The sequence below is a fragment of the Wolbachia endosymbiont (group A) of Dendrolimus pini genome, assembly GCF_964026835.1.
In the GTDB taxonomy this organism is placed as follows: Bacteria; Pseudomonadota; Alphaproteobacteria; order Rickettsiales; family Anaplasmataceae; genus Wolbachia; species Wolbachia pipientis.
In genome coordinates, this window is sequence record NZ_OZ034702.1 from 288,358 (window position 1) to 346,028 (window position 57,671).

46 protein-coding genes, 1 tRNA gene and 2 pseudogenes (1 of these 49 running past the window's edge) are annotated in these 57,671 nt (G+C 36.2%); 14 read left to right on the forward strand and 35 right to left on the reverse strand.

Going from position 1 to position 57,671, the window contains the following annotated elements; all coding sequences use genetic code 11:
• Positions 1 to 114: 114 nt before the first annotated feature.
• The gene (gene gltX, locus AAGD66_RS01335; RefSeq protein WP_264724180.1) at positions 115 to 1,536 is read right to left on the reverse strand and encodes a glutamate--tRNA ligase; all 1,422 of its coding nucleotides are present in this window, start codon (positions 1,534 to 1,536) and stop codon (positions 115 to 117) included.
• A 149-nt stretch (positions 1,537 to 1,685) separates the two neighbouring features.
• Between gltX and AAGD66_RS01340 the strand changes: the two genes are divergently transcribed.
• On the forward strand, positions 1,686 to 2,348 hold the full coding sequence (locus AAGD66_RS01340) for an ankyrin repeat domain-containing protein (RefSeq protein WP_264724182.1): 663 nt from the start codon (positions 1,686 to 1,688) through the stop codon (positions 2,346 to 2,348).
• Positions 2,349 to 2,409: 61 nt separating this feature from the next.
• The gene (locus tag AAGD66_RS01345; RefSeq protein WP_264724183.1) at positions 2,410 to 4,485 is read left to right on the forward strand and encodes an acetyl-CoA carboxylase biotin carboxylase subunit; all 2,076 of its coding nucleotides are present in this window, start codon (positions 2,410 to 2,412) and stop codon (positions 4,483 to 4,485) included.
• On the opposite strand, the gene AAGD66_RS01350 is transcribed toward AAGD66_RS01345, so the two are convergent.
• From AAGD66_RS01350 to AAGD66_RS01375, 6 genes are read right to left on the reverse strand one after another with little or no spacing between them, the layout of a single operon-like run.
• The gene (locus AAGD66_RS01350) at positions 4,434 to 5,708 is read right to left on the reverse strand and encodes a COX15/CtaA family protein (RefSeq protein ID WP_264724184.1); all 1,275 of its coding nucleotides are present in this window, start codon (positions 5,706 to 5,708) and stop codon (positions 4,434 to 4,436) included. The genes AAGD66_RS01345 and AAGD66_RS01350 overlap by 52 nt on opposite strands.
• On the reverse strand, positions 5,666 to 7,264 hold the full coding sequence (locus AAGD66_RS01355) for a glycosyltransferase family 2 protein (protein WP_319803554.1): 1,599 nt from the start codon (positions 7,262 to 7,264) through the stop codon (positions 5,666 to 5,668). Before AAGD66_RS01355 ends, AAGD66_RS01350 begins: the two co-directional genes overlap by 43 nt.
• 14 nt (positions 7,265 to 7,278) lie before the next feature.
• Complete coding sequence (locus tag AAGD66_RS01360; RefSeq protein WP_065094793.1) at positions 7,279 to 7,755, reverse strand: hypothetical protein; 477 nt, start codon at positions 7,753 to 7,755, stop codon at positions 7,279 to 7,281.
• Between the two features lie 8 nt (positions 7,756 to 7,763).
• Positions 7,764 to 8,243, reverse strand: a complete 480-nt coding sequence (locus AAGD66_RS01365) for a hypothetical protein (RefSeq protein WP_065094794.1) — start codon at positions 8,241 to 8,243, stop codon at positions 7,764 to 7,766.
• 3 nt (positions 8,244 to 8,246) lie between these two features.
• Complete coding sequence (locus tag AAGD66_RS01370; RefSeq protein WP_006014985.1) at positions 8,247 to 8,474, reverse strand: F0F1 ATP synthase subunit C; 228 nt, start codon at positions 8,472 to 8,474, stop codon at positions 8,247 to 8,249.
• Between the two features lie 59 nt (positions 8,475 to 8,533).
• Positions 8,534 to 9,259 (reverse strand): F0F1 ATP synthase subunit A, encoded by a 726-nt coding sequence (locus AAGD66_RS01375; protein WP_155968396.1) that lies wholly within the window; start codon positions 9,257 to 9,259, stop codon positions 8,534 to 8,536.
• Between the two features lie 229 nt (positions 9,260 to 9,488).
• Here AAGD66_RS01375 and AAGD66_RS01380 point away from each other — a divergent pair, with 229 nt between their 5' ends.
• Both AAGD66_RS01380 and pheT read left to right on the forward strand, forming a co-directional pair.
• Entirely contained in the window at positions 9,489 to 9,752 is a 264-nt protein-coding gene (locus AAGD66_RS01380; protein WP_010962582.1) for a hypothetical protein, read from the forward strand.
• Between the two features lie 112 nt (positions 9,753 to 9,864).
• Positions 9,865 to 12,204, forward strand: a complete 2,340-nt coding sequence (pheT, locus tag AAGD66_RS01385) for a phenylalanine--tRNA ligase subunit beta (RefSeq protein WP_155968392.1) — start codon at positions 9,865 to 9,867, stop codon at positions 12,202 to 12,204.
• Here the strand turns inward: pheT and AAGD66_RS01390 are convergent.
• Together AAGD66_RS01390 and AAGD66_RS01395 are read right to left on the reverse strand one after the other, a co-directional pair.
• Entirely contained in the window at positions 12,195 to 14,915 is a 2,721-nt protein-coding gene (locus tag AAGD66_RS01390; RefSeq protein WP_264724188.1) for a hypothetical protein, read from the reverse strand. The genes pheT and AAGD66_RS01390 overlap by 10 nt on opposite strands.
• Positions 14,916 to 14,983: 68 nt before the next feature.
• Complete coding sequence (locus AAGD66_RS01395) at positions 14,984 to 18,238, reverse strand: isoleucine--tRNA ligase (protein ID WP_264339380.1); 3,255 nt, start codon at positions 18,236 to 18,238, stop codon at positions 14,984 to 14,986.
• Positions 18,239 to 18,471: 233 nt separating this feature from the next.
• Here AAGD66_RS01395 and AAGD66_RS01400 point away from each other — a divergent pair, with 233 nt between their 5' ends.
• Complete coding sequence (locus AAGD66_RS01400) at positions 18,472 to 19,881, forward strand: oligopeptide:H+ symporter (protein ID WP_341814554.1); 1,410 nt, start codon at positions 18,472 to 18,474, stop codon at positions 19,879 to 19,881.
• A 139-nt stretch (positions 19,882 to 20,020) separates the two neighbouring features.
• Here the strand turns inward: AAGD66_RS01400 and miaB are convergent, their stop codons facing one another.
• From miaB to hemJ, 3 genes are all read right to left on the reverse strand, one after another.
• A complete protein-coding gene (gene miaB, locus AAGD66_RS01405; RefSeq protein WP_010962578.1) occupies positions 20,021 to 21,340 on the reverse strand; it encodes a tRNA (N6-isopentenyl adenosine(37)-C2)-methylthiotransferase MiaB in 1,320 nt (439 codons plus the stop codon).
• A 613-nt stretch (positions 21,341 to 21,953) separates the two neighbouring features.
• Positions 21,954 to 22,232: a hypothetical protein gene (locus tag AAGD66_RS01410; protein ID WP_155968384.1), complete on the reverse strand. Its 279-nt coding sequence runs from the start codon at positions 22,230 to 22,232 to the stop codon at positions 21,954 to 21,956.
• A 53-nt stretch (positions 22,233 to 22,285) separates the two neighbouring features.
• Complete coding sequence (hemJ, locus tag AAGD66_RS01415) at positions 22,286 to 22,714, reverse strand: protoporphyrinogen oxidase HemJ (RefSeq protein ID WP_010082641.1); 429 nt, start codon at positions 22,712 to 22,714, stop codon at positions 22,286 to 22,288.
• Between the two features lie 55 nt (positions 22,715 to 22,769).
• Between hemJ and pdhA the strand changes: the two genes are divergently transcribed.
• Positions 22,770 to 23,750 (forward strand): pyruvate dehydrogenase (acetyl-transferring) E1 component subunit alpha, encoded by a 981-nt coding sequence (gene pdhA / locus AAGD66_RS01420; RefSeq protein ID WP_265024664.1) that lies wholly within the window; start codon positions 22,770 to 22,772, stop codon positions 23,748 to 23,750.
• A gap of 400 nt (positions 23,751 to 24,150) precedes the next feature.
• On the opposite strand, the pseudogene AAGD66_RS01425 reads toward pdhA, so the two are convergent.
• Positions 24,151 to 24,913: pseudogene (locus tag AAGD66_RS01425) on the reverse strand (IS5 family transposase).
• 83 nt (positions 24,914 to 24,996) lie between these two features.
• Here AAGD66_RS01425 and AAGD66_RS01430 point away from each other — a divergent pair.
• Complete coding sequence (locus tag AAGD66_RS01430; protein WP_155968382.1) at positions 24,997 to 25,920, forward strand: RluA family pseudouridine synthase; 924 nt, start codon at positions 24,997 to 24,999, stop codon at positions 25,918 to 25,920.
• A gap of 7 nt (positions 25,921 to 25,927) precedes the next feature.
• Here the strand turns inward: AAGD66_RS01430 and AAGD66_RS01435 are convergent, their stop codons facing one another.
• Positions 25,928 to 27,190: an MFS transporter gene (locus AAGD66_RS01435; protein ID WP_006280528.1), complete on the reverse strand. Its 1,263-nt coding sequence runs from the start codon at positions 27,188 to 27,190 to the stop codon at positions 25,928 to 25,930.
• Between the two features lie 61 nt (positions 27,191 to 27,251).
• Entirely contained in the window at positions 27,252 to 29,054 is a 1,803-nt protein-coding gene (gene aspS / locus AAGD66_RS01440) for an aspartate--tRNA ligase (protein WP_007548818.1), read from the reverse strand.
• A 196-nt stretch (positions 29,055 to 29,250) separates the two neighbouring features.
• Between aspS and AAGD66_RS01445 the strand changes: the two genes are divergently transcribed.
• The 4 genes from AAGD66_RS01445 to AAGD66_RS01460 all read left to right on the forward strand — a co-directional run bounded on the left by AAGD66_RS01445 (position 29,251) and on the right by AAGD66_RS01460 (position 33,160).
• Positions 29,251 to 29,682, forward strand: a complete 432-nt coding sequence (locus AAGD66_RS01445) for a hypothetical protein (protein WP_174515653.1) — start codon at positions 29,251 to 29,253, stop codon at positions 29,680 to 29,682.
• 3 nt (positions 29,683 to 29,685) lie between these two features.
• Positions 29,686 to 30,309: a heme ABC exporter ATP-binding protein CcmA gene (ccmA, locus tag AAGD66_RS01450; protein ID WP_341814495.1), complete on the forward strand. Its 624-nt coding sequence runs from the start codon at positions 29,686 to 29,688 to the stop codon at positions 30,307 to 30,309.
• Between the two features lie 771 nt (positions 30,310 to 31,080).
• Positions 31,081 to 31,206 carry a hypothetical protein gene (locus tag AAGD66_RS01455; protein ID WP_264705915.1) on the forward strand — a complete coding sequence of 42 codons (126 nt, stop codon included), beginning with the start codon at positions 31,081 to 31,083 and terminating at the stop codon, positions 31,204 to 31,206.
• Positions 31,207 to 31,864: 658 nt separating this feature from the next.
• Positions 31,865 to 33,160, forward strand: a complete 1,296-nt coding sequence (locus AAGD66_RS01460) for a Na+/H+ antiporter NhaC family protein (protein WP_174515651.1) — start codon at positions 31,865 to 31,867, stop codon at positions 33,158 to 33,160.
• Positions 33,161 to 34,160: 1,000 nt separating this feature from the next.
• Here the strand turns inward: AAGD66_RS01460 and AAGD66_RS01465 are convergent.
• From AAGD66_RS01465 to AAGD66_RS01485, 5 genes are all read right to left on the reverse strand, one after another.
• Positions 34,161 to 34,460 (reverse strand): type II toxin-antitoxin system RelE family toxin, encoded by a 300-nt coding sequence (locus AAGD66_RS01465; RefSeq protein WP_264724191.1) that lies wholly within the window; start codon positions 34,458 to 34,460, stop codon positions 34,161 to 34,163.
• On the reverse strand, positions 34,441 to 34,665 hold the full coding sequence (locus AAGD66_RS01470) for a hypothetical protein (protein WP_010962565.1): 225 nt from the start codon (positions 34,663 to 34,665) through the stop codon (positions 34,441 to 34,443). Before AAGD66_RS01470 ends, AAGD66_RS01465 begins: the two co-directional genes overlap by 20 nt.
• A 94-nt stretch (positions 34,666 to 34,759) precedes the next feature.
• Positions 34,760 to 36,466 carry an arginine--tRNA ligase gene (gene argS / locus AAGD66_RS01475; RefSeq protein WP_264724192.1) on the reverse strand — a complete coding sequence of 569 codons (1,707 nt, stop codon included), beginning with the start codon at positions 36,464 to 36,466 and terminating at the stop codon, positions 34,760 to 34,762.
• Between the two features lie 93 nt (positions 36,467 to 36,559).
• Complete coding sequence (locus AAGD66_RS01480; protein ID WP_010962563.1) at positions 36,560 to 36,778, reverse strand: hypothetical protein; 219 nt, start codon at positions 36,776 to 36,778, stop codon at positions 36,560 to 36,562.
• Between the two features lie 195 nt (positions 36,779 to 36,973).
• On the reverse strand, positions 36,974 to 38,689 hold the full coding sequence (locus AAGD66_RS01485; RefSeq protein ID WP_264724193.1) for an ABC transporter ATP-binding protein: 1,716 nt from the start codon (positions 38,687 to 38,689) through the stop codon (positions 36,974 to 36,976).
• A gap of 811 nt (positions 38,690 to 39,500) precedes the next feature.
• Here AAGD66_RS01485 and AAGD66_RS01490 point away from each other — a divergent pair.
• On the forward strand, positions 39,501 to 40,364 hold the full coding sequence (locus AAGD66_RS01490) for an Rpn family recombination-promoting nuclease/putative transposase (RefSeq protein WP_182320143.1): 864 nt from the start codon (positions 39,501 to 39,503) through the stop codon (positions 40,362 to 40,364).
• Between the two features lie 370 nt (positions 40,365 to 40,734).
• Here the strand turns inward: AAGD66_RS01490 and AAGD66_RS01495 are convergent, their stop codons facing one another.
• The 8 genes from AAGD66_RS01495 to rpsD form a co-directional block, all read right to left on the reverse strand.
• Positions 40,735 to 41,850 (reverse strand): FtsW/RodA/SpoVE family cell cycle protein, encoded by a 1,116-nt coding sequence (locus AAGD66_RS01495; protein WP_264339356.1) that lies wholly within the window; start codon positions 41,848 to 41,850, stop codon positions 40,735 to 40,737.
• Positions 41,847 to 42,563, reverse strand: a complete 717-nt coding sequence (gene ubiE, locus AAGD66_RS01500; protein ID WP_264724116.1) for a bifunctional demethylmenaquinone methyltransferase/2-methoxy-6-polyprenyl-1,4-benzoquinol methylase UbiE — start codon at positions 42,561 to 42,563, stop codon at positions 41,847 to 41,849. The genes AAGD66_RS01495 and ubiE overlap by 4 nt, the downstream gene beginning before the upstream one ends.
• 53 nt (positions 42,564 to 42,616) lie before the next feature.
• Entirely contained in the window at positions 42,617 to 43,480 is an 864-nt protein-coding gene (gene lipA, locus AAGD66_RS01505) for a lipoyl synthase (protein WP_264724115.1), read from the reverse strand.
• Positions 43,473 to 43,787 carry a 50S ribosomal protein L28 gene (rpmB, locus tag AAGD66_RS01510; protein WP_006279619.1) on the reverse strand — a complete coding sequence of 105 codons (315 nt, stop codon included), beginning with the start codon at positions 43,785 to 43,787 and terminating at the stop codon, positions 43,473 to 43,475. The genes lipA and rpmB overlap by 8 nt, the downstream gene beginning before the upstream one ends.
• A gap of 37 nt (positions 43,788 to 43,824) precedes the next feature.
• Positions 43,825 to 44,166 (reverse strand): DUF721 domain-containing protein, encoded by a 342-nt coding sequence (locus tag AAGD66_RS01515; protein WP_010082513.1) that lies wholly within the window; start codon positions 44,164 to 44,166, stop codon positions 43,825 to 43,827.
• Between the two features lie 430 nt (positions 44,167 to 44,596).
• Positions 44,597 to 44,797 carry a Fe-S cluster assembly protein IscX gene (iscX, locus tag AAGD66_RS01520; protein WP_007552114.1) on the reverse strand — a complete coding sequence of 67 codons (201 nt, stop codon included), beginning with the start codon at positions 44,795 to 44,797 and terminating at the stop codon, positions 44,597 to 44,599.
• Between the two features lie 30 nt (positions 44,798 to 44,827).
• Positions 44,828 to 44,914: transfer RNA gene (locus AAGD66_RS01525), tRNA-Leu, on the reverse strand.
• A 9-nt stretch (positions 44,915 to 44,923) separates the two neighbouring features.
• The gene (gene rpsD / locus AAGD66_RS01530) at positions 44,924 to 45,538 is read right to left on the reverse strand and encodes a 30S ribosomal protein S4 (RefSeq protein WP_010962555.1); all 615 of its coding nucleotides are present in this window, start codon (positions 45,536 to 45,538) and stop codon (positions 44,924 to 44,926) included.
• 113 nt (positions 45,539 to 45,651) lie between these two features.
• Here rpsD and tkt point away from each other — a divergent pair, with 113 nt between their 5' ends.
• Positions 45,652 to 47,703, forward strand: a complete 2,052-nt coding sequence (gene tkt / locus AAGD66_RS01535) for a transketolase (protein ID WP_265024660.1) — start codon at positions 45,652 to 45,654, stop codon at positions 47,701 to 47,703.
• A 215-nt stretch (positions 47,704 to 47,918) separates the two neighbouring features.
• Positions 47,919 to 48,041, forward strand: a complete 123-nt coding sequence (locus AAGD66_RS01540) for a hypothetical protein (RefSeq protein WP_264724113.1) — start codon at positions 47,919 to 47,921, stop codon at positions 48,039 to 48,041.
• Between the two features lie 25 nt (positions 48,042 to 48,066).
• Here the strand turns inward: AAGD66_RS01540 and AAGD66_RS01545 are convergent, their stop codons facing one another.
• The 7 genes and pseudogenes from AAGD66_RS01545 to dcd form a co-directional block, all read right to left on the reverse strand.
• On the reverse strand, positions 48,067 to 49,803 hold the full coding sequence (locus tag AAGD66_RS01545; RefSeq protein ID WP_265024659.1) for an ankyrin repeat domain-containing protein: 1,737 nt from the start codon (positions 49,801 to 49,803) through the stop codon (positions 48,067 to 48,069).
• A protein-coding gene (locus tag AAGD66_RS01550) for an IS630 family transposase (protein ID WP_341814422.1) occupies positions 49,800 to 50,659 on the reverse strand; the annotation gives its coding sequence in 2 pieces (ribosomal slippage) (positions 49,800 to 50,335 and positions 50,335 to 50,659; 861 coding nt in all). Before AAGD66_RS01550 ends, AAGD66_RS01545 begins: the two co-directional genes overlap by 4 nt.
• Before the next feature lie 33 nt (positions 50,660 to 50,692).
• Positions 50,693 to 51,481 (reverse strand): ankyrin repeat domain-containing protein, encoded by a 789-nt coding sequence (locus tag AAGD66_RS01555; RefSeq protein ID WP_341814496.1) that lies wholly within the window; start codon positions 51,479 to 51,481, stop codon positions 50,693 to 50,695.
• 132 nt (positions 51,482 to 51,613) lie between these two features.
• Positions 51,614 to 52,777, reverse strand: a pseudogene (locus tag AAGD66_RS01560) (multidrug effflux MFS transporter).
• A 183-nt stretch (positions 52,778 to 52,960) separates the two neighbouring features.
• Positions 52,961 to 53,827 carry a hypothetical protein gene (locus AAGD66_RS01565; RefSeq protein WP_264724107.1) on the reverse strand — a complete coding sequence of 289 codons (867 nt, stop codon included), beginning with the start codon at positions 53,825 to 53,827 and terminating at the stop codon, positions 52,961 to 52,963.
• 57 nt (positions 53,828 to 53,884) lie between these two features.
• The gene (locus AAGD66_RS01570; RefSeq protein ID WP_341814497.1) at positions 53,885 to 57,109 is read right to left on the reverse strand and encodes a glycoside hydrolase TIM-barrel-like domain-containing protein; all 3,225 of its coding nucleotides are present in this window, start codon (positions 57,107 to 57,109) and stop codon (positions 53,885 to 53,887) included.
• Positions 57,110 to 57,462: 353 nt separating this feature from the next.
• Positions 57,463 to 57,671 carry the 3' end of a dCTP deaminase gene (dcd, locus tag AAGD66_RS01575; protein ID WP_006280485.1) on the reverse strand. 349 nt of this gene lie beyond the right edge of the window, so only the last 209 of its 558 coding nucleotides appear in the window; its start codon lies beyond the right edge, outside the window; the stop codon is at positions 57,463 to 57,465.

Consider the following 57,671-nt stretch of genomic DNA (forward strand, 5'->3'; position numbering starts at 1 on the left):
ATACATTAAGTAATCCTTACCTTTTAATCTGCAGATTGGCGAAAGCAAATACAATAGCTTCACTGTCATGATAAAGGGGCTGGCAAAGCTTGTCAAGAAATTTTCTTATTTCATTTAAATTGCTTGTAACCTTCTTATACACTCATCTTTACCAAGAATCACCATGATATCAATGATTCCAGGTGCATCCATTACTCCAGTTATAGGGGCGCGTAATGAGTGGTATACATCGCTTATTTTCATATCGTGCAATTTTGCACATTCCTTGATCTGAGAAGATAAAAAACCCTTATTCCAATTTTCATCACCGATCTTTGACAGAAATGATGCGAGTAACTTAATTATATTGAGGTTAGATTTGACAATTTGCTCAGCCTCTTCACTTAAATCAAGTGGCGGATCTCTTATATAAAACTGTGCTAAATCCAGCAGTTCAGCCAGGTAATTTGCTCTTTTTTTTAGTTCCGTTAGCCCCTGTAATAAATAGTTCTTTTTTTTGTCAGTTAGAGTATTTTCTCCAAGTATTAGAGCCAGAATATCTTCATTGCTCATATTACTAATATAGTGGTTATTCAAATGCTCCAGCTTTTTGAAATCGAGCCGTGCAGGTGAACGACCAATACTTTCTAAATTAAACCACTCTATTGCTTGCTCATCGCTAATAATTTCATCGTTGCCGTGACTCCAGCCAAGTCTCAGCAAGTAATTACGCATCGCTTTTGGCAATATTCCCATCTTTTCATAATCGCAAACGCTTGTGGCACCATGCCTTTTGGATAGCTTATTCCCATCTTCCCCATGGATAAGCGGCACATGTGCAAAGCGTGGAATGTCAAAATCAAGAGCCTGGTATATTAGCAGATGTTTAAAGGTATTAGTGAGATGGTCAGAACCGCGTATTATATCAGTTATTCCAGCATCATGATCGTCAATTACGACAGCAAAAATATATGTTGGAGTGTTGTCAGAGCGTAAGATCACTATATCATCAAGCTGGTTGCTATTTACTTTAATTTGGCCGTATATTTTATCATCAATAACGATCTCTTGCGAATCTGGCACTTTAAAGCGGACAACTGACCTCACACCCGATGTCATTCCAGCGCGTGACCACATATTTTTCCAGTATCGGCTACTTGGATGACAAGAAGGAGGTTTTGTAGTACATTTATGCTTGTATATCTTGCCCTCTTCTCTTGCTTTTATTTTCTTTTCTGCAACTTCATCCTCAGGGCAATAACAGTGATACGCCCTACCCTTCTCAACTAAAAGGTTTGCTACTTCTTTATGCCGCTCTATTCTTTTTGACTGATATACTATTTCCCCATCATAGCTCATACCGAGCCATCTTAGCCCTTCTATAATTGCATCAATTGCTTCTTGTGTTGAACGTTTTCTGTCGGTGTCTTCAATTCTCAGCAAAAACTTGCCACCATGATGCTTTGCATAGAGCCAATTAAATAACGCAGTGCGAGCCCCACCAATGTGCAAAAACCCTGTTGGTGATGGAGCGAATCTAGTGACTACGTCTGGCATATTTGTCTATTACAGTAATGTAAATGATGATAGCTAAAATTTATGCTTGTAACAATGTGGAATTTATTTATTCTGAGAGATAAAATCTACTTGTTTTTCGTAAGTTATGTTGTATAATTTAGTGTTGGTTAAATATAGCGAGGTATGTTATGGCTGACTTATTTGAAGTTGCAAAAGCAAGAAATAAAGATGAATTTGTCAGAATTTGCACAGAGAATGTTGCTTATGCAGCTAAGCATAGGCTTGATGAAAATGGGAACCCATTTCATATAGCAGCAAGTCAAGAAATTCTGCTACCTGCACTCAAAGAGATTATGAGAAATTTGGAAGAAGGTACTAAGAGTAAGGTTAAAAAAGCAGAAGAAGCTAAAAATTGGAAAGAATCAGAAAGATTAAAAGAGAAACTTAAGGATAATAAGAGATATATTAAAGAAGCACTCTGTGATAAAAGCTGCATTCTTCATGGGAGAGTAGCGGTAGCTCCTCTTTATTTTTTAAATGCTGCAGAACGGGAAGAAGCTAAGCAAATTGCAGGTATAAAGGGCGGTTTTATATGTAATAGCAAATTTCATTTGTGCTTATACATAATAGGAGCTATAGCGTGTATTGCTGCCTTATGTTTATCCTTGTACTTTTTATTTTTGGTTTCTCAATCTCTTGCACTAGCTTCAGTAGCTACAATAGCTTCTGGAGGATCTACATGTTTGTTGTTTAAGGCATGTAACGGGATATACGGCTTGTATGATGAAAGTACTATAGTGACAGATCCTGATGTTATGCAACTTTTAAATAGTGATTTAGCTGTAGCATGAAGCTAAAAATTACTTGCAGGCAATAATTTACTTTCTCAACTTAAGAAAGTATACTCATACGATGACGGAAAAGAAGTACAGTAAGATTTTAATAGCAAACAGAGGAGAGATTGCCTGCAGGATTATCAGAACTGCTCGTAGGATGGGTATATCTTGTGTATGCATATATTCGGATGCAGATGTAAATTCTGTGCATGTAAGACAAGCAGATGAGTCAAGATATATCGGCCCTTCGCCATCTTGCCTCAGTTATTTAAACATTGAAAAAATATGTGAAGTAGCAGTTGAAACAGGTGCTGAGGCAGTTCATCCTGGCTATGGTTTTTTAGCAGAAAATCCAGATTTTCCACGTGCTTTGCAAAAACACAATATAGATTTCATAGGTCCCAGTGCAGAAACAATAGAAGTTACAGCCAACAAAATAACAGCAAAAGAAGCGGCAAAAAAAGCTGGAGTGAATGTAGTGCCAGGATATATGGGTAAGATCAGCGATGCTGCCCATGCAGCTCAAGTTGCTGAAGAGATCGGTTTTCCCGTTATGCTTAAAGCTGCATCAGGCGGTGGTGGCAAAGGAATGCGAATTGTAAACTCCAAAAAAGAAATTGAACTAGCATTTACATCAGCCACAAATGAAGCAGAGAAAAGTTTTAAGGATGGCAGTATCTTTATAGAGAAATATATAGAGTTGCCAAGACATATTGAAATACAAATCATAGCAGATAAATATGGCAATATAGTTTGTCTTGGAGAAAGAGAATGCTCGATACAAAGGAATAATCAGAAAATAATAGAAGAAACGCCAAGTCCATTCATTAGTGAAGAAGTAAGACAAAAAATGTATGTTCAATGTGTTTCTCTGGCAAAGCAAGTTGGCTATTTTTCAGCAGGCACTGTTGAGTTTGTTGTAGATAAAGACCAAAACTTCTATTTTCTTGAGGTAAATACGAGATTGCAAGTTGAGCATCCAGTAACAGAATTTATAACTGGAATAGACATAGTAGAAGAAATGATTAGAACTTCCTGTGGAGAGAAATTGAGATTCAATCAGGATGATATTAAACTTACTGGTTCTGCAATAGAAAGTAGAATTTGCGCTGAAGACCCATCGAAGAAATTTTTCCCTTCCAGCGGAAGAATAAAATATTACGATAAACCGGGTGAAAATGATTATGTAAGAATAGATGATGGAGTTGCTGCAGGTTCAGAAATTAGCATGTTCTATGATTCGATGATTGCCAAAGTGATAACATATGGAAAAGATAGAGTAGAAGCGATCAGCAGAATGCAAAAAGCATTGTCTGAATGCTATATAGAAGGAGTAACAAATAATATAGAATTTCTAGAATCCATCTTCCATCACCCAAATTTTATCGCAGCAAAGCTCCATACGAGATTCATTCCAGATCATTACCCTAGTGGGTTTCACGGCGATTTTGTTACAGAGGAGTATATTAAAATATTTATTTTCACTGCGTTATATGTTCATTTGGAAAATGAAGAAAGGTACCATCATAAAGCAGTGAATGAAACATCTCAGGTGTCATTCCAGTGCGTGACACTGGAATCTAGTAAAAAAGAAGGGGCACCAGTATCAGCTACTCGGATGGCAGGTGACCGTGCAAGAGATTTATTCATAGTGAATATAAATGACAATGAGTACTCCGTAAATGCAAAATACCAAGATAATATATTAATAACGGTATATAATCACAATAAATACTCCGTTATAGGCAAGTGGAAATCAAGTTATAGATTGCTATATATCACAATTAATGACGATACCAATATAGCACTTAAAATAGAAAGACAAGGCAGCAAGTACTTCATAAGACATGCAGGTATGAAAGCTGAGTGTTGTATATTAAAACCTCATGTAGCTGAATTAAGTAAGTTAATGCTAAATAATGAAACAGAAGAGATTTCAGTAGATGTTGTAAAATCCCCAATATCTGGCTTATTAGTTAAATTACACGTAAATGTAGGAGATCAGGTGGAAATAGGACAACCTTTATTTGTGGTGGAGGCAATGAAAATGGAAAATATCATATGTGCTGAAGCAGCAATGGTGATAAAAAATATTCCCGTTCAAGAAGGAAAAAATGTGCAGATCGGTGATGTAGTCTGCTTTCTTAAATAACACAAGAAGTACAAACTTGACCCAAATAAGATAAATGAAAACACTTGATGAGCTATGGCAATGGCTATTGGTATGTGTAACAAAAGAGTAACCACTCCTAAAATTATCTGAATGATGATGGAGAGCAGCATAATATATACCGGTTTTACGCTAGCATTTTTTACTGTGAGTATTACTACCAAAGTTAGTATTAGCAATGCCAGTGCTCGATGTATAAATTGCACTGTCGCTCTGTTCTCAAAGATATTCAGCCATATAGGCTGTAAGAAAAATAAATCTTCTGGAACGACTTGTCCGTCCATTAGTGGAAAGGTATTGTAAATCAAACCAGCATTTAATCCCGCAACAAATGCGCCGAAAATTATTTGTATTACAATTAGAATCAGAATAAGTATTGTGTAATATATACTACTGTTAGTAGATTGAAATCCTGTCATCCGAGTAGCTGACACACAACTGTACGAACGCTTACTTTTGAAAATAAATTGCACAGCAAATGGTGTCATGAAAGTAGCTGACACTGGAATCCAGCTTTTACTATGCAGCCACTTATTTAAAGTTAAGTTTTCTGGATCCCAGTGTCTAGGCACTGGGATGACATCTTTCTTGGTGAAAATTACTCTTATACTGCAATGTTCGTATAGTTGTGTACGTAACACTGGGATCCATATTTGGTAATCAAAAAATTGATATGACAATAATGCAAAGATAATTAATGCTAATAATAAGTGAAGTGCAAGCCTATAGTGGCTAACATGAGGTTCAGTTACTAAACCACTTTTAACCATATACCAACCAGCAAAAGCTTGTAAAGCTCCAAATAATAATGCCACAAATAGCTTTATTACTACCTTTTTAGATATTTTTCTTCTTAATATGAAATATATAAATGGCAGGACAAAAACTAAACCTGTTAGTCTTGCAACCAATCTGTGTATATATTCTATTAAGTATATAGCGCGAAACTCCTCCATACTAATACCATAGTTAAGTGCTTTATATTCAGGTGTAGCTTCGTATTTTAATTTTTCTTGTAGCCAGTCTTGTTCACTCAGTGGTGGTAATGTTCCAGTAATTGGTTTCCACTCCGTGATTGACAATCCTGCTTTTGAAAGTCTGGTAAATCCACCAATCCCTACCATGAGAATTACCATGACCGAGCAGAGAAAAAGCCAAATAGCTACAGGTTTTGCTTCCATAAACCATGCTGAGTTTTGTTCCATCGCTCAGGGTAAAGAATAAATTCCCACAAGGCAAGAAAAGCTGCAACACTATGTAGCAGACTATAGACCGGAAAAAATATCGATACTATATAAAAATAAAAAGGCATCTTTTGCTGTTTGACAGCTATTACCAAAAGAATCAGGTTAGTAACGTATACCACTACAAAGTAGTACAAAAATAATTCATTTAAAACTTTAGTTAATATCAATGAAAGCAGTAAAAATGGAGTAGTAAAAAATATAAAAGCTGCAGAGCCAACAAAAAGATTCAATAGCAAAATTCCCTTAAATCCAGTGTGTTTATAAAGAGACTTTATATTTTTTAAATGAACAATATAAGTTTGCATATAGCCTTTGATCCAGCGCGCTCTTTGCTTAATCCAAGCAAATACAGCAATTGGTGACTCTTCCAATGTTTCTGAGTCAATCATCCTGGTTTTATATCCCATTTGCGCAAGTCTCAAACCGAGGTCAGCATCTTCGGTAACACTATAAGCATCCCAGAAAAACATTTTTCTTAGAATTTTTACTGAAAAATGATTACTGCTACCACCCAAAGGCATTGGCATGTTCATTTTTTGGAATCCAGGCAATAAGTATTGAAACCAGTTCATATACTCCAGAGAAAAGGATTTTGTGAGAAAATTACAATCACAATTATAGTAATTTAATTTCGCCTGTACACAGGCTAACTTATCGTCGCCCTTATTAAATTCAATCAGTGCTTTTTTTAACTGCAATGGGTCTGGTTTATCGTCCGCATCATATATTACTGCATACTTTCCTCTAGCAAAGCTCATAGCATAATTGCATGACTTGGCTTTTGTTCTAGGCAAAGAATGAGGCACTTTTATTACTTCAAAATACTGCGGTAAAGTGTACTTTTCTATAGCTGCTAGCGTTTCTTGGTCATCACTTTCTACCTGAAGCTTCACATCTAATTTTGATTTTGGATAATCCAAACTTTCAATGCTTTCGATCAATTGCTCTATCACTGCACTTTCTTTAAAAGCAGGCAATAAAATAGTATATATAGGAAAATCTTCTTCATTCAGCTTACTATAATCCACTTTTTGATTAGAGGTTTCACATAAGTTAAAAATTGTAGCTATAAACTTGAATAAATAACTAGAACATCCGATTATAAATATCAACATCAAAGCAAAATATGTATATTTCTCTGTTAGTGTTAAAATTGAAGTTACAATAAAGAAAGAAGCAAAAAATATTGAGCTTAGTTTAATGCTTTTAGCTGAAAAATTAGGATTCTTGTAATATAAGTAGTTGCTTGCAAATTCTGAAATACCAAAGTGCGAGTTAAGAAGATTTAAAATCTGTTCGCTATCCACTTTTATTAATACATAGTCAATACCGTAATGAGCTTCGACCCAACGGTTGATATCTCGGCTTGTGTCTTCAACCATAAAAAAAGTAGTATTATTTAATTTTTGCCAAGGAATTATATTAAATTTATAGTAAAAAAGTTTCTCTGGCTCTTTGCACAAACTAGAATCAAACTTAATTTTTTCTACATTATCAGCTTGAAGTATAGGCAATTGTTGCATTGAACCTAATGCAATTTTTTATTTAAGTCACGTGAAAATGAAGATATGACCTCGCTACTACGCTTATCATCTTTACGTTCATGCATTATTTTTTTTACAGCATCAGCAGCTATATTCGCTGTGTTAGCCTGTAAATCTCCAAGAGCTTTTTCAACTTGGTCAGTGACTTTCTTCAAGTTAGAATGGGCATTGTCATCTAATGTCTGATCTAGCTGCTGTCTATTGTGCTTAATGATACTATTAGCTTTATCAAGTGCTTCATTCATCATTTTATTAACTTCTGCATCTAATTCTTTGTATTTTTTAGAAGATTTTTTGTAATACTCCAACATATCTTTCCTGAATTTTTCAGTTTCTTCACTTGAAAATTTGCTTTTGTTACGCTTATTGTTAAGCGCATTTTTTATCACTTTCTTTAGCAATTTATACGAAAGGACAAAACTTACCAAGAAGGCAAGACCGATAATCAGTGATGTAGACATAAAAACCCCTAAAATTCTTTGGACACCAAGTCAGCAATAAATTCCTCTTCAATTTCAGAATTAGTCAATTTAGTATAATAAATTAAAGCAATACTAGTAGCCATTTGTTTTAACTGATCAGTATATTCAGATTTAAATTCTGCCACTTTTTTTTCAATAAGCTTGCTCTTTTTTTTATCTTCCTCTTCTAATATATTCTTAACATTAGCTCTCATTTCTTCTACCTGAGCAAGTGCATCATCTATGATTTTTTTTGCCTGTATTCTAGCTTGGTTTAAAGCGGCATTATACTTGGCAACCTGATCTTCCGTGAGTCTTAAAAGATGAACAGAACTATTAAAAGAATCCAATACTTCTTTACTTCTAGTGCTTATTATTTCATCTAACTTTGGCAAAAATAAACAACTTACTACGAAAAAAAGTGAAGAGAAAAAAATTAAAAACCAAAAAACTTGAGAAAAGAAGGTTGAAACATCAAGCTGTGGCATCTGTTAAGCAGCAAATATTAATAACATTGCAAGTACAAACGCAAGCAATCCCATGATTTCAACCATGGCAGCACCAATATAAACATAACTTTTCATTTTACCTTCTGATTCAGGGTTTCTCGCAATCCCATTTAACATAGCAGAGAAGATATTAGCTATACCTAAACCAGCACCGAGCATTCCAAACACAGCTAAACCAATTGCTATAAATTTTAAAGCTACTAAATCCATATATTACCTTTAATTATTTCTTTATAATATAATTGTAAAATATTCTACAAGGAAGTCAATTACTTTACTGCATCTGACAAATATACACATGTTAATATAGTAAATATATAAGCTTGTAAAATTGCAACAAATACTTCAAATCCTATCAATGCAATTATGAACAAAAACGGCGCAGGAGTGAAAAATATGTTCATATTTACAATAAACCCTGCTATCACTTTGATGATTGTATGACCAGCAATCATATTTGCTGCAAGCCTTATTGATAGGCTAACCGGCCTTACTAAATAAGCAAACAACTTAATAATAATTATTATAGGTGCAAGCCACGAAGGAGTTCCTTTTGGTAGCAATATGCGTAAAAATTCTACTCCCCTTTCTTTAAATCCAACAATCGTTATATAAATAAAAACCACCATCGATAAAGCGAAGGTGACTATCACATGACTTGTGACCGTGAAACTATAAGGAAGAACACCAACTAAATTACACGATAAAATGAAAATAAACACTGTAAATATCAATGGAATGTGCTGCAAGCCTTTGCTTCCAGTGTTATTTTCTATTATTGAAATAACAAAATCATATACATACTCAACTGCAGCTTGCAAATATCCTGGTATTACTGCCCCCTTCTTTATTCCAAAAAGCAAAAAGAGTATCACCAATATCACCGAAATCATCGTGAAAAGAGATGAATTGGTAAAGCTTACGTCATACCCAAATAACCTAGGTAACTCTATTACCGTATATACTTTAAACTGTTCCAGCGGATTTAATGCCATTTTAATCTGAATTATAAACAGTAAATAAAGTATGAATTTTATAGGACAAAGTCAAGAATTAAGATAAGGCTCTGTATTATTATAACATTAACATATTAACAAAATATGTAATTAGAATGTTAATTACAGTCAGCTCTGTATTTTAAAATTTACTAATCTTGTTAAATTATTCAATATCTTGACTTAATATCTTATTTTGATTATAATTTAATTTTTAGTGAGGTATATAATGAACGAAATAGATTTTATTAACACTAATCATCCTTTAAATTTGGAGCAGGAATTTGGTAACGGATACATCGAATCAGTAGATTGTTTCCTTGACGAAGATACTCGCGATTATTACATAGGACTCAACAATGCAATAATACACTTCTTTTTTGATGGTAACATTGATGAGGATGCCTGGGATTATGAAAGTCTTAAATTCTTTCTGGAGATAGATTTAAAAGGTGATATAGAAAAAATTCTTTCTCTTCGCAAGAAGATATAAAGTTACAAAAGCTTCTACATCATAAACAATGATGTAGAAGTATTCCACTACAACAAGCTTTAAAAGCACTACATTTTATATTACAATAACTTTTTCACTTCTTTTTAGGTCCATGAAATTCACATTATCTTGGTTATTAGAACACTTAGAAACCAATGCTAGTTTAGAAGAAATTACCGATAAATTAACTCACATAGGGTTAGAAGTAGAAGATGTGATCGATAATTCCAGATTGACTGGGTTTATTGTTGCAGAGGTATTAGAAGTCGTACCTCATCCAAATGCTGATAAATTAAAATTATGTAAAGTAAATGATGGAAGTAAAATTCTACAAATAGTCTGTGGAGCAAACAATGTTAGAGAAGGTATGAAAACTGTACTTGCATCTCTTGGTAGCACGTTGCCAGAAAGTGATCTCACAATTAAGTCCACAAAAATACGAGGAATGCTAAGTGAAGGGATGCTCTGCTCTGCTTCTGAACTTGCGCTGGTTCAAGAGGAAAGTGAAGGAATAATCGAGCTTTCCGATGATTATAAAGTAGGGGATAAATTTTTCAATTGTGACCCTGTAATTGATATAAATGTTACTCCAAACCGTGGAGATTGCTTAGGCATTTATGGAATAGCTCGCGACCTTGCTGCAACTGGAATTGGGACATTAAAGACTTTAAGCATTCCACAACTTACCAGCTCCATAAATTCACCAATCGATGTTGAAGTTACTGACGGGGAAAGTTTTATTAGTGGAATATACATCGCCAATGTAAAAAATCAAGAAAGCCCAAAATGGTTAAAAGATAGGCTGGAATCGATAGGAATGCGCTCCATTTCTGCAATAGTTGATATCACGAACTATATTATGATATCTTTCAGCCGCCCAATGCACGCGTATGATGCAAAAAAAATAGAAGGAGAGCTCACAGTACGCAAAGCAAACGACGGAGAAAAATTTGCTGGTTTGAACGGTAAAGAATACTTATTAAACAAAGACATAAGCGTTATTGCAGGTGATAAAAATATTCATGGAATTGCTGGAATTATAGGTGGTAAGTGCAGTGAATGTACTCTTGAAACTACTGATATCTTTTTAGAGTCTGCTTGGTTCGATCCCATCTCTATTACTAAATCTTCAAGGCAGCTCGGCATCTCCACAGACGCTAGTTACAGATTTGCACGTTCAGTTGATCCTGAATTTACTTTTGATGGACTCAACCTTGCAGCTAAAATGATTCTGGACTTATGTGGTGGAGAAACCTCAAGCGTAGTGTCTGCTGGCAGTTTAGATAGTGCTGACACCAAGGTGAGCTTTGATTATCAGGATGTGAACAAGTTTGGAAGTGTGTCTGTATCGCCTGATGAGGTGCTTGATATCTTAACGAAACTAGGGTTTAGTATTGATAAAAAAACCGAAGGCAATTGGAATGTACAAGTACCAAGCTGGAGACCGGACGTGACAATACCGGCTGACCTAATCGAAGAAGTAACAAGGATATACGGCTATGACAAAATAAAAGAAGAACCACTACCAAATAATGTTGAAGAAGTAGATAGTACATACGACAATTTGCGTATTTTGATGACAAACAGAGGGTTTCATGAAGTGCTAACCTGGTCGTTTATGAGTGAATCAACAGCTGAAAAATTTGGTTACTCGAATAAGTTATTTATCATCGATAATCCGTTTAACAATAGCTTTAATATAATGAGACCAAGTATTATGCCAAATTTATTGCAAGTTACTGCTGATAATATTGCCCATGGAATATCTGATCTTGCAATCTTCGAAATCGGGCCGATTTACGATGGTGAAGCTCAGTCTAAGTATGTTTTAAGTGGAATTAGGTCAGGAAATAATTTACCGCGAAACCATTATAATACTGATAGGAAAGTAGATGTTTTTGACGCAAAGGCTGATTGCATAGCAGCTTTGGAGTTTTTTAACGTTAATTGTGATAATTTAACGATAGAGAAAGCAGAAAAAGAACATTACCACCCAGGAAAGTCAGGCACTCTCTCTTTTAAGAATAAAGTAGCAGGTTATTTTGGAGAGTTGCATCCTAATATATTAGATCTTTTTGATATCAAGCAAAAAGTTGTAGGTTTTGAGGTAATACTAGAAAATATTGAAAATTTACCTGTAAGTAGAAAGAAATTTATCGATTATAAATACCAAAGTGTAAAACGTGATTTTGCATTTATAGTAAATAAGGATGTGGAAGTAGGTAACATAATCAATGTGATAAAAAAAAGCTCAGAGCTCATCACAGAAGTTTTGATATTCGATGTATACCATGGAAATAATATAGAACCGAATAAGATGTCTATAGCGTTGTCAGTTACTTTTTGCTCTCCAATCCACACTTTAACTGAAAAAGAGATCCAAAAAGAATCAAGTGCTATAGTTAATTTAGTATGTGAAAATACCGGAGGAACTTTGAGAACTTATCGTTGAGTCACAATCATAGTTTCCTGCCGTTGCTGTGTCACACTTACTTCATCCAATTTATTTCCAATATTGAATTCAATATCCTTGAAAAATCTATCCCACATTCCATGCAAATGCTCTTCTATTTTAGGCCACACATCATTTTTAAATGTTACCCCATCATCAGAAAATAAATTACCTAAAAAGGCTCCAATACCTTCATAATTTGACTGAAAACATTGAAGAAATGTCTCTCCTTCTTTATAAGTATTATGTGCCACATTTAACGCTTTTCTCTCTGTAGTCTCTTTATAAGCATTTGATGCTCCAATCTTTATTGCACCAAACATAACTTTACTCCAGTTCTTAACTTTCTGTATACAACCTTCACTATTTCCTGGTATATTATTTATTATATTTTTTGTCAAATTGTCTATCAAAGGAGACAATAAATTTTGACTAAAATGTTTGATATTATCTTTTGTTTTAATTACAGGATATTTGATGCGTTTTTCTGCTAAACAGTACTCCAGTTCTGCTCTTTCTAATAACTTCTTGATTTCTTTTTCATCAAAAGTTTCAAGCTTGAATACCTTCAGTAAATCATCTTCTATTACTGCAAATTTTATTTTTTCACGAGACGTTAGTTCTTCTTTATAATCATTTTTTGTTTCTTCATTTATCAATAATTCTTTTTTGCCTAATTCTAACTGTTTTAATGCTTTCAGAATTTCTTCATTCCTTTTTAAGAGCACTTCTATTGATCTTGTACCCGGATGCCCTTTTTCCCTGTTATTTTGTTCAGCTTGTAAACGCTTATTTTGATCTTTGAGTGTTTGTTCTAATGTAGATTTTTCTAAATGTCCTTCATCTTGCACGCGAAAAGCTTCAATTATTTCTGCTAGACCTGATTCACCATATTTTCTTAATTTCTTGCATAAACGTAAAACACCCTTTTTTTGTTCTCGAAGTAACCTTTGCACTTTATATTTTTTTATTTCTAAATACATCTTTTCTATAAAGTCATTTATTTTAGCTGAAGCTTCCTTATCCGATGGAACCTTTACTTTTTTTTCTAAATCTTCAAGCTGCTTCCTTAGGCTTTGCTTCTCCTTATCCGGTATATCTGATTGACTTAACTTACCTTGAACTTTTTTCATTACTGATTTTATCAGCCTGCGCTCAATCTCTTGATCATCATATTCGAATTTAAAAAGGTCTTCTAACCCCCTTTTTAAGGTGTCATTTGTTAAGCTACTGTTTTCATGTATTTCTTTTAATTTCTTATATATATTGTTACACCTTGTTTGACCTATTCCTCTTAAACGTTCAATTTCTTCTTTCGCATTACCTAAGGCTTTCTCTGTTGCTTGGAGATGCTTATTTTTATAAATATCAATTACTGTCCTTTTAACTATTTCGCCTTCCTTTATAAGCTTTTTCCATTCCGCCTCATGTACAGAAAATTCATCATCTTTTGAGTCTTCTACTTCCATTCCTGCGTTTTTCAAATCTTCTATTATAATCTCTTTTCTACTTGGTAATTCCTTACCTTGGCTCTCTAATTCCTGTCTCACTAAAGAATTTTTTATCTCATCTTCCAGCGAAAAATCTTCTCCCCGTCTATCTCGCTGAAACTTAATTGCTTGTATAAAGGCAACTTGATAAGCACTTTGTATTAAGTGACTTGTCAAATTAGGACCTATACTATCTACCACTTTCGACTTGAATTCGTTCAATAATTCCTTCAATTTATCATATGTAATCTCTTTCTTTTCTAGCTTTATCAGTTCTTCCATAGTCTTCGCAAATTCCTGAATAGAAGTTGCAAGCACATCCTTGATTTCATTGCGTAAGGGCTTAAGACCATTTTTTAAATTGATGTTAGTTGACAATTTCAGTACGATGCTATGCTCTGAATCCCGCGTCACATCAAACCACTTGTTATTTTCATTTTCATACAAATCTCTAAGCAATCGTTTAAATTGCGGTGGAAATTCTATTTCCATATCCCACGCAATATTTGGTCCAGTAACTTCCTTTTCATGAAAAGACACCTCAATATTTTGATGCTTATTAGAATACCGCCCCATACTTATTTTAAGAGCAGTAACTAAAGAGTGAGATAAATCTCTATTTAAAAGATAAAAAGTAGCCAAAGCAATTGTTGCAGGAACAACTAAGGCTACAAGTACAGCCATATTAACAAAAATTGCTATTGCAGCAAGAACACCATATGCCAATCTTTTTGGCACGCCAGTTTCACTCTTTTTTGTCTTATCTTCCCCTACACTGTCTTGTGTCTTGCTGTTTGCTTGAAATCTACTGCATACGACTAATCCCAGTGCAGTAAAAGCAATATAAGGAAGCATTAAAACTGACAGAGCTAAATTTAATATTTTCTTTTCTGGGCAAGTTCTATTTATTTCCTTAAATATTTCGCTTGATATATTATACCAGGAAGTAAAAAAATCAGAGTTATAATCTTTATAATGAAATATACTGAGTGGAACGTTAAAATTAGCTAACGGCTCTTGTTCTTCCACAGCATCAAAAAATTCTTCTTCCTCTTCTGAAGTAGCAAGACCTAAATTATTCCCTTCTTCTACATTAGAAACAGCTTCCATAGCATCAAAAAACTCTTCTTCCTCCTCCAAAGTAACAACAGATTCTGCTTTACCTAAACCACCACTATTGTTAACAACTTCTTCATAATCATCTGCAACAGCTTTATTCATATTATAACCTTATCCAATTACCTTAAGTATAGCATAAATACTGACAATCTTGCAACTTTATTAAAAATTTAACGCTCAATACTAACACTTAAATCCTGATATTCCTTAGAATAGAAGTTAGTTCCAATTTCTGTATTAATGTCCAAAGATAAGGCAAGGGTCTGCTCTTTTATATATTCAAACCACGTATTTATTGCTTCCTTAATTTTCTCATCTTCTGTTTTGATTATTACTCTGATTCTATCTGATATATGAAAATCAGCTTGTTTCCTAGTTTCCTGAATGAGCCTCACGACATCTCTCGCTAGCCCTTCTAGAATCAATTCATCATTTAAAGTAGTGTTTAGGATAACAACCCCTTTGTTGTTATCAAATACAGAGGAGAATTCACTGTTTGCTTTTAATAATAGTTCATATTCGCCTTTTTTTATAGTATAGTTCTCTGTTTCGTCTCCCAGAAATATCTGTTCATTTCCAACTTGCCTCCATTTTCCCTCTTTGACGTATTGAACTAATTTCTTGATCTTGCCTGGAACTCTCTTTCCAAGCACAGGGAAGTTGAGTTTTAACTCTAGTGATGCAACTTCTTTCAACTTATCCACTATTTCTAATTCTTTTACATTTACCTCATCTTTTATCATCTCTTGATATTCACCTTCAAGAAAACCACAGGAAGACTGATGATAAATCCTCATACTGCCAAGTGGCTGTCTGATACGTATGTTAAAAGTGTTTCTAATAGAGAGTGCAGAGTTACATATCTCTCTCACTAGATCCATTTTGGCAATGAGCTGACTATCAAACTTCTCTAATTGTGGAAAATTAGCCAAATGAACAGATGTTTCTTCATACTTAAGCCCTTGCCATATATTCTCTGTTATAAGTGGCAACAAAGGAGCTGCAGCTCTTAGTATGTAATAAAAAACCGTATATAGAACATTATAAGCATCAGTTTTATCCTGATCCAAATCACCTTTCCAAAAACGCTCGCGACTGCGACGAATATACCAATTATTTAGCACTTCAAAAAAGTTCATTAAAATTTTGCAAGCCTCTTGGGAGTTATAGTTGTTCATAGAAGCTTGGATACCTTCTACAGCTTCAAAACACTTGGAAATCATGTAACGATCAATAGTGCTTCTATAGTCCTTACACACTTCAGCTTTAATTCCATCTGCATTTGCATACATAGTAAAAAAGTGATAACTATTCCAAATAGGTTTTATTACATTTTTTAGAACATCTCGTATTGAGTTTCCTTCTTTATCGAGTAGCAAATTACCACCACAAACAATAGATCCAGAAAGCATAAGAAAACGCAGTGCATCAGAACCGTATCTATCAAAAACCTCCATTGGATCTGCATAGTTATTCAAACGTTTGGACAATTTTTGCCCTTTTACATCCAAAACAACACCGTGGCATATGCAGTTCTTAAATGGTTCCCTATCAAACAAAGCAGTGGACAATACAAAGAGCGTATAAAACCACCCCCTGGTTTGCGCTATGTATTCAGTGATAAAATCCGCAGATTCAAACCACTCCTTATTTTCAAACGGATAGTGGATTTGCGCAAATGGCATCGAGCCAGATTCAAACCAGCAGTCAAACACGTCAGGTACACGGCGCATAACTGATTTTCCTGTTGGATCATCAGGATTTGGTCTTGTTAAAGTATCGATAAATGGTCTGTGCAAGTCGTCTATTTTAACATTAAAATCTCTCTCCAGTTCTTCTATTGAACCATATACATCTACTCTTGGATATCTCGCATCGTCTGATTTCCATACAGGGATTGGTGTACCCCAGAATCGATTGCGTGAAATTGACCAGTCGTGTGCCCCTTCAAGCCATTTTCCAAATTGACCATCTCTAATGTGGTTTGGTATCCAATTAACTCTCTTATTTAGCTCTACCATTCTGCTTTTGAATTTTGTAACAGCAACATACCAAGAAGGCATAGTGCGATAGATCAAAGGAGTGTCAGTTCTCCAGCAGTGTGGATAATTGTGAATATATTGTTCAGTTTTAAACCAATTCCCTTGCTCTTTTAATTTTTTTATTACTGTATCATTGGTATCAAAAACATGAACCCCTGCCAAATCTGAAATTTCAGCAGTAAATTTTCCACTGTTATCAATTGGACAAATAACTGGAATATCATGGCTTTGGCAAAGGTAAAAATCTTCCTCACCAAATCCAGGAGCAGTATGCACAACGCCAGTACCATCTTCTTCCGTCACATAATCAGCAATAAAAACGCGAAATGCATTTTTTGTGTCTTTAAAATAGTCAAACAGTGGTTTGTAAGAAAGACCTGCAAGATCATTCGCTTTAAGTTTTATATTGCAGTTTTCATATGGAATATTGTTTTGTTCAGAGTGGCTGATAAATTTCTCTAAGTAGCTTTCAGCAAAAATGTATATTTCACCATTCATTGAACTTCCTTCACTACTCCCTGTCATCCCAGTGCCCAGACACTGGGATCCAGAAATAGATTCCAGCGTCACGCGCTGGAATGACATCAAAGGGTGGACTGACACTGCACAATACTTAATATCTTTTCCTATTGCTAAAGCCAAGTTGCTCGGCAACGTCCAAGGAGTTGTAGTCCAAGCAAGTAATTTACACTTTCGTTTAACACTTTTAAATTGCTGTGGGTTTTCTAAAAGCTCAAATGCAACAGTTACAGCTTTGCTAACTTTTTCTCTATACGCGTTATCAAGCCTTGTTTCGAAATTAGATAATGGAGTTTCGCATGCCCAGCTATATGGTACAACGCGCACTGATTCATACACCAGACCCTTATCATAAAGCTGCTTGAATGCCCACATGACCGACTCCATGAATGATTTATCCATAGTCTTATAGTCATTGTGAAAGTCTACCCACCTTGCTTGCCTATTTACATACTTCTCCCACTCTGATGAAAATTTCATCACAGAAGTACGGCAATGATCGTTAAATTTATCTATACCAAACTTCTCTATCTCAGTTCTACCAGATATTCCAAGTTCTTTTTCTGCACCCATCTCAGCCGGCAATCCATGGCAATCCCAGCCAAATCTACGTTCAACCCTTTTTTGAAGCATAGTTTGATATCTTGCAAATGCGTCTTTGATGAAACCAGTGAGTAAATGTCCATAATGCGGAAGTCCATTTGCAAACGGAGGCCCATCGTAAAAGACAAAACAATTATCCTTGGAACGTTCTTCAACTGACCGCTCAAAAACTTTGTTTTCCTGCCAAAATTTTATGATTTCCTTTTCTAACGATAAAAAATCAGGACTACTTACTGTATCAGGATAATGCTTTGACTTCATGTTCGCTATGTAAAACTAAAGAATATAGGGCTTTCTGAAAAATTACAAATTCAAAAATATTTCCGTAGCTCACACTCCAACAAACTATTCTGCCGAGCTTCCAATACCTTTTTTTAAGTTTTACTTGCAGTTTTTATTGTTTTACTTAACATTAACCCAAGCTTTAGGGGTATTTTATGGATCAGAAGACAGATAAGTTTCCACAATTTTTAAAAATGTTGTGCTTTGTTGAAATGTGGGAACGTTTCTCTTACTATGGAATGAGGGCACTTTTGGTCCTATTTTTGACTTCTCACTTAGGTTTCACTGATGAGAGGGCCTTTACTATTTACTCATTATTTGCTGCAACAGGTTATGCTATACCAATACTTGGAGGTTTTTTAGCTGATAAGTTGATGGGATTCCGCAACATGGTGTTGCTTGGAGGGATAGTGATGATAGCAGGTCATGCTTGCATGTCATTGGTTAAGTTTGAACCAGGTTTATTATATTTAGGTTTATCTCTAATAGCCATAGGTACTGGTATGTTTAAAGGGAACGTAACTAACTTACTTAGTTCATGCTATGGCAAAGACGATCCTGAACGTAGCAGAGGCTTTACTTTATTTTACGTAGGTGTGAATATTGGAGCAATATTGGCTTCTATTTCATGTGGTTATGTAGCCCACTTGTTTGGCTGGCACTACGGCTTTGGTTTAGCTGGTATTGGGATGTCTATAGGGCTAATCTTTTTTCTCAAATTTCAGAATCTTTTAGGAGATAGCGGCCTTTCTCCTTATCCAGAGCTTATGAATAAGCGCATATTAGGGATTAAAATTTTTGGTATAGTATTGATAGGAAGCTTTCTGTCATCATCAATAATTGCTAAAATGCTTATACATAGTGAATTTTTTACTAATATGCTCATATTTATTGGAATAACAGCTCTGGGCATATTTATTTATATAATATCTAAATTATCAGCAGAACAAAGACGAAAATTAGTGGCATTATCTATTCTTGTGGTATTTTTCTTGTGTTTTTTTGCTTTAGAAATGCAGCTTGGCTCTTTGGTTAACTTATTCACCGAAAGAAACGTTATTAACAATGTATTAGGTATAACAATCCCAGCTTCAGTTTCTCAAGCCATAAATCCTTTGTCAATTATAATATTTGGCTTTCTTTTTGGAACATACATGAAGTTTAAGCAAAAATATGCAACTTCCATGTTTACCCTTGGCCTTCTGACAATGGCTATGTGTTTTTTCACACTGTACATAGGATGTTTAAACTCTAACATTGAAGGTAAAGTAGAATACTTATATTTAATAATTGCTATCTCCTTTATGGGACTGGGAGAATTATGTATTGCTCCATTAGTCCAAGAACAAGCAACTACACTAGCCCCCAAAAACCTTAGAGGAGTAGTGATGGGTATAGTAATGCTGTCATTAGCGTTTTCTAACCTAGCCGGAGTTGCAATATCAAAATTTATGTCAGTTCCTTCAGTAAATGGTAAAATAAATTATTTAGAATCTTTAGAAATATATAAAGAGGGTTTTTTAAAGGTGGGAATATTTAATTTAATGCTCGTTATTGTATTTTTATTCTTCTTCAATTTTATACATAAAGTTGTTACTAACTCATCTTGTACAAAAAATTGATATAGGTAAGCTCAAATTTGTAGGTTTAAGGTACCCGTTCAGCAGAGGTAGCAATTAAACTTTGTAACTTTTGAAAAAGATTATGATTGCATTTTTTCAATACTCTTTGCTTAAGATTTATATTTAACGCTGCTTAAAATCAGTGAAATGCACACCCCAGCAAACTACTCTGCCGAGCTTCCAACACTTTCACATTTACTATTTTGTCCCTGTATTTATCTTCAGAATCATCAATGCACACTGATTGCATATATGGGCTTTTACCAATAATTTGGTTTTGGTGTTTACCTTTTTTATCGCTAAATAGAACAGGTATAGTTTTACCTACCATACTCTGGTTAAACTCAAGTTGTTGCTTACTAATTAATTTCTGTAAACGAAGAAGGCGCTCTGTTTTAACCTCTTCTGGTACTTGATCTTTTCTTTCCGCTCCCGGTGTGCCTGGTCTTGGGCTGTATTTAAAACTATAAGCCTGAGCATATCTAACTTTTTCTACTAATTTCATAGTTTCTTCAAAATCTTTTTCGGTTTCTCCAGGAAAACCAACAATAAAATCAGAAGAAAATTCGATTTCAGGTTTCAATTTGCGAAATCTGTCTATTATTTCCAAATACTCCTCTGCAGTGTGTTTCCTGTTCATCGCGTGCAATATTTTATTCGAACCAGACTGCACAGGCAGGTGAACAAACGGCATGAGCTTTGGCTCTTCCGCATGTGCCAAGTAGAGAGATTCATGCATATCTCTTGGATGAGAAGTTGTATAACGAATCCTCTCTAGCTTTTCAATTTTAGCAATATGACTAATTAATTTTCCTAAATCCCACACTTCCCCTTCGCACTCCCCATGGTAAGCATTGACGTTCTGACCAAGCAAATTGATCTCATTTGCCCCATTTGCAACTAATTTCAATGCTTCACGAAATATTTCATTCACTGGCCGTGAATACTCAGCTCCACGAGTATAGGGCACTACACAAAACGTACAAAATTTATCACAACCCTCTTGTATGGCAAGAAACGCAGAAGATCCCTGGCTATTGCCATAGCATTCATCTGGCAATTTATCAAACTTTGCAACTTCAGGAAAATCAGTGTTTATTACATGACCTTTACTTCTGCTTGCTTTGACTATCAGCTCCGGTAAGGTAGCGATACTCTGCGGACCAACAACAATATCAACAAAAGGAGCCCTTCTGAACACTTCTTCTCCCTCTGCTTGCGCTACACACCCAGCCACCACTATAGTCATTTCTTTTCGTAACGAATGAATCTTCCCAAGCTCTGAGTAAAGTTTTTCTGCTGCCTTCTCTCTAATGTGACAAGTATTCAGTATCACTAAATCGGCTTTCCCTGCATCACTAACAACGTTGAACCCCAAAGGTTTAATTACATTTTCCATTAAAACGGAGTCATAAACGTTCATCTGACAGCCGTAAGTTTTAATATATAGGCCTTTCATATTTGGTATGTCTTTTTCAAAATTTCTTCACCCTACACGTAAATGTCTAACAGACCAGCGCGTGACGCTAGTGAACTTGCTAGCACAATAGATTTTGACAAAATTATACGAAAAACTGGATCCCAGTGTCAAGCACTGGGATGACAAGTTCTCGGCAACCCCTACGTCATACCATCACGGTATCTCTAGATCCCGCTAACAAGTAGCGGGATGACGGTTGTCAGGGTGTCATGAAAGTAGCTAACACTGGCTTCCATCCAAGAGGGCAGTGCCCTCTTCTTGTCATCCCAGTGCTTGACACTGGGATGGCTTTGTTGCATCGCTACTTATGAAAGGCTAACTATAGTTAGGATTATAAGCAACCTATTGAAAATCTTGTTTTTTTGCAATCAATCTGATCAAATTTAAGAATAGTAATTTATTATTTATATTAATAAATTTAATTCTATTGAAAATAGCTAAAGCATTGAAATTCTTGAATTTTAGCCGGATTAGTGAGTGGTAGTGAAATTTCTTTTACTCAAATTTAGGTATTCACTGACCGTTCTTGTTATAAATACCAGAATAATAAGCTACTGATATTCTCTACCTTTTTTATCTTTATCCATCATAGCTAGCGATGCAACAAAGCCCACTGGGATCCAGGAAAAAGAATGGTGTCATGCAAGTAGCTAACACTGGGATCCAGGAAAAAGAACGGTGTCATCCGAGTAGCTTGACACTGGCATCCAGGAAACTTAATTGCAAGTAATGCATTGAGTTTGGTAAGTATGGGTTTTGCGTTATAGAATGAAGCACTTTTGGTGAATTTGTAAAGAAAGCTGGATCCCAGTGTCAAGCACTGGGATGACAAGAAAGGGAGCACTGGAATTTTTATTTCAGTATTGTACATTAGCCATGCATCTGAACAGATACGAGCTTTCTGCTTTTTTTGGGTAAGGTCAGTCAAAAAGGTTTTACAACAACCATAATAACTATAACTATTATCAATACTGTAACTGCTTCATTTAAAACGCGAAAATAAATATGTGACTTCTTATTCGAACCCATTGCAAAATTTTTCCTATATTTTGCAAGTAGCATATGAATAATTAACATCAAAAGTATTGCAAATGCTTTTACATGAAACCATCCTTCACGATATGCTTCCCTAATAACCATTAGTGTAATTCCAAGACCAAGTGAGAAAAGCATTGCAGGGTTTATGATATATCTAAGTAGCCTCTTTTCCATTGTTTGAAGCAAGCTATCATTTTCCGATCCCGGTTTTACAGTTGCATGGTAGACATAAAGCCTGGGTAAATAAAGCATACCTGCCATCCACATGATAACAGAGATAACGTGAAAAGCCTCAAGCCAGTGGTAATAGTTCATTAGCAAAAATTTAAAATTCCTGGTATTGTGTTAGTTTAATGAAAAAGAAATCGATATGAAAGCAGAAAATTTCACTAAAGAACAGATAATTGGATTCTACAGGAAAATGCTACTCATACGCAGATTTGAGGAAAAAGCAGGACAATTATATGGGATGGGATTAATAGGCGGGTTCTGTCACCTATCAATAGGACAAGAAGCAGTTGCAGTTGGAACTCAAGCTGCATCAAAATTAGGTGACGCTTTTATCACAAGTTATAGAGACCATGGCTTAATGCTCGCATGTGATTCTGATCCAAATGTTGTAATGGCAGAGCTTACCGGCAAAGAAACAGGATGCTCGAAAGGTAAAGGTGGTTCGATGCACGTATTTGACGTTGAAAAAAAATTCTTCGGCGGGCATGGAATAGTGGGAGCACAAGTTCCAATTGGCACAGGAATAGCATTTGCTAATAAATATAAGAAAAAAGATAATGTGGTATTTACATATTTTGGCGACGGTGCTGCAAATCAAGGACAAGTATATGAATCGTTTAATATGGCATCTTTGTGGGAGTTGCCTGTGGTTTACATCATAGAAAATAATGAATACGCAATGGGAACCTCCGTGCAAAGGTCAACTTTAGTAACAGAGTTATATAAAAGAGGAGAAAGTTTTGGTATTCCTGGAAAACAAGTTGATGGAATGGATTTTTTCTCTGTTTATGAGGCTACAAGCGAAGCAGCGGAACACACACGCAGCGGAAAAGGGCCTATCCTGCTTGAAATGAAGACATATCGATATCGCGGTCACTCAATGTCAGATCCTGCTACTTATCGCTTAAAAGAAGAAGTTGAAGATATGAAGCAAAATCATGACCCTATAAGCACTTTAAAGAAATACATGACAGATAATAAAATGACTTCAGAAGAAGAGTGCAAAGTAATTGATAAGGAAATACGTGATTTAGTAAAAAAGTCGGAAGATTTTGCCAAAAATAGTAAAGAACCAAGCGTTGATGAGCTGTATACTGATGTTTATAAATTTGTTAGCTAATTTTTTTATCCAGAACTGTACAAACATTGTATAGTAAACGATGTCATCCAAATAGCTCCTTCTCCCGTCATCCAAGTGCCCTCCTTTTTTTGTCATCCCAGTGCTCTGACTACTTGGATCCAGCTGAGTTGGTGAGTATAAAAGTATAGCTAACGCAAGCTCTACGTCATGCCGCCGCGAACCGTCATACCGCGATTCATTCGCGGTATCTCTAGATCCCGCTAACAAGCAGCGGGATGACGGTTGTCAGGCTAGCTGTCATCTCAGTAGTTTCCTTCTCCTGTCATCCGAGTAGCTGACACTGGTTCCTTTATGACGGCAGTAGCCCCTTCGGTGTCATTCCAGTGCTTGACACTGGAATGACACCAATAATTGACATTTCACTAGGCAGTGTCGACATTTATTTTAACCAAAGATAAATGCCAGCAATGTGAACAAAAGACAGAAAAGCTATGGCCAATTTGTCGTAGCGTGTAGCAACTCTGCGGAAGTGCTTGATTTTGTTGAACATCCTTTCGATTAAGTTTCTCTCTTTATACAATTCTTTGTCATATTCTCTTGGTGTTTTTCTGTTGGAACGCGGTGGGATTACTGGCTCAGCATTTACAGCTTCTGCAGCCTCAATCATATAATTTGCGTCATACCCTTTATCGGCAATAAGTGCCTCCATGTTCTTGCCTTCTATCAGGTCTAAAGCTTTTACGTAATCCGATCTTTGCCCTGCAGTAACAAAGAATCTCAGTGGGTTGCCCAAAGCATCACAAGCAGCGTGTAATTTGCTTGAAAATCCTCCTTTGCACCGTCCCAGCTCTTGTTCTTGTCTACCAGTTTCCACATTTTTTTCTTGCACCAGCAGCATGTTGATGTGCCCTGATTATTGTTGAGTCTATCATGAGCCACTCTGTGTCTCCATTAACAGCTAATGTGTTGAAAATCATCTGCCAAACACCAGATTTTGCCCACCTTATAAAACGTTTATGTACACTTGACCATTTTCCATACTCAGCCGGCAATGCTCTCCATGTTGCTCCTGTTCTACCTATCCACATTATTGCAGCTACGAATCTCCTGTTATCTTTTGCGCTTCTTCCTCTATCTCCTTCCTTACCTGGCAGACTGTTTTTTATTCTCTCCCATTGCTCATCTTTTAAATCATATAGCATTCTCTTTACCTATTAATAAAGAGTACTCTATATCACTATTTTTTTATGTCGACAAGACCTAGATATTCATTATAAATAATGGAATGCTACAAAGTATAAAAACCATATTAATAGAAGACGATAACGTTAGGCTGGATAGGTACATCAGAAGAATCTTTCCTGATCTAAAGCAATCTGTAATTGAAAAATCTTTAAGGAAAGGATTAATCAAAGTTGATGATTGCAAAGCAAAGTCCAGTGATAGAGTAAATTCTGGGCAAACTATAACGCTGAAGCACTTGCATTATATTGAAAACGCTAATTCTGATCGCAAATATAATGAAAAGTTAGTGAATCTACTAAGAGAGAACATATTATATGAAGACGAATATATACTAGCTATAAACAAACCCGCAGGGGTCATCGTTCAAGGTGGCGTAAAAGTAAAGATTAGCATGAGTGATTTGCTTGACCAAATAAGAGAGGGAGAAACATTTAAAATTGTCCATAGGCTAGATAGAGATACGAGTGGAGTGATAATATTCGCACGCAACGCTAATGTTGCCAGATACCTTATGGAAGAATTTAAAGGACGAAGAGTAAAAAAAACTTATTTAGCATTAACTTCTGGCATACCGAGCAAGGATAGTGGAACAATAGACTATCCATTGGTGAAAAAATATGTTTCAGGTCAAGAAAAAGTGGTCGTTGATGAAAATTCACCTCAGAATGCCACTACGCATTTTTCAATTATAGCAAAATCCAAACACAATGTTGCTTATTTAAAATTACAACCAATTACCGGCAGAACCCATCAGTTACGTGCACATTTAGCTCATATAAATTGCCCTATTCTTGGTGACGGTAAATATGGTGGTAAAAAAGCTTTTATTGATGGGATAGCAAATAAAATTCACCTTCATTCGCATTCTTTATCTTTAAAACTGCCAAACAATAAAGAAATCACTATCACCGCTCCTATCACTAAACACATCGAAAAATCCATTGAAGCGCTATTTTTCGACTGAAACGATTTCACCAATCAACTTTTCTGTCTTTGGCTTTAATTTGAAGCACAGATATTAGGCTAATTAATGCGCAGGCAGTAAGATAAATGCCTGCTGCAAGTTTTGTTTCGGTTTTTTCTATAAGCCACATGCATATGTATGGAGAAAGGCCACCAAAAATTCCTGCAGATATATTATTTGCTAAGCTTACGCCAGTGCATCTTACTTTTGTTGGAAACAGTTCACAAATAACAGAACCATATATTCCAAAAGATGCACCTACTGGTATAGTAATCAATAAGTAAGTTATTATTACGACATAGTGGTTAACGGAAGATAATAATGGTAATACACATGTACCAATCAGAGATAGCATAATCAGTACAGGAATCATTACGCGTTTTCTTCCAACTTTATCAGATAAAATTGCAAAAAGTACCGCAGATGCTGCAAATACAACCTGTATTACTATCCTCATTAAATCTTTAACACTAATAGATAAAATAACTAGCTCTTTTATTGATATATTATAAAACATTATTGCTGCGTAGACAATTGCATTCTGAGCAATTCCCAGATTGATTGAAATAATAAGCGGTCTTTTATAGTTTCTTACTAGTTCTAACAATGGTGAATGTGCTAAATTATTAGCGTACTTATTAGTTTTATATGCTAAGCTTTCTTTTAATATGTACCTAGTTAAAAAACCTATTGTCCCCAAAAAAAAGCAAAAATAAAAAAGCAACTTCCATCCCCATATTTCATAGTTCTCACCTGTAACTCTTTTGCAGATAAATATCATTGTTATGCATAAGAGCGTTCCAAGGGCTCCGCTAAAGGGCTTCATACTTCCTAAGAAACCTAGATTTTTTTTATCTTTTGAATGCTCTATCGTAAATGCTGTATTAATGCTTGTTTCACCTCCTGCAGTTATTCCTTGCACTATTCTACAAAACACAAGCAATACAGGTGAAAGCAACCCTATTTCTTTATACCCAGGTATAATTCCCATAATTGTGGATGATATTGAAATTAATATTACTGAAGTAAGTAAAGTCTTTCTTCTGCCATACTTATCTCCCATATAACCAAAAATTACTGCACCAATTGGTCTAAACGCAAAACCAATTGCAAAAACACCAAGGAATTTGAGTGTACTCAAATAATGATCTTCTGATGGGAAAAAAACGTTGATGATTGTATCTGTTAATACTCCAAAAAGAGTGAGTTCATACCACACAATCATGTTACAGATCATGCCCGATAGTATTGCTTTTTGGATATTATTCATGGTCTTTCAATTTAACATAACCTAATATATCATTAACCGGTGCTCCTTGCTATAAAATTTTTCATTCAATAACCTTCAAGGATAATTCACGTAAATGCTTATCCTCCACCTTGGAAGGAGCACCCATTAGAACATCTTCACCTTGCTGGTTCATAGGAAAACAGATTACTTCACGAATATTTGGCTCATCAGCAAGCAGCATAACTATTCTATCAACTCCTGGTGCTATTCCACCATGAGGAGGAACACCAAATCTGAATGCACGTACAAGTGCACCGAATCTTGTATCAACTTCTCCCCGGCTATAACCTGCAATGGCAAAAGCTTTATACATGATATCCAGTTTGTTATTACGAATCGCCCCACTTGACAGTTCTATTCCATTGCAAACAAGATCATATTGGTAAGCAAGGATATCCAGTGGATTTTTGTCCTCTAAATCTTTCAGACCACCGTGTGGCATGGAGAATGGGTTATGAAAGAAATCGATTTTTTTACTTTTATCGTCATATACAAAATATGGAAAATCAATGATCCAACAAAACTTGAAGATATTATCATCTATAAGACTGAGTTCTGACCCTAAAAGAGTGCGTACTTTTCCTGCAATGTTTGCCGCCTCATTCTCTTTGTCAGAAGCAAAAAATACACTATCTCCTGGCTCTATGTTTGTTGCTTCTCTTATGTGGTTTAGCCTATTTTCATCAAGAAATTTAGCAATTGGGCCTTTCGCAGTTCCATCTTTATCAAACGTTATATATCCGAGACCCTTAGCACCGAATTCTTTTTGCGCATGTTCTATCTTTTTATCAAAGAAGCTGCGTGGTTCCTCTGCTGTTTTAGGTGCAGGGATGGCTCTCACTACCATACCACGCTCAATATTGCTTTTGAAAATATTGAACCCTGAATCACGAAAAATTTCTGTAACATCGCTGATTAATAGTGGATTGCGCAGATCTGGCTTATCAGAACCATATTTAAGCATTGCTTCTTTATATGTAATACGTGGAAAATCTTTATCAACAGACTTACGAGAAAATTTAGCAAACACTCTATATAAGGTAGACTCAATAATCTGAAAGATGTCTTCTTGAGTTACAAAAGACATTTCAAGATCTAGCTGATAAAACTCTCCCGGAGAACGGTCAGCCCTTGCGTCTTCATCACGAAAACACGGTGCAATTTGGAAATATTTATCAAACCCTGAAACCATGAGCAACTGTTTGAAAATCTGCGGAGCTTGTGGCAATGCATAGAACTTGCCAGGATTTAGCCTGCTTGGCACTAGGTAGTCGCGTGCTCCTTCAGGAGAGGAAGCAGTGAGTATTGGAGTTTGAATCTCTAAAAATCCTCGCTCTATCATGAGCTTGCGGAGCTCTGCAATAATTTGTGAGCGCAAAATAATATTGTTGCGGACTTTTTCACGTCTTAAGTCAAGAAATCGATATTTAAATCTCATGTTTTCTGGGTATTCTTGCTCGCCGGTAATGCTTGCCAATATACTTCTTTCTTCTTTTGCTATTTCTTCATCAAAGTGGAACTCAACTTCCGACTCAACGCGCAAATTGTTGACTATCACCTCGATTTCTCCGGTAGAAATAGAGCTGTTTACCGTATCTTCAGTTCTAGCTTCAACTATTCCTGTAACAGTAATTACACTCTCTAATTTTAAATTTGATATCTCATCAAAAAAGTCTTTGTCATTATTAAATACTAGCTGAGTGATTCCGTAGAAGTCTCTTAAATCAACAAAAATTAGGTTACCATGGTCGCGCTTACGATATAACCATCCAGAAAGGGTAACTTCCTTTTCTACGTCGTTCTTCCTCAGTTCATTGCACGTATGAGTTTTATAGCAGTTCATATTTGTTTTACTTCTAAATTCTTTAAGAAGTATAGAAATAAACCTTATTACATACAAGCCCGTTCGTCAGATATTTGCGCAATTTTCGAAATAGAGCAGTACTGCTTTTATATTGTCTTTACCCGCAAAAAAATTGCACAATTTCTATAATTATGGTATAATAGTAAGGGTATTTTTAATGAATTAGATACAGGAAATGCCACTTACACAGATCATATTATATAGCGTAACATTACTTGCTGTAGCTGCAGTATTTCTCTTTTTGAGAAAAATATACAAAAATCGCATTAGAAAAATCATATTTCCTAGAAAAGTTTTTAAAGAAGAGTGGGAAGAAGACAGAAAATTCAATGAATTATATCAAAAAAATAAGCAAAAAGAGTTGATGAAACAACAAGAAACGCTACGCGAGAAACAAAAAGATGTGCAAGTTTATAAAGAAGATCCAGAAATAGTTGACATAGCAAAACCGGTAGGTAAATGGACAAAGATGGTTATGATGGGTAATGGTTTAATGCAGCGTTTTGCACAATTGATACATAGAGAAGGCGGACAGAAAGGATTTTGGGAGCTGTTTGTTAAAGCTCAGGCTTCAACTCAAGGTAAACATAAGGGGAAGGGCAGATAATCCATGCTTGAATGTGAAAATTTATCCTGCGCTCGTAATAATAAGGTACTATTTAAGAATCTCAGTTTTAAAACTGAGCTAAAATCAAAGATTCTAATCACTGGTCCAAATGGTAGTGGTAAAACCAGCTTAATTAGAAGTTTATCTGGACTTTTACCACCGGTATCAGGCAATATAAGGCACTGCGGAAAAGATATATATGATGATCCAAAATCCTATATACCTTCTATGGTCTATATAGGCCATAAGAATGCCTGTAAAGATAGCTTAACTGTTGCTCAAAACGTAGAATTCTGGGCAGGAATACGAAATACTAGAGAATTGATTGTGGCAGCTATTTGTTGCTTGCAGTTGCAACCTGTACTTAATATTAGATATGGCGAACTTTCTGCAGGCTGGAAAAGGAGAGTTGCGCTTGCTCGCCTCTTGATTTCTAATGCAAACGTTTGGCTGATAGATGAACCATTTTGTAATCTTGATAGTGCAACGTGTGAATTAGTGCTGAACCTAATCTCAATACGCTCTGAGCAAAATGGTATAGTAATTATTACAGGGCATAGCTCTACAGAGCAATTGTGTGATTTTACAACGATTGATATACGTAATTTCAATAGACTTCTTGTATAGTTTTTGGCAACAACCGCTAGAAATAAAAAACTTGCTTGACAAACTCCGCCAGCCCCCTTATCATAAACACTGAAGCTATTTATTTATCTTCTCTGTACAGATTAAATGACAAAAAAACTCACGTATCTGGCGTCTCATGTTTAATTTTTTGCACTATGTGCACCTTATGTCTTTATCAAACTTCTACCTACATAAGCTGAAACGCGCTTATAAAGCGTTTAAAACATAAAAAAACGCCAACTTAAAAAATGGATAGTGAATAACTAGCTACCCTAGGGTTTCTTTTGCCTTTTTTTCTGTTTAGTAAATTTCTTAAACATTTATAGCTAAGGTTAGTTGCATTTAAAAGCAGCTGAGTCGCGGTTATTAAGCGTTTAGAATAAAAAAACGCCATACTTGAAAGTATAATGTAAGTAATTAGCCAACTACGGGGCTTCTTTTGCCTTTTTTTCTGTTTAGTAAATTTCTTAAATATTTATAGCTAAACGACAACCGTCATCCCGCTGCTTGTTAGCGGGATCTAGAGATACCGCGAATGAATCGCGGTATGACGTAGGACTGCTGTCATTCCAGTCTGGAATCCAAAAAAAAGGATGATGTCATCCGAGTAGCTTGACTACTTGGATCCAGTTTTCTTTACAAATTCACAAAAAGTGCTTCATTCTATAACGCAAAACCCATACTCACCAAACCCAATGCATTACTTGCAATTAAGTTTCTTGGATCCAAGTAGTCAAGCTACTCGGATGACACCCTTTTGGATGGAGACCAGTGTCAGCTACTTTCATGACACCATTCTTTTTTCTGGATCCAAGTAGTCAGGGCACTAGGATGACAAGAGAAAGAGGCTACTGGGATGACAGCTACCCTGACAATCGTCATCCCACTACGTGTTAGCGGGATCTAGAGATACCACGGCGGTATGACGGTTCGCAGCGGTATAGTAACTCGTCATCCCGCTGCTTGTTAGCGGGATCTCTTGTTAGCGGCTGAGATACCGCGAATGAATCGCGGTATGACGGTGTAGATAGTATCCCGCTGCTTGTTAGCGGCTAAGGGATACCGCGAAGGGATACTGCGAATGAATCGCGGTATGACGGTTAATTATTCTGCGGCGGTATGACGTAGAGCTCGCGTTAGCTATACTTTTATACTCACCAACTCAGCTGGATCCAAGTAGTCAGCTACTTGGATGACAACCTGTTGAGGCTGCGCTTACACATTCCACTTTCTATGCTCACCAAACAAATTTGCTTACTCGCAGCAAAATTTTCTGGATCCAAGTAGTCAGCTACTCGGATGACATCTTTGTGTTTGAGGCAAAACCAGCTATAACATTTCTTCGCAAACAAATGTTCGTACAGTTGTGCGCGTGATGCTGGAATCTAGACAACAATTAGATCCTATTGTCAAGCAATAAGCTACATGTGCTATTTATTTAGTAGATTAAATATGAAGTTTAAAACTCTGCTATTGACTTCCTGTAGAACTAGTGAAAACCAAACTTGCTTAAAACCACTTAATTAGTTATAGTTATAAGTTTAGGTACAGTAAAATGACAGCTTTTGTCCCCTTGATTATTTTTTTAATCTTGTATCTTGGAAGTGGTGCTTATTTTTCTTTTATCGGAACTGATAATCCACTTCATCAGGTTTCACCAGTAATATGCTTGTTACCAGCACTATTTTTTGCTGTCTCACGTGGTACAAATAAAACTCAGCATAACATCGATACTGTTATCAAGGGCATGGGTGACAAAAACACCCTTACTATGTGTTTAATTTTTTTATTTTCTGGAGCATTTTCTGCAGTTACTCAATCAATTGGTAGCGCAGACACTGTTGCTAATTTAATTCTTAATTTCCTTCCAGCAAGATTACTGCTGCCTGGAGTATTTTTGGCTTCTGCTTTTATTTCAACTGCAATTGGCACATCTATGGGAGTTGTTGCGCTGATGGTACCTATAGCTGTTAATCTGGCAAAAAGTGGAGCTTTTGGTCTCGAAATAGGAACTGCAACTGTAGTAGGTGGTGCCGTGTTTGGCGATAACCTTTCGATGATATCTGATACCACCATTGCATCTGTTTCTTCACAGGAAGCTTCAGCAAAAGATAAACTTAAAATGAACTCTAAAGTTGCACTTATTGCCAGCATTATAACACTCATCTACCTAGCAGTTGCCTCAAATAGTACAAAAATTATTTCTATATCAAATTTAGATTATTATTCTATAATAAAAATTATTCCTTACATTTCTTTAATAATCATGGGGCTGCTTGAAGTCGCCACTTTAGTAACAATAACTATAAACATAATTATTGCTGGTGTGCTAGGAATAACTTTTTTTGACTATGCTATCATTCAATTTCCTCATGACGTGTATGACGGTTTCAAAAAAGTAAACGAAATAGTGATATTTGCTCTATTTATCGGTGGATTGAGCCATATAATGTACAAGCAAGGTCAAAAAGCGTTGCATAAACTCATCGATGAAAGCAATATCACAAAAACTAAAGCTGAATTTGTGATAGCAGGAATTGCGTCTATGTTTACTACCTTAGTTGCCAATAATACCATTGCTATTTTACTAAGTGGTGGCATTGCAAAAAGGCTTGCACAAAAACACAGTATTGCGCCACATCGCAGCGCATACTTATTAGATGTTTTTGCTTGTGCTACAAAAGGTATCTTACCTTATGGTTCCCAACTATTGCTAGCAGGTAGCATCGCCTCTGTATCACCTATTTCTTTATTAACACAGGTATATTATTGCTTTATTCTAGCGGCAGTTACAATAGGCGAAATAATCATCAACAGCAGAAAAGAGAAACATTGTGCGGCTGCAACTTAGAGTTTCTCTTTTTTTACCCATAAGGAACGGAATTACTTGACACCCTTCGCCAACCCCCTTATCATGAAACTGAAGCTATTTATTTATCTTCGCAATCTGTGCAGGTTAATGACAAAAAACTTAGGGTATTTGGCGTCTCATGTTTAATTTTTCGCACTACGTGCATCGCATGTCTTTAAAAATTTTTAGGTTTTTATCTATATAAGCCGAAACGCGCTTACAAAGCGTTTAAGACAGCAAAAAACGTCAAATTGACAAGGGAGAATTTGAATGCTAGCTACTACGGGGTTTCTTTGCCTTTTTTCCTGCTTAGTAAATTTCTTAAACACTTGCGGTGTAGGTTAGTTGCAAGTTAAAAGCAGCTAAATCGCTCTTAATCAAGCGTTTTAGAATAAAAAAAACGCCGGTATTTTAGTACATGGTAAATAGCCAACCACCACGGGGCTTCTTTTGCCTTTTTTTTATTTGGTAAATTTCTTAAACATTTATAGTTACAATTTAAGAGCCCGTAAAGGGTGTCATTCCAGTGCCCCTGTGATGTATTCCAGTGCTTGACACTGGAATACAGTTTTCCATATAATCTCATCGAAAATGTTGTAACCACTTTCCATGCTAGTTTGCTTGTGAACAAGCAAACTTTTCTGGATCCCAGTGTCTGGGCACTGGGATGACAAGAGAAGGTACTAGCCTGACACCCTGACAACCGTCATCCCGCTGCTTGTTAGCGGGATCTATGCTAATGCCCTTTTATTCTTTCAATTATGTTATTTCCATTTAAATCTGTCTGTTCCGCAACTTCAGTGAATACAGTTGAATACTCCCTAAAACTGATCGTCATAACTTTACCCTACTTTGAATAATATTTTGATCATTACATATTGTAACAAAAAAAAATCAACTCATTTCTTCTAACGGCTCTATATTAAAGATAGAAAGTCCAGAAGCAATGACGTGTGCTAAGGCTTGGACAAGTTCCAGCGGTGAGATCTTTCTTATATTTTTAATTGTGTAATCTCCTGTGTTTGTAAATGTTTTTTCTATGCCCCACTGCAGTAATAAGTACTCTGCACTCTGAATGATTTATGCTGTAAATTATACAGTAGTTGCTAACCCTTATCCTATATTGCCCTCTAAAGCTATGACATAAAGGCTTTCCTAGATTAAAAGGATCAACTGTAAGGCGTTTCTTTATGGCCTCCTGAACCATTAATTTAATCTTTGCCGGAAGAGCTGGAATTTCTTTTTCAATAACATTTTTTAAGAATTTTATAGTGTAAGTTTTATTTCCAGATGTTTTCATCATCCTCTACTTCTTCTTCACCTTCAGAGAGGCGATCGTCAGCTATTTTGGATAGCTCTACATCTTCTTCGAACTCTTCTTCCACTAAATCTACTAAAACTTCAGGAATAGTTTTATTTTGAGTCTCTGCCATTTCTGTAAGATACTGAGCCAATTTACTGTCAAAACTTACATTAACATTGAGCTTTTTTTGACTGTGAGCCATATATTAACCAGAAAATACTACTATAAACTATAACATTTTTACTTAATTTTGTCAACTTCTCTATTCGTTGAAAAAACAATCTTGCATAAAAAAATCAACTCATCTCTTCCAAAGGCTCTATATTGAAGATAGAAAGTCCAGAAGCGATGACGTGTGCTAAGGCCTGCACGAGAAACATTCTTGCAGCGGTGAGGTTTAAGTTGTCTTCCAGTATGAAACGCATGTTTAAATCACTCTTGCCATACCCCCATAAAACGTGAAACGCTTCTGCAACTTCAAGTAAGTAGAAAGTAATTCTGTGTGGCTCACAAAGCCTTGCTGCAATTTCTACCACATCTGGCCACTTTGCTAAGGTTTTTATGAGGAAGAGCTCTCCACCTGTCCTTAAAAGTGAAGGATCTGCTGTTGGGAGCTCTTTTGGAGCATTACGCATTAACGAATGAGCACGAGCATGCGCATATTGCACGTAAAAAATAGGGTTGTCTTTTGACTGTTCTTTAACTTTAGCAAAATCAAAGTCCAAGACCATATCATTCTTGCGTGTTAGCATTATAAAACGAGTTATGTCCCTGCCAACTTCTTCCACTACATCTCTTGCTGTTAGGAAGTTTCCTGATCTTTTGGACATCTTAACAGGTTTGCCGTTCTCGAAAAAATTCACAATATTATGCAGTTTTACCTCTATTTTTGCTTGATCATCACTGAGCGCAGAGACGACTGCTTTGAGTCTTTTGACATAACCGCCGTGGTCACTACCAAGCTCTACGATCATATTGTTAAAACCACGCGATATCTTATCAAAATGGTAAGCAATATCCGAGGCAAAATAAGTCCAACTGCCGTCCTCTTTTTTCAGTGCGCGGTCAACATCATCGCCAAATTTTGTAGAGCGAAATAACATTTCTTTTCTGGAAGTCCAATTTTCACTTTCTTTGCCTTTTGGTTTCTCCAAGTACCCTTCATACACTAGACCCTTGTCAGACAATATCTTTATACTCTCTTCAATTTTGCCACTTTTTTGTAGCTCATACTCTGAAGTAAAAACATCATGACTTACTCCAAGTAAGTTCATGTCTTCCTTTATGATTTCTAAGATAGAACTTAAAGTATAGTCTCTAATCACTTGATTATCTTGCTTTTCTAGAAGCTCTGCGCCATATTTTTTGGCCAGCCCAGTCCCTATTGGTTTTAAATATTCACCTGGGTATAAACCTTTTTCGATGCTGATTTTTTCTCCCAGAGCTTCTTTGTACCGCAGATATACTGACTTTATTAGTGTATCTATCTGCGCTCCAGCATCATTAATATAGTATTCCTTAGTAACTTTATAACCAACTTTTTTCAATAAATTTGCCAGAACGTCACCAAATACTGCCCCTCTTGCATGACCAATATGCAGTGGACCAGTTGGATTTGCAGATACAAATTCAACATTAATGGCCTGATTGTTCCCTATATCTAGGGTGCCAAACTCTGTTTTTAGCTCATTTATTTGTTTTAAAATTCCATGCCACACTTCTATTTTTAAGTGCATGTTGATGAAACCAGAGCCTGCTATTTCCACTTTTGCAACTTCATCAAAAAGTTCAAATTCTTTGGCTAAAACCTCTGCAATTTCAATGGGATTCTTCTTTTCATGCTTTGCAAGCACCATAGCAACATTTGTGTAAATGTCTCCATGGACTCTATTGCTTGGAGGCTCTATGATAAAGTTTGCTGCACTTGTGCTTATAACACCCCTTTGTTTCAACTCATTCAATTTACTAAAGATTAGAGAAGAAATCTGCTTAAAAATGTTCATTCACTATATTGCTATAAAATCTATAGCAGTATAGTGAATAAGTGGGACTAGTTGAAGGTTTATCTTAACTATTTTATCTTCCTGGATCAGAGTTTATATTAAGTCGTTGCCGTAACCATGGTAAGAGAAAGCCATACCTTCGCTGTAACCATCATTACCAGCATCAGGCTCTTCAACATCATCAGTTACTACCTGATCTTCAGTTGTGATTTTATCCTTGATCGTCTCGTCTACACCCTCATCACTATAAGAAAATTTGTTAGTATATGAATAGCGATTATTGATTTTATCACTATAGTTATGTTTTAACATAGAGACCTCCTATACAGTCAAAATTGGAATTACATTAAGATAGAACAAGCTATGAATATAACGTGAATGAAAGAAACTACAGATCACGAAATTTCCGGATAACTATGGAACCATTATAAAATAATAAAATTAAAAATTTAATAATTTTAATTATAAATCTAGCATATCAACTAACGGTATGATTTAAATTTTCTTTCAATTCCACTGTATCTTCGCCAGTTTTGCATATAGCCCGTCTTTACTTATTAGAGAGTCATGAGTGCCTACTTCTTCTACTTTTCCATGATTAATTACTATAATCTTGTCAGTCTTGAGTGCGGTTGATAGCCTGTGTGTAATTACGATTGTTGTTCTGTTTTGCATTAACTTGCTCAATGCTTTTTGCACGAGGTTCTCACTTTTGTAATCAAGGGCAGAGGTTGCTTCATCCAGTATTAAAACCTGAGGATTGTTGAGTATGGCCCTTGCTATTACAATACGTTGTTTTTGTCCTTCAGAAAGTTTTAATCCTCTTTTTCCTACAAATGTATCAAATTTATCAGGCAGCTTATCAATAAATTCCATCGCATAAGCGCTGATGGCTGCTTGCTTCACTTCCTCATATTCGGCACCTGGTTTGCCATATAGTATATTTTCCATTATTGAGCAAGAGAATATCATGTGATCTTGTGGCACTAAGCCAAACAACGATCTGAGGTCATTTAGCGCAATTGACTTAATATTGTGCCCATCGATAGTAATGCTACCTTTGTTTGGATCATGAAAACGGAGCAGAAGCTTTAAAATGGTGCTTTTACCACTGCCAGATGGTCCAACAATTGATACTGCTTGACCTGCCTCTATAGAAAATGATACGTTATTTAACGCTGGCTTATCAGACTGAGATTCATAAAAAAATGTTACGCCATTAAACGAAATTCCCTTTTGAACACTACAAATTTTTATAGGATCATCGGGATCTGCTATAGAGCTTTTCATATTTTTAAATTCAAATAAACGCTCTACTATTCCAAGACCTCGTTGTAAATCACTGATATTATCGCTCAAATTATTTATAGCTCCTGCCGCAAGCGCTGAATAAAACACAAATGAGGAGAGTTCTCCAATAGTTATATTATTGCTTAAGACTTCTTTAATACCAAAAAAGAGCAAAACAACTAGTGAACCTATCACACACGTGATAACTAGAGTTACTAAAATAGCACGCAAGAGTACTAATTTTACGTATGATTTTGATACTGAGTTTAAATGTTCCTTAAAACGGATTTTTTCGTTTTCCTCGAGTACAAACGATTTGATAGTCACTATAGATCTAAAATTTTCCTCACTAAATGACGCAAGCTCACTTAATTTATCCTGGGCAAAGCGTGCATGGCTACGCACTTTTTTTCCAAGTGAGGTCATGATAATGAGTAGTATAGGTATTATTGCGGCTGCATACGCAGTTAGTTGTATATTTGTATACAATAACATAGCAACACTACCAATCAGAATCACAAAATTTCGTAATATGGTTAGTAAGCTGCTGTTTATTATTGATTGCAGCACAGAGGTATCAGTAATTAACGCTGAGATAACATCTTGTACGCCTGTGTTCTCAAAGAAACTTGGTTGCAAGTTAGTGATACTGCTATATAAGTCATATCTGATTCTTGCGATAACTTTCTCGCTGCCAATGCCAATGAAATATAACCGAGTAAATGCAGTGAGAGAAATGGCTAAAACTATAAGTATTGCAACTAATAGTTTGGTAGTAAAATCGTGCTCTGTGCCAGAATCAATTATATTGCTTAAGCCTCTGCCAAAGAGGAGGATCGTTAAGGCTGAAAATAAAACTGCAATAAAAGCTATGACAAAATAGGATAGATTAGGCTTTATATAGTAAAATAACTGCCTAATATTAGATCGCATCGTATTTTAAAGTTTCTAAAGTTAAGTATATAGATTCTAGTTTCAGGGGAAAGGGGAAAGGTGTAGTATGAAGCAATTTAGGTTCTGCAGCTGTTATAGTCCACCAAGAAAGGGTAGTAGCCCGCAGAAACGAAAAACTTGCTTGACAAACTCCGCCAGTCCTCTTATCATGGTATTGAAGGTATTCAGTTATCTTCATCTGTGCAGATTAAACAGCAAGAAAACAACGTAGTTGGCGTCTTATTTTTAATTTTTTGCACTATGTGCACCTTATGTCTTCACAACATTTCTAGGTTTTTACCTATATAAGCTGAAACGCGCTTATAAGTCGTTTAAGACAGTATAGTACGCCAATTTGCAGGATTAGAGAGTGACAACTAGCTAACACGGGGTTTCTTTTGCCTTTTTTTCTGCTTAGTAAATTTCTTAAACATTTAAACTAAGGTGAGTTGCATTTAAAAGCAGCTAAATTGCAGTGTTTAAGACTTAAAAAACGCCAATACTGAAAATAGACAATGACTAGGGCTTCTTTTGCCTTTTTTTTCGTTTGGTAAATTTCTTAAGTATTTATGGCTAAACGACAATCGTCATCCCGCTACATGTTAGCGGGATCTATGTTAAGGTATGACGGTTAAGTAAGGGATCTATGTTAAGAGATACCGCGGCGGTATGACGGTTCGTGGCGGCGTGACGATAAGCTCGTCATCCCGCTACGTGTTAGCGCCGCGGCGGTATAGCTATACTTAAAAATATGGTTGAATAGTTGTTAATAATAGTGTATAATTATTAATCTTTTCTCAGTATTTTTACTATGGCTCTTTCTAAATTTCTCGATCCAAAGTTAGATTTAACATTTAAGAAAATCTTTGGCACTGAAAAAAATAAGAATATTCTTATCCATTTTTTAAACGATATTTTAGGATGTACTGAAGTCAACACTATACAAGAAGTAGAATTCTTAAGCACCATTATGGACCCTGAAATTGCTTCTGATAAACAAAGCATTGTTGATGTTCTTTGCAGGGATTCTAGTGGAAACAGGTATATAATTGAGATGCAGCTCACTCGTGATAAAGGCTTTGAAAAACGCGCACAACTTTATGCTGCTAAGGCTTACTCAAGACAAGCTGATAAATCTGGTAAATACGTTGATTTAAAGAAGATTTTCTTTATCGCGATTTCAAATTGTACCTTATTCCCTGATAAGCTTGACTATATATCTAGCCATACCATAAGAGATGAAAAAACCAATGAGCATGACTTAAAAGATTTTCAATTTATCTTCATAGAGCTGCCAAAATTTCCTAAGAGTAGAGAAGAACAACTAGAAAGTGTAGTAGACCGTTGGCTATTTTTTTTCAAATATGCAGATGAAACAACGGACGAAGATCTCAGAAAAATTGCGGAAAAATCACCAATAATAAAGCTAGCATATGATGAATTAGATAAGTTTCACTGGAATGAAAAAGATCTAGTAGCTTATGAAGAAAGAATAATGGATCTGCGCAAAGAAGAAGCCATTCTTGAATATAGACTTGATCTTGCTAAAGAGGAAGGTAGAAAAGAGAGGGAAATTGAAGTCGCAAAGAATCTACTTAAAGCAGGTGTTTCTTTTAATATTATAGCTCAAACTACTGGTCTTTCTATGAGTGAGATCAAAGAATTGCAGAATTAAGTGTGAATGGTTACGAAAAATATAAGTTTTTGCGATAAACGACATAGTGATGTATTTGTTGTTCAGCATGTCAGTGGAATATTTTCTGGTATCTGTTCAGATGCATGGCTAATGCTGAAACAAAAATTCCAGTGCTCCTTTTTTTGTCATCCCAGTCTGGGATCCAGATTGGGCACTAAGTTGGTAAACACGAAAGCGCTTTACAACGTTTTTGATGGAACTGTGCAAAAGGACTGGATACCAGTGTCAGCTACTTGCATGACACCCATTTGTTCCTATAGTTGCTTTTCTCGTCTACCTTATTTTGCCACTCATCTGAACAGATACCCATTTTGGAGGGATACCAATAATAGTTGTGAGCGGTACAAGTTTAGTCCATATACCTTCCAAGCATAACACGCTCACGAAACTTTAATGCGATAGCTTGGTTTCTACTGAAAGACAGCATTATGCCAAGTGCGATGCTCGAAGATAAAAGAGAAGAACCACCATAGCTAAGTAACGGCAGGGTTATGCCGGTGGTTGGAAAAACACTCAATGTTACCCCTATGTTTATTATGAATTGTGTGATGAATTGAATTGAGATACCGAGAATCACCAACAGATTAAATAATTCATTTTCCCTATATGCAATGTAAAGCAAGCGGGCGGAAATGATGCCAAATAACATCAATGTGGCTAAGCACGTAATCAAACCAAATTCTTCTGCTAAAACAGAAAACACAAAATCTGTATGGCAATCAGGAAGAGAGGCTTTTACGCTACCTTCACCAGGCCCAACTCCAGTTAATTGACCTCTTTTGAATGCTTCTAATGATTTTGTGACTTGAAAGTTATCGCGCTGCGTAAAAAAGACAAAATTGTAAATCCTTTGCTTTATATGCGGGAGGCATAAGTAAGCTATTGTAGTTCCAGTTGTGGCCATTCCTATTATGCATAGAAAGTATAAAAATGGTATACATGCAATAAACATTTGACCGATAAAAGAATATGTTAAAAGCATAGACATACTGAAATCAGGTTGCAAAAGTAACAACACAAAAACTAACAGAAATATTATGATTGATATGTGTATTTTAAACTTCATTTCGCTGGCCAAGATACTAGCTATAACAACAGAAAAAAATGGCCTTACGAACTCAGATGGTTGAACAGAAATTTTGACAATATGTAACCATCGTTTCGCACCTTTTACCTCTATACCAAGTATTATCGCAATTGCTACTAGAATAGTAAATAAAATGAAACCTGCGAACGAGAGGTTAAGTATAGTTCTTGTGTTGAGAAAAGAAAATGTTACCAAGGTAATTAGTGACAGGACTATATAAATTGTGTGACGCCGTATAAAATAATCTTGTGGTAAAGAAAGACGCTGCGCAATTACAGGGCTTGCTGAATAAACAAGAATGAAGCTTATAGTGAGCAAAAAAAACACTGGAAGGATGAGATAATAATCCAGCGTTCTATACCAGAGTTTAATATTCATTTTGTTCCAATGTGTAATGCCACTATTCCATAGCTCATATTATGAAACTCAACATTCTTAAAGCCTACCTCTTCAATTTCCATTTTAAAATCAGCCTGAGTTGGAAATTCTCTGATGCTCTTCACTAAATATTCATAAGAACTCTTGTCTTTAGCAACTATGCTGCCAATTTTAGGAATTACTTTAAATGAATATAAGTCATAAAGTTTGGTAAATATCTCATTTTGATAGTGCATAGGGGCAAATTCTAAGCAGATAAATTTCCCATGTGGTTTTAATACCCTGTGCGCCTCATTTAAAGCCTTCTTGCGGTCAGAAACATTTCGAATGCCAAAAGCTATTGTGCAATAATCAAATTCGGAGTCTTCAAATGGTAAACTTTCTGCACTTGCACATACCCAATCAAAATTAATTTGGTTTGAATTTATAGCTTTATCACGTCCTCTGCTTAGCATGTTTTGATTTATATCGCATACTGTAACCTTAGCACTTGGCTCTTTTCTTACTATTCTTATTGCTATATCTCCAGTTCCTCCAGCAACATCTAAAACCTTAGAGTTTTTTGTAAAATGCACACTATTTACCATCCTATCTTTCCATAATCTGTGCATTCCGAGGCTCATTATATCATTCATGGTGTCGTAGCGACTTGCCACGGAATCGAATACCTCTTTAACTAATTGCGATTTCTTCTTGATTTTTATAGTAGACATTACGTAAAAACTCCTTTATAATTAGTAAAAATTAATTTGAATTAACACAAATGTCAACGACAAGCCTTGAGCCTGTTAAAATCTTCTTCAGCGTGGTATGATGACCGAGTTAGTGGGCTTGATGCAACCACTAGGAACCCTTTGGAGTAAGCGATATATTTATAATGCTCAAATTCCTCTGGGGTAACATACCTATCAAGTTTTGCATGTTTTGGAGTTGGTTGTAGATATTGACCAATTGTAATAAAATCAACCTCAGCACTGCGCAAATCGTCCATAACCTGCAGTATTTCCTCTTTTGTTTCTCCAAGACCAACCATAAGCCCTGACTTTGTGAAAACTTTAGGATTAATCTGCTTTACCATCTTCAGTAAATATAGTGAATGAAAATAGCGAGCTCGTGGTCTTATTTTTGCATACAATCTCGGCACTGTTTCAATATTGTGGTTATAGACATCAGGTGATGCAACAGCGATTGCTTCAAATGCTCCTTTCTTATTTAAAAAATCAGGAGTTAAAATCTCTATTGTTGTTTCTGAAGTTATCTTTCTAATTTCTTCTATGCACTGTATAAACTGATTTGCGCCACCATCTGGCAAATCATCACGATCAACGGAAGTAATGACAACATGTTTTAAGTTTAACTTTTTTATCGCTTTTGCTAAATTTTCTGGCTCATGAGGGTCTAGTTTATCAGGAATGCCAGTTGCAACGTTGCAAAATGCACAAGCACGAGTGCAAACAGAACCAAGAATCATCACAGTAGCATGACGTTTATTCCAACATTCACCAATATTTGGACATGCAGCCTCTTCGCACACTGTATGCAAGTTATGCAGTTTAACGATGTTTAAGGTCTCATTGAATACTTCACCGGTCGGAGCTTTTGCTCTGAGCCATGGAGGCTTACTATGCATCTGAAACTGCTAACTCTACCTCTTGCTTTACTAAAACTTTTTTCAACCTTCTTTTTATCTTCTGCGCTTTCTCACTTAGTTTAATCGTTCTTGTGTTGAGCAAAAAAGCATCTAAATCACCTTTGTAATCTATAGTTCTCAAAGTTCTTGTTGCCACACGAAATCTAAACTTTTTATTCAATATATCACTTGTTAACGTAACCTTATGTAAATTTAAAAGAAAGGTACGCTTTGTTTTACGATTCGAATGTGATACCTTATTACCAAAAGATTTTTTTCTATTTGTTAATTCACAAACTCTACTCACTTCAATATACCAAATTATTCTATGTACTTAGATTACCTTATATAGTCAAATAGTCAATACTCTCTTGCTTAATTTTTATACCATATACTGCTTTATAACCAAAAAATATCGTAATTTTTTCTATTATAAGAGAAATCATATGCTGAATTTCCAATGCTTTGCTGCCATTTGTTACTACCAGATGCAACACACCCGAATTTATATTCTGTGCATATGAGATCTTTTTCGGTTTTGTACACTCTGCTATTTCTTTCCCTACTATATTTCGCCAGTTTAAAATAAGACGTATTTCATTTTTGCTAATCTTATTTTTCATGCATTTTAATGCATAGTTTTCTATTATAGACTTTAATTTTTTTGGACCGCTACGTTTGAGCATTTTTCTGTTTTTTTAGTAGGTAGATAATATAAAAGTATACATATAACTTGAGATTTTGTCATTACTGCTACATGTTTGTGAGATACCGTGACGGTATGACCATAATCGTCACTCCGCAACGCATATTGCATAGTCGTCATTCCGCCGCGGAATCTAGCCCTGGTCACGCTACTTAGATGACAACCTTCTAACTGCTTTACAAACCTCTAGCCTCACACCGTAAAAGCAGTATTTTTATGCAAAACTTATCTCAACGTAGCACTTGTCAAGATCGTTCCATTCAAAAATTTTTGTTTTGCCTCATAATTAACCTTATAGCTGTTTTAATTGTAATTAGTTAAATTATTATTAACTTGCCAGGCTAGATCCAAAAAATAGCATAATCAATATGCAAATTGTAATAGAAATCACGTTTGCGTATGGTTTATTGCTATGCGGTTAATCTTTCCTCAATCCAAGCTGCTTGAATAGCTTCGAGTATTTTTTCGTTACAGCGTTTTTCATCATCATCAAATTCCTCTAAACTCAAGACCTTTTTTTTAAGCTCAGTGAATCTGATACTAATTATATTCTCATTTGGAAATTTTTCCTCCAGAGCTTCCACAATATCTTCTATATCAAGCCATTTCATACTTTTTTGTATTTATCTGCTAAGTTAAATTGGTGCCCATGGGGAGACTTGAACTCCCAAGGTCGCAAAACCCACGGATTTTAAGTCCGCTGCGTCTACCGATTCCGCCACACGGGCTTTTTTTATCTATCTAGAGTAAAACTCTACTACTAAATTGACTTCCATGTCTGCTGAATAAGGAACCTCAGAATATTGAGGTGACCTCAAATACTTCACTGAATGCTCTTTACTATCTGCTTCTAAATAATCCGGAGCCTTGCGCTCTTGTTTTTGTTCAGCCTCTACTACTACAGGGATTTTTGCTGCCCTTTCTCTTATTTTTATTATATCACCTGGCTTCACTCGATAACTCGATATGTTAACCACCTTATCATTAACTGTAACGTGCTTGTGAGATATGAGCTGCTTTGCTGAGTAAATTGTTGGAACAAGACCAGAGTGGTATAAAACAGAACTTAATCTCGATTCTAAGATACCGATAAAATTATCAGCCGTATAACCCTTTCTGTTATAAGCATCTAAAAATGTACGTCTGAGCTGCTTACTTGAAATCGCATAGTAAAACTTAAATTTCTTATGCGCAGCAAACTGCTTACCAAAGTCGGATAACTTCTTGAATCCAAGAATACCATGTTGACCTGGAGGGTATTTCCTTTTGTTTACTGGGTCTTTAGCTCTACCCCATAAATTTACACCAAGTCTACGGCTAATCCTATACTTTCTAGTGATAACAGTTGTCATATAAAAACTCTCACGATTCAACTCTAGATTATTAAGGATTTTAGCACTCAGTGTCAACTTGTTTTTGCTGGTATAATCTTTTATACTTCATTTTTAAGTTTTTCTATTAACACATGAATCATTCACATTTAAAATCTATGGCAAACGCCATCCGTTTTTTATCAATTGATGCAGTACAAAAAGCAAACTCTGGACACCCAGGTATGCCACTTGGCATGGCAGATGTTGCAACTGTTTTGTTTGCTAAATATCTGAATCATAATCCTGATGATTCTAAATGGTTCAATAGAGATCGCTTTGTTTTATCAAACGGCCATGGGTCAATGTTACTATACTCAATATTATATTTGACAGGTTATATTAGCATAGATGAGCTAAAAAACTTCAGGCAAATGAGATCCAAGACCCCAGGTCATCCAGAGTTTGGCTTGACTTCCGGGGTAGAGGCAACGACAGGCCCTTTAGGGCAGGGGTTTGCCGCTGCTGTTGGCATGGCACTTGCTGAATCGATTCTTAAAGAACAATTTGGAGATAGCTTAATTAATCACTACACTTACGTGATGCTAGGGGATGGCTGTCTTATGGAAGGAATAAGCCATGAAGCAGCATCACTTGCTGGGCATCTTAAATTGAATAAGCTTATAGCTCTTTTTGATGATAATGATATTTCTATAGATGGCGCTACTTGCCTTTCCTGTTCTGACGATGTAGAGAAACGCTTCTTAGCGTATGGATGGAATGTTGACAAAATTGATGGCCATGATTTTGATGCCATATCCCTTGCAATAGAGCAAGCAAAAAAGTCTGATAAACCTACAATGATCTGCTGCAAAACTATTATCGGAAAATTTTCAAGCCGTGCTGGCACATCCTCTGCTCACAGTGGTGCTTTTTCGGAGGAAGACATAAAACAGATGAGAGAGAAATTAAACTGGAATTATGAACCATTCCATGTACCAGAAGATGTGAAAAATGCCTGGAAGAAAACTGTTGAGAGAGCAAAACAAAACTACACGATGTCATTCCAGCGCGTGACCAGGAAAGAAGAAAAAGAATGGATCCCAGTGTCAAGCACTGGGATGACAGAAGAGAATGCTGGGATGACAGGGTATCATGCAGAACTTCAAAGACGGTTAGATAAACATCTACCAGATAATATCGCTGGTGTTTTAGCTGACCTGAAGAAACAAATATGTGAGCTAATGCCAAACGAAGCTACACGTTCTTCTTTCGGCATGGTAATGGAACTTTTAACACAACATATGCCGGAATTAATCGGCGGTTCTGCTGATCTTACCGGGTCAAATTGCACTAAATATAAGCACATGCAGGTAATAAATAGCAATAATTATAGTGGCTCTTATGTCCACTATGGAGTGAGAGAACACGCTATGGCAGCTTGTATGAATGGTATGGCACTTCACGGCGCGATTCTTCCTTATGGCGGCACTTTTTTGGTATTTTCTGACTATTGTCGTCCTGCTATACGTCTTTCAGCTCTGATGAAGCAGCAGGTTATGTATGTCATGACTCACGACTCAATTGGAGTGGGAGAAGATGGCCCAACTCATCAGCCAATAGAGCATTTAGCCTCTTTGCGTGCTATACCAAATCTATATGTTTTTAGGCCAGCCGATGCAGTTGAAACTCTGGAGTGTGTTAGCATTGCACTCGAAAAGAAAGAATCTCCAGCACTGTTTGCGCTCTCAAGGCAAAACGTAAGTTACATGCGCAAGTTCTACTCTGATATCGATCAATCTGCTAATTTATCGAAGTTTGGTGCATATATTTTGTGTGAATGTTCAAAAGAATTAAAAGTGACGATATTTGCTACGGGGTCCGAGGTTGAAATTGCAGTTGAAGCAAGGGAGAAATTGCAGGAAAAGGGTATAGGTACAAGGATTGTTTCTATGCCATGCTGGAGGCTTTTTGACGAGCAAAGCGATGAATATAAAGCGGCAATATTAAATAATGACAGCATTAAAGTTGCAATTGAAGCCGGAAGTGAAATGGGTTGGCATAAATACATAGGTTCAAACGGTATATTTATTGGCATGAAAAGCTTCGGAGAATCAGCACCTTATAAAACACTTTATGAGCATTTTAATATCAACGCTGATCATGTGGTAAAATGTGTGTGTGAGAAGTTAGGTTGCATTCAGTAAACCTCTTGCATAACCATATGAAAGCCCACTCTTCTTTGTCATTCCAGCGCGTGACGTTATTTCCATCCAAGATGGTGTCATTCCAGTGCTCCTTTTTTTGTCATCCCAGTGCGTGACACTGGGATCTAGCCTTTATTATTTGGTTGAAATTAAGTCTTCTGGATCCCAATGTCAGCTACTTTCATGACATCATCATAAAGTAAAATGAGATCCCAGTGCGTGACACTGGGATAACAGGAGAAGGAGGCTACTTAGAGAGGATGTCATTCCAGCACTTGACACTGGAATCCAGTTTTCCATCCAAGACGGTGTCATCCCAGTGCTTGACACTGGGATGACACCTTTTCCGGTAGAAGATCACTATCAAATCACATTGCTCTGGTCATTATGATCACCATTATTTTGTTCAACTGATTGATCGACCCCAGGTGAAGAAGAATCATCATAAGGTTGTGTGTCAGACTTTTCTTCGTCAGACCCAAACAACCATGAAAAAAAACCACCAAAAAATGATGCAATTAATGAAAAAGGCTTCATAAGTATACTAAACAAACTACCAAAAAAAGAGCTCGGCTGTTCTTCTGTTTGTGCAGGTTCTGTGGAAGCAACAGGACCTACATCGTTGTCTTGTACATCAGTTCCTCGTTCTGCATTGGTGGTGCTGGTTTTTTCCCCTTCTTTGCTATTATCTGATTGTAGTTCAGTATCATCACCTACTCGTTTTTCTTCCTCTTGACCCCCTTCACTATCTGTCGATGATCCACCCGCTGAACCATCATCAGATTTTTCTGCTGGTTGCAATAGAGTTTTTATTCCTTCATCAGTGGCTAATTTGAAAGGAGTGTTTCCATGTTTATCTTCTATATTAACATCGATTCCATCTTTTCCCAATAGGGCTTCTACTGCCTCTTTATGGCCCTTTACAACGGCCCAATGTAAAGGAGTCTGTTCTGCAAGTTTATCTTTTATATTAACATCGATTCCTTCTGCTCCCAGTAGAGCGTTCAATACATTTATATCTATGTTGTCCTTTTTAGCAGCCAAATGCAAAGGAGTCCTGTCATCTTTATCTTGTGCATTAACATTGATTTCTTTTGCTCCCAGTAGAGCGTTCAATACATTTATATCTATGTTGTCCTTTTTAAGAACAGAATGTAAAGGAGTATCTTTATTCTTATCTGCTAAATTAACATCAATTCCCTCTTTTCTAAGTAGAGCGTTCAATACATTTATATCTATGTTGCCCTTTTTAAGAACAGAATGTAAAGGAGTATCTTTATTCTTATCTGCTAAATTAACATCGATTCCATCTTTTCCCAATAGGGCTTCTACTACCTCTTCATGGCTATTTTTAGCAGCACAATGTAGAGGAGTCTTTCCATCTTGATCTGTTGCATTAACACTTGCTCCTTGATTTATTAGATCGTTTACTGTATCGATATCACCTCTTCCAGCAGCCTTAAGTAATTCATCTGTGTTTTGTAATAGAGTTCGTATGTCTTGAGTAGTGGCTAAATCTAAAGGAGTGTCTCCATTTTCATCTTCTGCATCAACATTTGCCCCTTTGTCCAATAGAGCTTCTACTACCTCTTTATGGCCCTTTTCAGCAGCCCAATGTAGAGGAGTCTCTTTCTGCTGATTTGTTGCATTAACATCGATTCCTTTTACTTGCAGTAGGGCTTCTACTACCTCTTTATGGCCCCATACAGCAGCAATATGTAAAGGAGTCCTTTTCGACCAATCTGTTGCATTAACATTGATCCCTTTTACTTGCAGTAGGGCGTCTACTACATCTTTATGGCCCTTTTCAGCAGCCAAATGTAAAGGAGCCCTATCTCCATCTTGTGCATTAACATCGATTTCTTTTGCTCCCAGTAGAGCGTTCAATACATTTATGTCTATATTGCCCTTTTTAAGGACCAAATGTAAAGGAGTTTCGCCATATTCATCTTGTGCATTAACGTTGATTCCTTCTGCTCCCAGTAGAGCGTTCAATACATTTATATCTATGTTGTCCTTTTTAAGAACAGAATGTAAAGGAGTATCTTTCTTGTTATTTGGTAAATTATAGCATTTCTCATAATAGTCCGAACAGGTCATAGGAAGGCAGAATCAACAGCATGACGAAAGGATTCGAATAGAGGAATGTTTTTCCTGGCTCTGTTTTTTATAGCAAACCAATGATGCTCAATTTTGTTGAAATCTGGAGAATAAGGCGGCAGATACAAAATTTCTGCACCAACCCCTTTAGCAAGCTCGATAATCTTATCAGACTTATGAAAAGTAGCATTGTCAAGAATGACAGTCTGTCCAGGTTCCAAGATCGGTGTCAAAAATTGCTCAAACCATCCATTAAAAACATCCATATTACAGTGGCCTTCAAAGGTTAACGGAACAACTATCTTTCTTCCACTTAAGGCTGCAACCATACTGATTCGTTGAGTTTTCTTTCCAGATTTTAAGGCATAAAACCGCTGTCCTTTCTGGCAATATCCGTAGGGGTAGTCTTCGGTGTTATCAATGCCAGACTCATCTATATACACTAAGTTTTTAGGTTCTTTTGTCGCTATAATTTTCAAAAATTCAGCACGTTTTTCTTCGTTTCTTTCCTTGTATCCATATGTCTTTTTTTGCGCGTAAATCCAATTTTTTTAAGGGCTCGATAGATCGTTTGGATACTAACGTTGTTCCAAAGTTTAGCCATTTCCGATAGAGTCTTTCCTCCGTGTTCTCTGGCAAATTTGGCAAAGGTATCCCAGTCGGTAATTTTGTGATTGTAACCCCCATTTCCAAGTTTTTTTGATTGAAAGTCTCCTGTTTCTTTTCTTCTTTGCTGCCACTCCCATAAAGTAGTTCGTCCAATCTTAAATCTTGCTGCCACTGTTTCTCTGCTTTCTCCTTCGTCTAGCGCTTCCATTGCTTTTTTTCTTAAATCATAACTATATGCTGCTGGCATTCAACCTCCTTATCATCATCTACCCTTATCCTATCACATCCGGACTTTTATGGAAAGAGCTATAACATTGATTCCATCTTTTCCCAATAGGGCGTCTACTACCTCTTTATGGTTCTTTACAGCAGCTAAATGTAAAGGAGTTTCTTGCAACCAATCTGTTGCATTAACATTGATCCCATTTACTTTCAGTAGGGCTTCTACTACCTCTTTATGGCTCTCTACAGCAGCCCAATGTAAAGGAGTCTTTTGCGACCAATCTGTTGCATTAACATTGATTCCATTTACTTTCAGTAGGGCGTCTACTACCTCTTTATGGCCCTTTTCAGCAGCCAAATGTAGAGGAGTCTTGTTATCTTGATCTTTTACATTAACCTTTGCTCCTTCACTTATTAGACTGTTTACTTCCTGAATATTACCGCTTTTAGCAACCTCAAGTAATTTAGCTGTGCTTTGTAATAGAGTTTTTATTTCTTCGTCAGTAGTTAAAACTAAGGGAGTGTTTCCCTCTTCATCTTCTGCATTAACATTTGCCCCTTTGTCCAATAGAGCTTCTACTACCTCTTTATGGCCCCATACAGCAGCAATATGTAAAGGAGTCTCTCCTTTATCATTTTCTACCTTAACATCTGCTCCTTTGTCCAATAGAGCTTCTACTACATCTTTATAGCCCTTTTCAGCAGCGAAGTGTAAAGGAGTCTCTCCTTTATCATTTTCTACATTAACATCTGCTCCTTCACTTATTAGACTTTTTACTTTCTCAATATTACCTTCTAGAGCAGCCTTACGTAATTCAGCATTTATATCTCTGTTTGAATTGCTCATCCCATACCTCCTGTAAAACTATATTGTTATGATAAAGTCGTTAATAATCTATGAGCTCTCACCCCCTGTAAAATTATATTATCATGATAAAGTCATTAATAACCCATGAGCTCTGGATCACGCAAATAATGGTTATTCCCTGTGTTTTTCAGTACATTTGAGCTGGCTGTACATAAGAATCGCAATTGTAGAGCATGCTATTGTTAATAGTAAATTTGGTAAAATACCATAGCGAAAAAATTTTCCTACTATATATATTCCAATAGCCCCAAACATCATATTGCAGAATGAGAGGACTGCACTACCAAGCCCTATACCTTTGATCGTTTCTAAAGCAGAAGTTACGTTATTGCTTATTATTAATGCAAGTCCGATATTGGCTGGAATCCAAACAGTTTGAAGAATTAATATATTTAACTTGTCCGCGAAATAAAAATATACCAATAAACTATCGGATATTATCGGTAACACCAAACCTATTATTAGCATTTTGCTAACCCCTACTTTTGGTACATACCTTCTATTAATTAAAGTTCCAATTATGTAAAATATGACTATGATCGATATGAGGTAGCCAAAATACTGTACTTCAATGCCCATCGATTCAAATATGAACGGTTAGTTAGCAATGTATGCCCAAAGCCACATGAAAGTTAATCCATGAATGGCTGAAAACCCAAGGAAACGATAATTTCTAAATATTGATATATATTGCTTGAAGATATTAGTAGTTATGTTAGTTATACTGGTTTCATTTTTATTTACAGTGAGTGTTTCTTGTAACTTAAAGTAGATAAAAATAAGTATAGCAATTGCTGCAAGTGATATAATAAAAAACAAAAATTTCCAACTATACCCATGTGAAATTATATAACTGCCCACCACTGGAGCTATTCCAGGTGAGAGTGCCACAACCATATTTAATTTTGAAATGACTCTCGAGTATTCACTACCCGAGTACATATCCCTTATTGCTGCATACCCAACAACACCTGCAACACCAGCCCCTGTTCCTTGTATGAAGCGAATTAGTATCAAGAGCGCAATGCTGTCGGCTATATAACACATGACACTTGCCAAAGTAAAAATTGTCATACCAATCAGCATCATTGGACGCCTACCATAATGGTCCGATAATGGACCATAAATTAAGCCAGATACCGCAAATCCAACTAGATTTAAGCTAATTGTAAGCTGCACTACACTGCCTTCTACTTTAAAATAATTGGCAATGCTTGGTAGTGCAACTGAGTATAGGTCAGTTGCCATATCGACAATTGCTACAGACAATATCATAATAAGAGAGATGATATTTTGCGAAAGAGCTGTTTTCACTTAATGATTTATTGGTAAATATGCTTAATTATAATGTATTTTTTTCATTAGTATAAGTACAATGTTACATAGTAAACGATGTCATTCGAGTAGCGGACACTGAAATCTTAAGCTAAAATCATGAAAAGCCTGAATTTCAATACCTTATCTTTGATTATTCACTTTAAGCTTTAAGTCTTCAACAGAAGATGCATTTGCCTCACTTACTACCTTTAGTGGTTCACCAAGATTATGCTCTATTTTTATATTACGCTCAGGATCGTACTCTATTCTTGTATCAAACTCAAAGCCCAATTTCTCACAAAGTTTTTTGAAATACTCAATAAGCTTATTTATAATATAAGTAAGCTTATCAAACAAACCGTCATCACCAGCTTTATAGTCCTCTAACTCTTTAGGAATGGTAAGAAGTACTTTACCATCTTCATATGTTACATTTTTATCTTCACATTTCAGTTTAAACTCCGCTGAACTGCAAAAACCTGGTGTTTCGATATATGTACAATCATCATAGTTAAGCATTTTTGTATATTTCATGCTAAAACTAAGCTTTATACAATTGGGTTCACGACAATCCATAATATACTCTCTTGTCATACAGTTGCCTTGCGTTGACAAATGAAAAGATCCAAGAGCTTGATTCATATCATTAGGAAGAAAATGAGTATATCCGCCCTGATAATAGTTATTTATTAACTCCTCAATAATAGAGTTATTGGGAATTGTTGCACCAACGTGTTTAAACATTTCTGTAAAAATTTGTCTGAGAAATGGACGATAATTCCCTTTTCCGTTTTCATCCCGTAGAATTAGATTTTTATGGTTTGAATACAGATTGTTAATAAATTCGTTAGTTATTTTTTGTCCGTTAATAGCAAGGCCGTGTGTTCTATTAAGATCCTTATATGTTCCCTCACCAGAAATTACTTCGTCCCAAGTGTTAGCTTTGAAATCAGCATATTTGAGCTTCTTCACTTCAGCTTTCAACGCATTGACCATTTCCTTTGACATGTTATATCTCTACCATTAATACCTGTATATTAATTCTAGCACTTACTTTATTAAATTTCAATTACTAAATGAATTTATCACTTTCACTTCCGTATTTTCCAGCGAGTCACCGTAAGTCACTGCTTTTAGGTAAAACTTTTTCCCCATTTGCACTTCGAAAGATATTATTGAATCATCAAGTAGAACAAATTTTTCACCTGTGGCATGATCATATTCTTTAGTATCTTCTTGTCCTCTGATTAGGTTGCTAAGCTTATATTTATTTTTATCTATAAGTTCAGCATTCTGGAATTTTATTACCTCTTTTCCAACCAGTGCTAAATTTGAGTTTGCAATTGGGCTCGTGCTTGGCAGCTTACCAAAACGTAACACTACTATAAGCCCCTCGTCGGTAGATTCCATTACATATCCGTAAGTAGACTGCTTGTTTGTGCTTGCAATAGGCTTATAATCCTTATCGTTGTACGAAATAAAGAGTGTTGCTCCTTTCCAATTCTTTTCCTCGTTAATTAAAGTAAAGCTTGCGCTATTACCCTTAACATGCGGTAAATCTATCATTTCTATGATGGTTTTACTGATGTGAGAAGGAGGGTATTCCTTCAGCATAAGTGACCTTGTTGAAGGAAAAGAGAGCTTATATATAGAGCGATCATAACTAACACCACTTACTTGAATGGACATGCTTTCGAATTTCGTTTTTATAATTCTCACCGTATGTTTTTTCTCACTGTCTAAAATCGTTATTACATCACTTGGCACAAGCCACGCATATTTTATCGGTAGCTTGAAATTGTATATATTTCTCTCTTGCCACGAAGAATAAAGTAAAACCTCAGCGATATTTTGCGCCTCTCCCTCCTCCATAATGAGCGGTATTTCAACTGTTATAGCAGTGCCTTGCTTTGGCAACTCAGCATATTTAACATCAATTGGATAGCCAAAATTTCGATTAAAATAAACGACGTTAACTTTATTGTTTAAATCCAGTTGACTAATATTAACAAGTTTTGAATTGTTACTGAAAACCATTTCACCAATTGGTATTCCAGTCGTAACTCCCCTGCCCTTTTGGACAAATTTCAGTTTAGAGTCCTGTTCAACCACATCAAAAAAATAGCAACTTTGCAGCATTTTAATAATTGAACGTACCGATTGCTGGTCATTTATCACATACCAAGACAATAACCCTTTGACGTTGCTTGTATCGAACTGATCGCTTTTTAAACCTGTTTTTTGTAACAGATCCGATAAAACATCGGAAATATTAAGCTGTGAAAGCTTTCCCTGAATCCAATGTCCTGTCTGCCAATTATGGCAGTCAGTCCACATATCACATAAATTGGGAAAGTAAGGAAATGGCCTTGCATCCCACGCCCAGAGAAACATTTTTTCTACCATTTCCGAGCTTTGCCACTTTTTTAACGTTCCTTCAATTGCAATTTTTTGCGAAAGAAAGCTCACCTCTCCGTTTGAATATCGTGGATATTTGCTCTCTATGCTGCCTTTGTCAACAAACACATTTGGTTCATTAGTGCAGCCGTTCATACTGGGAAATCCATATTCAGTAAACCATATTTTTTTCATTTTTGGTTGCCATTTCGTTTTACTACCACCTGGATTTATGTGAGTTTCACTCCACCATTTTGCTATGTTTTTCCACGCATACCTGCTGTCGTTATACTTTACTTTTTCAGGCTCACCCTTTGAGTAATCATAGAAATAATCATACCCCACTCCACTGCTCCAACCACCCATTACATCTTCCGCGGAATAACCAAAAGGAGGCTCTGGCCCATCAGTCAGTGGAAAATAAGCATCTATGCCAATAACGTCGATGTACTCTGAAGACCAAAGCTCATCCATATTATACCAACCATCATATGAATGGTATTCGCTCCAATCAGCAGCGTAAGTTACCGTTACTTCTTTTCCAAGCTGAAGTTTTATTCGCTTTGCAAGCTTAACTAGCTCTATAACGGCAGGGTAATTCCCTTGTTCATCCCTGATTTTGGTAAGCCGCACAAGTTCAGAACCGATGATAAACCCTTCCACTTTAGTTTGTTTGGCAATGCTTGCATAATGCTCTATAAATTTGTTATATTGATTCTCAAAAAAATCACTTATATCCCCAGGAGTCCCGCTCAATTTTCCTCGCCACTCTTTGTTCTTTGTGTCAAGCAAGGGCATTGGATAGAGCATCACCTTGTAGCCTCTGCTGTGTAGCTCTTCTATATATCTTATTAGCGCTGCATCACTAACTGTGCCACCATATCTTGGGTTTCCACTCGCATCTTTTGAAATTAGCTGAGCATTATCTCTGGTACTACTTCCTACTTGCCAATCATCAGGTAATATTGCGGAATCATCTTGAAATTCAACTGCAGGGTATATTTTACAATCTTTAATGTTCAGATCATTCACAAACCAATTGACTACTACCGATACCCACTCAACATTTGGTAAATCTCCCTTTAATTGATCCAAAGAAAGCATTGCATCGCTCTTTTTAGTGTGGTTGTTGTGATTTACCCTTTGCGCCAGCCCATATGGGATATATTGGTTGCTGCTTATTTTCTCTTGCGCGATTTTCTTCTGTATTTTTGTATCATATACAAACTCTCCTGAGCCTGGTATTATATTGATATTCCGAATATTTTCTGCTATTGAAAATCCACTGGGTTTTAATGCAGTTCGCACTTCAAATGTAAATATCGGGACGCGATTGTTATAGTCTGCTAAAGGAAAATTCTTGATAACTATGTAAGATATTCCCCTATAAGCCGGCACATTCCCCTCTCCTTCAATTGATGACATAAATGGATCAGGATTTTGGTCTTCTCTGCCGCTGTAAAAAGTATAATCTATTTCATCAAAGCTAAGTGATGTTGTATCTGCCCAGATTCTGTTTAATTTTTCTACTTTCCCCTTGCAGATCGCAATTGCAAGCGTTGCATAGTAATTATATGTAACGTTCATACCTCTTCCAATTTTACTTTTGGTGGTTATCGCCTCTTCTTTTATTGGCTGCGCCCAAATAATGTTCCCTGCAACACGAGCAGTGCCATAGATAATTGGGATCGTTCTGGCGTAGGTTGAGGTTTGAACTTGCAGATTTTTTAGCCTCGCACCATGTGTTACTTTTTGCTCGGCATCAAGGCCAAACATTGCCCCATCTAGCTGTGCACCAAGAAGAGCACCGAGTTCTGAGCCGATAATCCGGCCAATTGGCCCAAAAATGCTGCCTGCTTGACCAAAAATTGATGATAAAATTATTGTAGACATAATGATCCTCCTTTTTGTTTCTATAGCTAATGTAGGCTCTACGTCATGCCGCAGCGGATAGATCCCGCTAACAAGCAGCGGGATGACGAGCTTATCGTTATGCCGCCGCGAACCGTCATACCGCGATTCATTCGCGGTATCTCTTAGCATAGATTCCGCTAACTAGTAGCGGAATGACGAATTTGTCATTTTACAGCCACTTGGATGACAATTTGCTACTAAATAGTAGCAAATTCAATAATTTACAATTAATAATTGAAGTTTTTAATTAAGAAAAGCACATGGTGTAGCTATAATTATTGTAAGCAACAATGAAAAAGTACGGAAGTGAAAAATTACCACTCTCATGGCAATCACTTCACCAGCGGCAAAGTGATACCATGCTGATTCATATATTTTCCTTTCATATCATCATATGATTTCTCGCATTCACTTTCGCCGCTTAAAAATACGAATTGGCATGCGCCTTCATTAGCGTAAATTTTCGCAGGAAGTGGAGTGGTGTTTGAGAATTCGAGTGTGACATGACCTTCCCATCCAGGTTCTAAGGGAGTAACGTTTA

Coding starts and splice junctions, on each gene's coding strand:
- gltX (WP_264724180.1), bottom strand. CDS start 1,536: ATGCCAGACGTAGTCACTAGATTCGCTCCATCACCAACAGGGTTTTTG.
- AAGD66_RS01340 (WP_264724182.1), top strand. CDS start 1,686: ATGGCTGACTTATTTGAAGTTGCAAAAGCAAGAAATAAAGATGAATTT.
- AAGD66_RS01345 (WP_264724183.1), top strand. CDS start 2,410: ATGACGGAAAAGAAGTACAGTAAGATTTTAATAGCAAACAGAGGAGAG.
- AAGD66_RS01350 (WP_264724184.1), bottom strand. CDS start 5,708: ATGGAACAAAACTCAGCATGGTTTATGGAAGCAAAACCTGTAGCTATT.
- AAGD66_RS01360 (WP_065094793.1), bottom strand. CDS start 7,755: ATGTCTACATCACTGATTATCGGTCTTGCCTTCTTGGTAAGTTTTGTC.
- AAGD66_RS01365 (WP_065094794.1), bottom strand. CDS start 8,243: ATGCCACAGCTTGATGTTTCAACCTTCTTTTCTCAAGTTTTTTGGTTT.
- AAGD66_RS01370 (WP_006014985.1), bottom strand. CDS start 8,474: ATGGATTTAGTAGCTTTAAAATTTATAGCAATTGGTTTAGCTGTGTTT.
- AAGD66_RS01375 (WP_155968396.1), bottom strand. CDS start 9,259: ATGGCATTAAATCCGCTGGAACAGTTTAAAGTATATACGGTAATAGAG.
- AAGD66_RS01380 (WP_010962582.1), top strand. CDS start 9,489: ATGAACGAAATAGATTTTATTAACACTAATCATCCTTTAAATTTGGAG.
- pheT (WP_155968392.1), top strand. CDS start 9,865: ATGAAATTCACATTATCTTGGTTATTAGAACACTTAGAAACCAATGCT.
- AAGD66_RS01390 (WP_264724188.1), bottom strand. CDS start 14,915: ATGAATAAAGCTGTTGCAGATGATTATGAAGAAGTTGTTAACAATAGT.
- AAGD66_RS01395 (WP_264339380.1), bottom strand. CDS start 18,238: ATGAAGTCAAAGCATTATCCTGATACAGTAAGTAGTCCTGATTTTTTA.
- AAGD66_RS01400 (WP_341814554.1), top strand. CDS start 18,472: ATGTGGGAACGTTTCTCTTACTATGGAATGAGGGCACTTTTGGTCCTA.
- miaB (WP_010962578.1), bottom strand. CDS start 21,340: ATGAAAGGCCTATATATTAAAACTTACGGCTGTCAGATGAACGTTTAT.
- AAGD66_RS01410 (WP_155968384.1), bottom strand. CDS start 22,232: ATGTACAATACTGAAATAAAAATTCCAGTGCTCCCTTTCTTGTCATCC.
- hemJ (WP_010082641.1), bottom strand. CDS start 22,714: ATGAACTATTACCACTGGCTTGAGGCTTTTCACGTTATCTCTGTTATC.
- pdhA (WP_265024664.1), top strand. CDS start 22,770: ATGAAAGCAGAAAATTTCACTAAAGAACAGATAATTGGATTCTACAGG.
- AAGD66_RS01430 (WP_155968382.1), top strand. CDS start 24,997: ATGCTACAAAGTATAAAAACCATATTAATAGAAGACGATAACGTTAGG.
- AAGD66_RS01435 (WP_006280528.1), bottom strand. CDS start 27,190: ATGAATAATATCCAAAAAGCAATACTATCGGGCATGATCTGTAACATG.
- aspS (WP_007548818.1), bottom strand. CDS start 29,054: ATGAACTGCTATAAAACTCATACGTGCAATGAACTGAGGAAGAACGAC.
- AAGD66_RS01445 (WP_174515653.1), top strand. CDS start 29,251: ATGCCACTTACACAGATCATATTATATAGCGTAACATTACTTGCTGTA.
- ccmA (WP_341814495.1), top strand. CDS start 29,686: ATGCTTGAATGTGAAAATTTATCCTGCGCTCGTAATAATAAGGTACTA.
- AAGD66_RS01460 (WP_174515651.1), top strand. CDS start 31,865: ATGACAGCTTTTGTCCCCTTGATTATTTTTTTAATCTTGTATCTTGGA.
- AAGD66_RS01465 (WP_264724191.1), bottom strand. CDS start 34,460: ATGAAAACATCTGGAAATAAAACTTACACTATAAAATTCTTAAAAAAT.
- AAGD66_RS01470 (WP_010962565.1), bottom strand. CDS start 34,665: ATGGCTCACAGTCAAAAAAAGCTCAATGTTAATGTAAGTTTTGACAGT.
- argS (WP_264724192.1), bottom strand. CDS start 36,466: ATGAACATTTTTAAGCAGATTTCTTCTCTAATCTTTAGTAAATTGAAT.
- AAGD66_RS01480 (WP_010962563.1), bottom strand. CDS start 36,778: ATGTTAAAACATAACTATAGTGATAAAATCAATAATCGCTATTCATAT.
- AAGD66_RS01485 (WP_264724193.1), bottom strand. CDS start 38,689: ATGCGATCTAATATTAGGCAGTTATTTTACTATATAAAGCCTAATCTA.
- AAGD66_RS01490 (WP_182320143.1), top strand. CDS start 39,501: ATGGCTCTTTCTAAATTTCTCGATCCAAAGTTAGATTTAACATTTAAG.
- AAGD66_RS01495 (WP_264339356.1), bottom strand. CDS start 41,850: ATGAATATTAAACTCTGGTATAGAACGCTGGATTATTATCTCATCCTT.
- ubiE (WP_264724116.1), bottom strand. CDS start 42,563: ATGTCTACTATAAAAATCAAGAAGAAATCGCAATTAGTTAAAGAGGTA.
- lipA (WP_264724115.1), bottom strand. CDS start 43,480: ATGCATAGTAAGCCTCCATGGCTCAGAGCAAAAGCTCCGACCGGTGAA.
- AAGD66_RS01515 (WP_010082513.1), bottom strand. CDS start 44,166: ATGCTCAAACGTAGCGGTCCAAAAAAATTAAAGTCTATAATAGAAAAC.
- iscX (WP_007552114.1), bottom strand. CDS start 44,797: ATGAAATGGCTTGATATAGAAGATATTGTGGAAGCTCTGGAGGAAAAA.
- rpsD (WP_010962555.1), bottom strand. CDS start 45,538: ATGACAACTGTTATCACTAGAAAGTATAGGATTAGCCGTAGACTTGGT.
- tkt (WP_265024660.1), top strand. CDS start 45,652: ATGAATCATTCACATTTAAAATCTATGGCAAACGCCATCCGTTTTTTA.
- AAGD66_RS01545 (WP_265024659.1), bottom strand. CDS start 49,803: ATGACCTGTTCGGACTATTATGAGAAATGCTATAATTTACCAAATAAC.
- AAGD66_RS01555 (WP_341814496.1), bottom strand. CDS start 51,481: ATGAGCAATTCAAACAGAGATATAAATGCTGAATTACGTAAGGCTGCT.
- AAGD66_RS01565 (WP_264724107.1), bottom strand. CDS start 53,827: ATGTCAAAGGAAATGGTCAATGCGTTGAAAGCTGAAGTGAAGAAGCTC.
- AAGD66_RS01570 (WP_341814497.1), bottom strand. CDS start 57,109: ATGTCTACAATAATTTTATCATCAATTTTTGGTCAAGCAGGCAGCATT.